Raw genomic sequence first — 44,567 nt, 5'->3', positions numbered from 1 at the left:
CATGATTAAAACCAGTGGAACTTACCCTGACACGGATTTCCACTGGTTTTTAGAATTTTTATCAGACTAACTTCCACTTGGATTAGCGGTGGAACTTAGTTTGGGAATTTACCTTTTTTCTTCCATTTATGCAAGTCTTGAAAGCACTCAATAAAAGATACTGAAGGATCTCACTTTTTTATTTTTCAAGTAAGCTAAGCGCTTCAGCGTCTGCGATGATGGTCACATCTGGATGATTTTGTAGGCTACTTGCTGGTAGACTCTCAGTCACTGGGCCAGACACTGTTCCAGCAATGGCTTCTGCTTTCGACTCACCGTAAGCAAAGAGAAGAATTGACTTGGCATCCAAGATATTTTTAATCCCCATTGAAATGGCTTGGGTTGGGACGTCTTCAATCTTGTCAAAGAAGCGCGCATTGGCTTCAATAGTAGACTGGTCAAGTTCTACTAGATGCGTTTGACTGTCAAATGGAGTACCAGGTTCATTAAATCCGATGTGTCCATTGCGACCAATTCCCAAGATTTGGAGGTCAACTGGATGGTCAGCCAAAATTTGGTTGTAGCGTTCTACTTCAGCTTCAGCATTGTCCTTAACCCCACGAGGCAAGAAACTTTCTTTAAATGGTTTTTGGTTAAACAAGTTTTCTTGCATGAAGTAACGATAAGACTGTGGGTTGTCCCCATCAAGCCCTACATACTCATCAAGGTTTACACTAGTTAGATTTGAAAAATCAAGGTCACTCTCAACAATTTCCTTGTAAAATTCAAGTGGGCTACTTCCTGTCGCAAGTCCTAGGGTTTGAGCGCCGTTGGCCAATTTTTCCTTCAAAATCTCAAAAGCAACTTTTCCACCTTCGATTTGGTTTTCAACTTTAATAACTTTCATATTTTCATCCTCCATTTTAATCTATATTTATTATATGGTATAGACCAATTTTTGTCAAGTGAAAACGATTTATTTTCTAAAAAAGAGCGACTATACTTGAAACATGTTATAATGGATAGGATTAGAACTTAGAAAGAATGAACAGATATATGAATACAGCTGATTTTGATTTCCACTTACCCGAGGAATTGATTGCCCAAACGCCCCTTGAAAAACGGGATGCCTCCAAACTCCTCATTGTCAACCGTGAGACTGGAAAAATGCAGGATAAACACTTCCACTCTATTATTGATATGCTGGAACCTGGTGACGCCCTTGTCATGAACGACACCCGCGTTCTCCCTGCCCGCCTCTATGGTCAAAAGGAAGAAACTGGAGGTCATGTGGAACTTCTCCTGCTCAAAAATACTAATGGAGATGAGTGGGAAGTTCTGGCTAAACCTGCCAAACGCCTCAAGGTTGGTACTCGTGTCAGCTTTGGTGATGGCCGTCTCAGCGCTGTTGTTACGGAAGAATTGACTCACGGGGGCCGTATTGTCCGCTTTGAATACCAAGGAATTTTCCTAGAAGTTTTGGAAAGTCTGGGAGAAATGCCACTACCGCCTTATATCCATGAAAAACTGGATGACCGCGAACGTTATCAAACCGTTTACGCCAAGGAAAGTGGCTCTGCTGCAGCACCAACTGCTGGACTACACTTCACTAAAGAACTGCTAGCAGAAATCCAAGCTAAGGGTGTTCATCTGGTCTATCTGACTCTTCATGTCGGGCTCGGAACCTTTAGACCCGTTTCTGTTGACAATCTGGATGAACATGAAATGCACTCAGAATTCTACCAACTTTCTGAGGAAGCTGCTGCCACCCTTCGTTCTGTTAAAGAAAATGGTGGTCGTGTCATCGCTGTCGGAACCACTTCTATCCGCACATTGGAGACTATTGGTTCCAAGTTTGATGGGCAAATCCAAGCAGATTCTGGCTGGACCAATATCTTTATCAAACCTGGCTATGAATGGAAGGTCGTGGATGCCTTCTCAACCAACTTCCACCTGCCAAAATCAACTCTGGTCATGTTGGTTTCTGCCTTTGCAGGCCGTGAATTAGTCTTAGACGCTTATCACCATGCCATCCAAGAACACTACCGCTTCTTCAGTTTTGGCGATGCCATGTTTATCTATTAATTTTTACAATCAAAAAAGCGCATATCAAGTTTGATAGTATGCGCTTTTGTAATCAGAACTGCTAAAGGATTTAAATCAAAACCAATAACCTTTTTGACATTTTCAACAACACCTTCAAGTAAAGTTGTCCCTGAACCCATATATGGATCAAGAATAACTGAATCTTTGGATGCATATTGCTGAATAAAATTTCTAGCAATTCTTGGCATCATCATAGCGGGATAAGAGTGAATTGTGTGAGTATATTCACTCATACTAAAATCTTCAAAATTCCACTCTTTGTCATATATTCTTTTGTTATTTTGTAAATTAGGCATTAATTCCTCCATCTATTAAATATTATATCAAAAAACAATGTAAATAGTTAAAATTGAAGCAACAGTAAAATATGGTAGTTGTTGAAATTTGTAAAAATAGGAAATTAGAGTCAAGTAGGGGAGTCTGTATTTATAGTAAAATTATTTATCAATAAATATTTTGTTTGATTTCTTCATCTGAATTTTAAAATAATGAAAAAAATGATATAATGATAAAAAAGACAGAGGTTCAATTATGGTAAAGATTTTAAGTCGGACAGAAGATCGTAAAATACAGACATCAAACTATTTAATAGAGTTGGAATTAAATGAGTATTTGGAATTCGCTGAAAATATTATATCAAACAATGAATATCAAAGAAAAAGAGTTCGTTCTTCGATGAGCATATACTCACAATTAAAAGAGGATTTAAAATATGGTTGTATTATCCCCCCAATAGTGCTAGCGATTGATAGCAAAGATATGTCAGAGGAAGAATTGAATCAAAGCAATATTAAGGAATTATTAAAGAAATCTCTAATTTTAGATGGTTTGCAAAGAACATTTACAATAATAGATGCTTATAATGAACTTATTAAAGAAGGTAGAGATACATCACTTTTTTTAAAAGGAAGTCTACATGCTGAAGTTTATGGCGGAATAAATCGTTTTGGCCTTTTATATAGGATGTTGACACTAAATACTGGTCAAACTCCAATGACGCTTCGCCATCAAATAGAAATTTTATATAGCAACTATGATGTAAATATCCCAGATATAATTCTAATAAAAGAGGTTGAAGGACGGTCTCCTAGAAACATTGGAGAGTATCGATTCCAGGATATTATTGATGGGTTTGTTTCCTATTTGCAGTCTAGTTATCTTCCAATGACACGATCTACTATATTAGAAACTATAAAAACGTTGGAGACAATTTCAAGCGAAAATGTTGAAGAGGATCTATTTAAAACTTTTGTTCAATGTTATAATTCACTATTAAATAGAATGAATAGTATGACTTCAGAAGATGACACTAAAAATATGAATGATTTGTTATCTGAAGATGACTCGTTGCTACTCAATGCCGAGTCTGTAAAAACATTTTTATTTGCAGAAAGCATTTTTTCATTAATGTCGAAATCTCAAGTGATGACTGGATTTGGGGCTGGACTGTCATTACTGAAACAAAAGAATAAAATAAGTTCTATTTCCGATATCAGTAGACTTATTAACAGTTTAGAAGGTGGTGGAGATTATGCTTATGATTGGTTCTTGGAATTAAATAAGAATTTATATATAATCAAACAAAATTCTTCAAAAATAGGTAATTCGCAAAGAATGTATTTTAGTGAATTCTTTAGATTGCTCTTTGATGAATCTGCAGGTTGTTTTTTGAATTTATATGAAACTTCAAACACCGCCATGGAAGTATATACAAATAAGATGGGGATATGAATAAAGAAATAATAGAATTTCCATATAAAACAACTAGGGAATACATTCGAAAAGACAAACCAATTAGTGATTTCAAGATTCATTATTATTATTATGAAAATTATTTAGAAAAAGATGTCTATCGATGTTACTCAAATACACGTGACAATGCTAACGCTATTGGCTATATTTTTTCTGTTGAAAGACTACATTCAAATAATGTTGTAATGTCGAATGAGCGAAATCAGATCTATTTCGAAGCTTATATGGATGCAGCAAGGGAGGTTTTCTTTAATTCAGAAAAGTATTTTATCGAGAAATATTTTTTTGACCTAAATTTGGATGAAAAAAGTGATAAAGTTAAAATCGATGAAATATTAAAATATAAAGCTTTCTTAAAATTAAATGATGACAAGTTTATTGGAGAAGGTATATTTGAACAGTTTAAAAGTAAATTTGACTTTCCGTTGGTTATTTTCGTAGAAGATTGTAGAGATGCAGAGCTAAATCAGTTTAATAGCGACCATATGAAAATATTAATGATGCTAGAACATCATTTTTTCCCCATAAAGGATACAGATGAATTCTATGCTTCACAAAAACATATAGAATTGAATAATTTTAGTATTGCTCCTGAAAATATTGTGGATGATCCTATTGAAAATGGATTGAAGACGCTAATTATTAAGTCGATTAGTGTTAGTGAAGACATTGATGACGATTCTTTAAGATTTATGACAGATGTCTTACCAGAATTATATTATCAATCATTTAATACTGAATATATAAAATTTTCAGTTCTTTATCAATATATAGAGGTTTTTATTAGTTTCCTAGCCCATAAGATGTTAGAAAAAACGATGGATGAGAGGGGGGGAAAAAATCTTGTTGTTTTAAAATCTGAAATCAATGAAATTTTAACTGAAAAATATAGAATAAAGAAACTATTCACGGTTCATTCATCGGTTTTGGAACAGAAAGATACACCACTTGAATTTTATAGAATATATATAAACATTTTAAAGAAAACGGGTTTATTTGAAGAAGGTTTAGATTCTCCAGATGAATCCCCAAAAACGTATAATCATCTATATCGGTTAAGGAATATACTTTATCATAATCTAAGAGTATTTGAGGATAAAAGAGCACTTGATGATGAACTGAAGAAATTGAATATAGAATTTGAAAAAATAATAGCAAAAATATTAACCACTTTTAATTATCAATAGTAATGAAACTAGATTTAGCACTATAAAAGACGAACAGTAATTAAAAAATTCTCAAAAAGTATTTTATTGTGATATTATCTATATATTTAAAATTAATAGGTTATGTTCTCTCAAAATACTTCTTCCCTATCCAAATTCGGATAGGGTTTTTCATCGTTTAAAACCCGTCTTAGTATCTCTATACTTTCCTTTAGGTGGAGAAGTTCGATTTTTTTTCTATCATCAGTGTTTTTCTCTATATTTTCGCAATGGCGTTTGATGTGCCATAAGGATTTTTTTATGTTATCTTCTTTTAAATTTTTCATACTCCTATCTTATCAGATAAATATTTAAAAATAATGTTGATTTCCTCAAATGATCAAAATATAGCCTGAAAAGCACTTAAAAATAAATTATGCCAAATTTCCCTCTGTTAATGTAACAACAAAAAACGCTTCGATATAGTATGCGTTTTGTAATAGATAAAGAACTATACTCTTCGAAAATCTCTTCAAACCACGTCAGCTTCACCTTGCCGTAGGTATGGTTACTGACTTCGTCAGTTTCATCTACAACCTCAAAGCAGTGCTTTGAGCAATCTGCTGCTAGTTTCCTAGCTTGCTCTTTGATTTTCATTAAGTATAAGTTAGTCTTTTCTCAAGCTCGGATCTTGCAAACTCTGGACACTAGCATTGATAACTGCACCGACAATTAAAATCTTAGCGATGAGAATAAACCAGAACATCATGACCACCACGACAACGGAACTGAAAAAGCGGACGTCCACTAGGTGATTGACATAATTATTGATATAGACTGAAAAGATATTGAGTAGTAAGACCAGAGTCAACAAGACAAAGACACTACCTGGCAACACATAGCGAATTCGTCGGACCGTAACATTAGGCAGGAAATAATAAAGCATGACCAAGATAGTGAAAATCAAGGCATAGATCAAGGGGCCTGTTAGATCTTGCAAATAATCAAAGATAAGACTATCTGATTTCCAGTAGCTTTTGATAAGGTTGAGGAGCATGCGGCCAAAGACACTGAGAAAGAGGGCTAAAGCAAAGAGAATCTGCAAGCCAAAACTGACAAACAAACTCATGAGCTGACTGGAAATCATTCCACGATTTTTAGCCACTCCGTAAGCTTTATTAAAGGCTTTCTGTAGGAAATTCATGGATTTTGAAAAGGTCCAGAGAGCTGACAAAACCGCAAAACTCAATAAACCCGTTGAAGGTTGGGTCAGCACTTCTGTAATAATCTTTGCGACCACATCATACATAGTTTCCGGCAAGAATTCATTGACAACCTTTAAAAAATTAGAAACTGGAATCTGAAAATAAGGGAGGATATTGACCACCACCAAAAGCAGAGGGAAAATCGAAATCAACCAATAGTAGGCCACGGCGACGCTGGTCAACTCACTATCTGATGCTTGATAATAATGCAAAAAGGCTTTTAATAAAGGCTTGTCTATCAGCCCTTTCCACCACTTCTTCATATCATACTCCTTTATTTACAATCTTAATTAATTTCTTCTTACCAATTCCACCATATCATAAGGCAGGGTATTGGCAGCTTCCTTCAAGGAATAGTTCTCTAAGTTATTGACATTTTGTCGCAACTTCTTGGCATACTTGGTCGTAATCAATCGTTTTTCTTCGTATTCGAAAATCAACTTGCGCTCCAAATAATAGCCTCTCAGCATTTCATCGATATTGTTGGGTTTGACACGATTGATAACCCGTTCGACAAAGGCACCACTGGTGATGATAGCTGTTTCACGGAGACGAGAATCTTGCATGAAGCTGATTAAAGAACTCTTATAAACCCCTTTTAGGTTCTCCAAACTTTCGATAATCATCTCTGTATTTTCTAGATAGAGCTCTGCAATTTGGTCATAGTCAAGGGCTCTGAGTTTCTGTGATTCTTCATTTTTCCAACTGCGGAAGGTCTTGCCAAAGGTAAAGACTTCGTGAAGGAGAAAACGTAAAATTCGCAAGGAAACAAGGAAGTAATAGGTCAATCTTGAAGCAAATTTGCGATTGATACTTTGTTCCATGTTTTTCAAATAACGTTGGTAAACCCGATAAGCACGCTCACTCATCTTGCCTTCCTCGTAAGCTTGTTCCAGACCATCACTTTCAATACTGAGGATAAGAAGTTTCAAGGCCTCCCAGTCCTCTTGTTCACCCTTGTTTTCTTGACTCAGGATAAGGTTCTCTATTCGTCCATGGTAATTGTCAATAGCCGCATAGAGGGGAAGTTTATTTTTTGTGTCTTCCAACTCTTTTTCCAACTCTAACGTTACTTCATTTAAAATAGCGATATGCATGAGATAATCCTTGCTTTCTTCCTGTTCATCAGAAAGATGAGGTAAGACCAAGAGGCCTGTTAAAAAACTTAAAAGCGTAACACCTGCGACAAGGAAAAGTAAGAGAGGATACTCTTGCTCTAAATCACTTGGTATCAGAAGAATTGTAGCAATCGACACCGTTCCCTTGACGCCTGAGAAGGTCAAGAGAAGCATATCCTTCATATACTTATTCAGTTTTTTCTTGAGGCGTCGGGTCCTATAAGCATAATAGCCATAGATCATGACAAAACGAATGGCAAAGAGGACAAAGGTCAGGGCGACAAGAGATAGCAATAAAAGTAAGGGATTATAGATTGGATTGGTTAAAATAGGCTCTGCTATCATTTCCAACTCCATCCCTAAAATCACAAAGACAGAACCATTGAGCATAAAATTCACTGTATGCCAAACCGTCTCGGTCACCGTATCCACTTGGGCTTCGAGGAGCGTAATTTTCTTAAAACGGCTTGCCTTTAAAATCCCCGCAACCACAACGGCAATAATCCCTGAAACATGGACTTCTTCTGCCAGAAAGAAGGTCACCAGAGGCAAACTCAATTCTAATAAAAGTTCACTGGCAATATCCGTTGCGCGCACACTTAGCAAGAAGGTATGGAGGAAACGGTTGGTCATGGCTGTTAAAAAGCCAATCAAAAAACCGCCTAGAATTGAAAAGATGAGCGAACTACTAGCTTGCCCAAAGGAAAAGACTCCTGTTGTCCAAGCTGTCAAAGCTACCTGAAAGGCAACCAAACCAGAAGCATCATTCAAGAGTCCTTCACCCTTAAGAATATTGGACACACGCTTAGGAAAGCTAAACCGCTCAGAAAGAGAGGCAAAGGCCACCAAATCCGTAGGCCCAAGGGCTGCCCCAACAGCCAAACAAGCTGCCAAGGGAAGGCTGAGCCAAAGAAGATGGGCCAGGCCACCCAAACTCAGGGTCGAGATAAAAATCACTGGAAAAATGAGATAGACAATGATTCGCCAGTGTTTTAAAATAGCCGTAATGTCCGCTTCTTCGGATTCTCGGAAAAGCAAGGGCCCGATAACCAGGGCTAAAAACAACTCTGTATTGAGATGAAAGTCGGTATTGGGTAAAAAGAGACCAATCACGATTCCCAAAAGAATCTGCACCAAAGGGAGAGGCAAAAAGGGCAGGAGCTTATTGGTTGTACTTGAGACAATCAAGACCAGTAAAAATAGGATGAGGTAAATCAGTAATTCCACGCACGTCCTCCTTAATCTTTTTTACAACAGGATTCAAATATCTCCTTCTGCTCTTTGATTTTTTGGTCAATCTTGGAACAGTCTTTGTGCTCAATTTTTCTCTGGCACCGTTCCATCTCAAGAGCAACTAATTTTTTCTTGATTTTAAGCATTTTTTTGCTCATATGCGCTTGGTCTAGCACGCCCACCGCTCGTTCGTGGTGGGTTGACTCAACAAAATTCTGGCGCATGGCATCCAGCTTTTCACGTAGGTATTGTTTATCCATGTCTATATCTCTCTAATTTTTCAATCATCACTAAAAATGGCGGGTTATTAACTTGGTTCAGGGTTCGGTAAATGGTAGCTGTATACTCCTGTTGGTTCAACCAGCTAACAAAATCCAAGACAGCGTCTCGCTCAATATCTCCTCCCTCATGACCATAGTAGATCATAATGGCAATCCGTCCACCTTTGACAAGTAAGCCACACAGCTTTTCTAAGGCTTCAATAGTTGTCTGAGGCTTGGTAATGACGGACTTATCGGCCGACGGCAGATAACCCAGATTAAAAATTCCTGCTTTGGCTTCTGTCACAAACTGGTCCAGAGTCTCATGGCCTTGCAAGATTAACTGGGCATTTGTGTAACCAGCCTGGTCCAAACGCTCTTGGGTCTTTTCCAAGGCTTGTTCCTGAATATCAAAGGCATAGACTTGCTTGGCTAACTTAGCTAGAAAAAGGGTATCGTGACCATTTCCCATAGTCGCATCCACTACGATATCCTCTTTTGTCACTACCTCAGCCAAAAAATCATGTGCCATCTCAAGTGGTCTTTTCATTTTCAAACTCCTGTTTCACAGCCTTACATCCTTGAACGCTTCCACGACGTCGCATCTCCATCTCAATAGCATTTAGCACTTCCCATTTATTGAGGCTCCACATAGGCCCAATCAGCATATCCCTGGGAGCATCTCCTGTGATTCGGTGGATGACGATATGCTTGGGAATGATTTCCAGTTGGTCACAGATGACCTTAACATATTCGTCCTGGCTCATCAACCGCAAACGTCCCTCGTGGTAATCTCGTTGCATACGCGTATTGGTCATGAGATGAAGCAAGTGCAGTTTAATTCCTTGAATATCGTTATCCGTAACACAGCGGCGGACATTTTCAATCATCATCTCATGTGTTTCACCAGGAAGTCCATTGATCAGATGGGAAACAATCTCAATCTTGGGATACTTTCTCAAACGCTTGACCGTCTCCACGTACAACTCATAAGAGTGGGCGCGGTTAATCAGGTCAGAGGTTGTTTCATAAGTGGTCTGCAAGCCCAATTCAACCGTCACATGCATGCGCTCCGATAACTCAGCCAAATATTCAATGGTTTCATCTGGTAAACAGTCTGGGCGCGTTCCGATATTGATTCCTACCACACCTGGCTCATTGATAGCCTGTTCATAGCGCTCTCGAATAACTTCAACCTTTTCATGGGTGTTGGTAAAATTTTGAAAATAAACCAGATACTTCTGAACATCTGGCCACTTGCGGTGCATAAAGTCAATTTCCTTATAAAACTGCTCACGGATAGGCGCGTCCGGTGCTACGATAGCATCTCCAGAACCTGAAACCGTACAAAAAGTACAGCCTCCATGAGCCACAGTTCCATCACGATTGGGACAGTCAAATCCCGCATCAATAGGGACTTTAAAAGTCTTTTCTCCAAAAAGTTTTCGATAATAATCATTCAAGGTATTATAAGATTTCATAACCTTCATTATAACAAAAATCACCCACAATCTCAAAAGCCTGACTTTCCTATAAATTCCTCTGTTTCTCGTTTCCATTAGCGATTTTTTATGATACAATATGGATATGATTTTAATGAAATTAGCATCTATTTTATTATTGATACTGACCTTAGTAGTCTGCATTATCATAACCAAACTTTTTAGATTAAAAAAACTAGGACGAAACTTTGCGGATTTAGCTTTTCCGGTCTTGGTATTTGAGTATTACTTGATTACAGCTAAAACCTTCACCCATAATTTCCTCCCTAGACTGGGGCTAGCCCTCTCAGTCCTAGCTATTATTCTCGTCTTTTTCTTCCTTTTGAAAAAACGTAGCTTTTACTATCCTAAATTCATCAAATTCTTCTGGCGTGCAGGATTCTTAGTGATCCTTATCATGTATATCGAGATGATTGTTGAATTGATGGCTCAGAAATAAAAAACTAAATCGAAAACACCTCAATCAAACTAAAATACAATGATTGAAGTGTTTTTTCTTTATCTATTTTTTCATCAATTCCTATTTTCCTTCTTTATCCGGAAATAGATAACCAATACCTACACAAGCTAGCACACCTGCACCAATCACCAGGCCACTTGAAATTGGCAACAGATCCAAAATTGCATTCGCAATGATAAAGGCAATAATCAGACACATCAGACTAGCCTTGTAATCCTTTTTCAAAAGATTCTCTAGGGTAAAATAGAGGAACAAGCCTACAGGAATCAGTGACCAGAGGTTGACATCCAAACTTGGCCAGCCAATAGAACCAAAATACAATACTGTCGTTGCTGCTACTAAAAATACAATCCCCAATAATTTTTTCATTTCTTTATCTCCAATTTCTTTTTTAGGAACTTGAGTTATCTAATACTACCCCCTCACGTCCCTTACAAAAATCATTATAGCAGAGGGCAGTTCCAAGAACAAGGTCTTTTGCCTATCTGGTCTCTATATCGGTCTAAGTGGTTGAATAATAGCGATAAAATAAGGAAGCAGGTGAAAAACTACCTTCCAAATAAAAAGGAATTAAGCAACCAAACGCTACTTAATTCCTTCACTGAAATTATTTCATCACCTCTATTAAATAAAGTAACCTTTAAATTTTGAAAGACTTTATTATCTAATCAATGTGATCACTATTTGTCAATATTAACCTTTTCAATCAACTCATTAGTTATCGAAACTAAGTCCATTAATAACTCAAAAAGAGTATCAATAGTAAAGTAAACTAAATAATTGAGTTATAGATGGCTATTTTCACAAAATTATTTCATCACCACACTATCTAATCTCAGTAAACAAACCATATTTCTATAGCTTTTGTCCTAATCTTGATCTTTTTTCTTCAATCCAAGAAATGCACCTACAGTAAACATTATTCCGGCAACTAATGACGTGAAGACTTCGCTAACTGTTCCGGTTTTTGGCAATCTATCAGAATGGTTAGTATCCGATTTACTATCGATATTGGTATGTTTATTAGCTATATTCTCTGGTTCATTAAGATAAACTTCCTTCTTATTTTCAAAGTTTTTATCATTTTTATCAGGAACTGGAGCTGTAACATCCTTAGTTGAATCAGATCTTTGACTTTCATCTAATTGACTATAATTTACTTGTACAGGAACTGTAGTTTTGACATCTTTAGTTGAATCAGATTTGTGTGAATGATTTTCTCTTTGTAAGTCTTCTTTTCTGTGACTTTCATCTAATTGACTAGGATTTGCCTGTGGGTTATCTTTCTTTTTGGATACATCAAAAGTAGGTTTATTCTCCTCTTCTTTTTTCTCCTCTATTTTCTTGAATACAGGTTTTATAAGGGTATCTTTTGATAGATTAATAACATAACCAGCATCTTTTTTCCCTTCGACACCAGACATTTCCCAGCCATCAAATTGATAGCCTTTTTCTAATTCCCCCTTATAGACAGGTAAAATGAAATCTTCTTCCGACACTATCTTAGAACTCATTTCTTTTCCATTTTGAATGGTCACAGTTACCGTATGAGGTTTTAGTTCGCTTACCTCTCCCGTATCTTTGTTTAAAATGAATTCTTTTACGGTCGTATTTCTTGCAAAATCTTTTACAAGAATCTTAATGTTGAGTGTCTTATCTGTTAGTTGTTTAATATCATCCAATGATTTGTATTCTTTTCCATTTACATAAATATGTCGTTCTTGAATCTCACCATTGAATCCATTATTTCTCTTATCATTGATGTTAAAAACTACAGATTTTCCGTTAGCATATTCGATACTAGTATTTCCTTTTGGATCAATGTTTACTTCTGGTTTAACATTATCATATAAAAATTGATAGTGTACTCCAACCGCTTTCGCATTCAAATCACTATAGCCAGTTTGAAGATAAACATTTCCATCCATATCAGTTACCTTATCTGGAAATCCGTTTGCTTTATAGTCTTTCATCCCCCAGTCCATGATGTCACCGTCTTTAACATTAAGCTTAATGTTAAAATCTCTAGTGTTATCAATGTGTAAATCTCCGTAGATTAAATAATTATCTACAACCGATTCATTAACTCTCAACTCCCAGTTAAAACCACCCTTATCAGAAATCTTACCTCTTAAATAAAATTCTGGATTTCGTACATAAATTTTATTAGATTTAGATGGATTAAAGTAGTTCTTGTCCATTGAAAGGTTTACTGGTTTTGCATCAATAAATAACGTAGAACCATCTTCTTTTATAGCTTCTACATTGGATTTATCCTCCCCAGTGTACTCTTTACCATCCTTACCAAATAATACAAGTTTAGAAGAATCTGTCACAAGATTTCCATCTTTATCGATTGCCTCCCCTTTATCATTCATTTTAAAGGTAAACACTTGATATCTTACAATGTTAAAGCCGTCTAAAGCCGACATTAATACGGATTGAGTACTTCTTCCATCTTCAACATTTCTACTATCAGCATAAATTATTTTTTCTGAAAGGACTCTTAGATTAGGATTGGTCTTTTGGATTTTTGCTATATCTTCCTTGTTATAGACTCCATTTCCTTCTAACATATCCGTTTTTCCAGGATTATAGGTAGTCACTTTTAGTGCATAGCCTTTTCTTAGAATAATGTTATCTTTTAACAGATATTGTTGTTTTTCTGAATCAGAATAGATTTTACCAGATTCCATGTCCGTTAAATTGTTTGGTTTGTTTTTTGAAAGATCTCCTTCTCCTAATTCTATTACATTCCCATAACTTGATGCATAGGGATATTCTGTTTTAGTTTCCTTATTTTTTTCAGGCATTCTAATTTTAGTTTCAGCTTTTATCTGATCATCATCTTTAACAAAGAATCTCATATCGCCTGAAAAAGCTAATCCATCCACAATATCATTAATATTAGCGTATAAATCAAATGTCATCGTTTTTGAGTGGGAATCATACTTGGTCGTTTTGATTTCTATCGATTTATATTTATTACCATAATATACCTTGGCATTTTTAGAAACATTACTTATCTTTCCAAGAATTTCAAAGTGTCCATCTTTAGACGGGCTTAGAACACCATAAATTTTTGATTTGATTTCGTCAAGTTTTTCAGTTTCATATTCTAAGGCGCTACCATCGTCATAAGCAATGATATTTCCCTTATCATCGTATTTATAATCGTATTCTTCTGTCCTCTTACCAGTTTCACTTGTAAAGTCATCAACTTCTCTAAATTTCTTTTTAATGAGTTTCTTCAAGTCTTTACTTTCAAACTCTCTAATTGTTGAAATAGTTTTATGAATAGTCAAACTAGATTTTTCTTCTATAGATTCTTCATTTTCTTGATGATGTTCTACTTCAGTTGTATCTTTTTTAAGACTATCGTCTATAACATTTCCTAAATTTTTAAATTTAGATTCAGCAATCTCGCCAAGCTTTTGGTATTTAGATGAATCTTGATCAGGATCTACTAGATAATAGGAAATCATCCCCTTTTCATCAGCATGATCAGCAAATTTAATTCTATGAATCTTTGTGAAATTGCTAGAGCCATCTAGTGCAATGACTTCAATGATTTTTCCTCTTAAATCTCCTGCACCATTAATTTCATAAATGGTATTTCCGTCTTTGTCAAGTTTCCTATTTCTTCCTTGACCCTCACCTGCATAAGTTACTTCAAGATTTTTCTCAACTTCTCCATCTTCATTAACCAGAGCGGCGCCGGCATACCAAACTTCGTTTGCAATCTCGTCAAATTTTTCAGGATGTTCTTTTTGATCTCTCGCAAATAGAGTTTCATTCTTGTATTGATCTTTTACCTTGTGATAAGTATCCTTTGTAATCAGCTTAATTTTTTCAGGATTTGAAAAATCAACCGAAACAATCTTAGGGGCTGTGTTATCAATTTTTACAGGAATATAGGAAACCTGCCATGGGTAATCTTTAGTTAATCTATATTTAAATTTATAGAAATATTGACCTTCCGCAATCGGTTCAAATTGACCTCTTATCCTAGTAGCTGGATCTTTGGTATCCTTGCTTTCTGGTGCATTTTCTTCTTTCCCTCTAGGATTATAGATGAGTCCATCCCATTTCAAGTCGCCCCAAACTTTTAGCTTAGAAGATTTGATTCCCTTTGCATCATTTCTTTTAGAGTTTAAAATTCCTTTAACAAAGTGTTCTCTCGAAATGACTTTTAAGTCTCTTTGATTTTCTCCCTCTTTATTTGTATTTACTATTGAAATCATTCCTTCTTCTGCACTTCTTAATACAAGTGGAGAAGGGGTTAATCCTCTCTCAAGTTGAGCATCTTGAGGATTTCCATTTGAATCTAAAGGATAAATTTTAGCAATATTAGAACCACTTGATGATGGTGCGTTGATCCCTTCGTTATTGAAAGCAAATAATTCTGGATTTTGATCTAGGGATGTTGTATTTTTATCTTTTCTATTTTGTATAACTCCTGCTGGATTAAATTTATCTATACCATGTTCTCCACCAATTCCCTTATTTAAGGTTCCTGGAATTTTTGGTTTACCATCATCATCATAACCTTCCATTGTTTTTGATTTTGAACCTTCTTCCCAGGCCCATTTATCAAGGATTGGTTCGTGGTTCCAATCCCCAGCAAATCCCATTAGAGGCATCGATAAAGAAGGTTGGAAATTTGTTTTCTTCCCGTTGGAGTTTAGAGCTTCCATTTCTTCCACTGACTCAAAATGAATAAATGATTCTACAAATTTATTTTTATTTTTAGCCTCTCCAACGTTTATAACCGCATTTAAATCAAAGCTAGAATTTGGGCCTATAGTGAAAGTGTCATGCTCAAATGTAATATTTGCTCCTTTGACTTTTTCTGGGTGAATTTCTGGAACAATTTGCTTCCCATCTGGAGATTTTTCGTCTTTGTATGTTTCATCCAGTTTGAGTCTGTCAGTTAGAGCATCTGTAGTTACCGCTGATGCTGAAACTTTAAAGGTTAAAGGTCTGTTTGATGTATTGTGAAGCTTAATTGTAAAATATTTTTTATCTCCTTTTATTTCTTTAAGAGAAATAGAACCATAAGAGTTTACCAACCCTTTAGAATCCGTGTTTTTGAAAGTCGCTACAACTTCATTTCTCAAAGCATTGGCAACATTAATTAGCCCTGCTCCCTGTTGTCTAGGTGATGCAAAGTATTGACTTTTTTCTTTCCAAGAAGTCGCATCCATCATAGGCCGTGCAGTATTTTGTAGGGCAATTTTTGTAAGACTTGTAAGGTCTATTTTGTCATCTCCCTCAAGATTTTTCAACACAGGTCTTTCAAGCATTTCCTTTAACTTTGGCCTAATCAAAACAGTAGAAGCTGCCACGATTGGAGTTGCCATACTAGTTCCTGACATATAGCCATAAGTTGATTTCCCATTAATGACATTGAGAGTGGATTTAATATTTTTACCTGGTGCTGAGACATCAGGTTTTAAAAGCAAATCTGTTCTCGGTCCCCAAGATGTGGATCCTGCTGGGACTATAATATCTTCTTTATACAATTCTTTGTCTGTGTCAGGTGCAAACTTAAAGTCAATTTCTTTTTCATCACCTACATTCGGTTTATTAGAATTATAGCTTGCCATATCAATTGGATAGTATTGCTCCAATTTATCTTTGAAATCTTCCTTACTATTTCTTTTAACCTCAGTTTTTTTATCAGGGTTAATCATGTTCCATAACTTTACACCATCATCGCCTGAAATTGAGAAAACTTGACTAGTAGTTCCTTCATCCTCCTCATATCCCATAGCTGGGAGCTCTGTCCAATTATCTCTATTGTAGTAATTGACAGTATTTACAACCATAATGGCGCGTGCGCCCTTATCCGTTGCTCTTTTAAAAGCATCTTTTAAATCCTTGGTATAAATTCGATCCATTACTGCAATTTTGCCCTTAAGATCCAATCCTATCAAATCTTGGTCTTGACCTTTGCCTATATATACAAAGTTTAATTTACTAGGAGCTTTTGAACCGTCTTCATTTGCTGTGATTTTATTCTTATCAAAAAAGGCTCCTATATTTCTGTATTTAAAATTTTCTCCACCTATGTTGACTTTATCAAACTCAACTGTCTGATTTTTAGCAGAAGCGACCGCTATCGCATCTTCATGTGCTGCAGTTCGCGTTACATTTCCAGTATCTGTCATTTTCAGATTATTATTTGCCACTAAATCCCATGAAGAACTTGAAGCAGAAGTCGCATAATTACCCGTAGCTACAACCATTGGAATGCCTGCTTTTCTTAACGCTCTAATAGCTTCCCAATATTTCTCACCTACAAGACCTGTTCCTGTAAAGCCAGATGATACCGAAACAACATCGACATTGTGTTTGATCGAATCTTCAATAGCATGAAACATTGTTTCATCTCCTGCGAAGCCAGATCCTGCGTCAGAGTACATTTTATAAGAGAAAATCTGTGCATTAGGCGCAATTCCATCTATTCCGTTAAAGTTTTTAATATCTTTTTCAGTATCATTTCCCGCAAGAATCCCTGCAATATGCATTCCATGTGGATCAAAATAATCGCTTCCATCATCAGCTTTTTCTACAGTGATTTTACCACCATTATAATAATTGAAAGCATGAGGGATTTTATCACTCAACCAGAAATTTTTATCAGTACCTTTTAAGTCTTCTTTTTTGAATCTCATTGAGCCTTTAGCATCATCATCAATCCTCATGGCCTTATGCCTATAATCTGTCCCGGTATCGATATTTGAAATGACCATACCTCTACCATCAAAATTTTTACCAAATGGAGCATTGATAGATTTTAGGTAATCAATTGCCTCTTCAACTCCAATTTCCTTCCTAGCATGATTCATCATTGGCTGGACTTTTTGTGATCGTTCAACCGATGAGATACCTTCTATTAGTTTAATTTTGTCCAGATTATCTGGAGTTGTTTCTATTGCAACACCATTAAAAACCGTATCATAAGTATATAAAACTTTTGTATCCTTAAGATTAGATAATTCCTTGATTGCTTTTTCTCCAGATTCTTTATCTTTAAATTCAGCAATATAGACAAGTTTATCCTCTTTTTTGGAACTTTCTGAGTCTTTACTTGCAGACGAGTCCACTTTATCTTCTTTGGATTGATTGGAATCTTCTTTTTTGCTTGTTGCTTTTTCGTTGTTAGCTTTATTATCTATCACAGATTCTTTACTAACAACTTCTTTTTCCTCAATAACTGTTGTTTTCTTCTCTTCAGTATCCTTTGAAGTTTCTATAGCATTATGAATATCTTCAAGTTTTTCTTTGTTTTCTTTTTGTTTATCTACTACTTTTTCTTTATCAGAGATATTTAAAGCATCTTCAGAGCTAGATGTGTCTGCTAAAACTACCTCATTAGGGACATATGCTGCTAAAATAACTGCAGCTGTGGTTAATGACAATACTGTACTTTTTTTCATTTTAATTCCTTACATATTTATTTAACTTCCAATAGATAGAAAACTTTAACTTTGCTAGCCTTTGTTATAAAAAGTTTTACTAAGTATTATCTAGGAAATAGAGTAGTACATTTATATATAATTGTTAGCTCTCTGAAAAATAGTATATCAATTAAAAAAATTTAAGTCAAGAAAAATTAACACGCATTAATTTATTTTTTAATGCATGTTAAAAATATAGAGTCAAAAACTTTCGTAGTTAGCTGGGGTACATTATCAGAACATTCACACCATCAAAAATAGTAGCAATCAACTTAAAGCACTAGCAGAATCACAAAAAGGGGAATGGATACAACTTATACATCAATAAACATTTAAAAACAACCGCAATAATTTTCAACGGTTGTTTTTAACATATTTAATTTTTAACTCTCATCCTATTTTATCTCTTACGAACCTGCACTTTCGTAGGCATCTAACCCCCTATCCCAAAGTTTAAGGGAAATGACAAAGAAAACAAGGGAAATCAACATCAAACCTCCGATGTTAAAGATTACATCCTTGTCCTGCAAGAAATAGCTGGCAGGATAGTAGGCCGTAAAAGCAAAAGGCACGATAAAGCTAATCAACCAACGAAGAAGAGAATTGTAAATGGAAATCGGATACTTGGCAAAGTCATTAAACATATAGAAAATGTAAATCATGGCTCCTGACTGCTTGGTCCAAAAAGCGATGCTGGCTGTCGCGATTTTCAAGGAAGTATAAATCAAGGTCGCAAAAGGAATACAGACTAGGAAAAGCAAGAATTTTGGAAGAGTCCAAGCAATGCTAGTCACTGTTGTTGCTAGTAAAATACCACCGACCAAGAGTTCTCCCAAGGCATCAATCTGAAAGGTCTCGACTAGGATGTGGAAGAGAGGATTGATGGGACGCGTCAGGTACTTATCAAATTCTCCTTTTCGCACCAAGCGTTGCCCTAGCGCCCAGAGATTATCAAAAAAGAGATGGTCAAAGCCCTTAGGAATCAAGGAAAATCCATAAATAAAGGCAATTTCTTGAAAAGTCCAACCTTCTAGGGATGGAATATGTTGAAAGATGACATTGAGAAATAAGAGGTTCAGGCCTTGAGTCAGAAAGACCCCCAAGACACCAACCACAAAATCGACCTTGTATTCCATGATTTGTTTGATGTACTGTCTGATAAAAATCAGATGCATGCGTTGATATTTTTTCATACTAACCTCCTTGAATGGTGATAAATGACTGGACTCGTTTCCAAATCAACTGAGACAAGCCCACCATCACTAAGAGCCAGAAAAACTGCAAAGCGAGCGCCTGAATCATCTGACTGGCATCGTATTTCCCAACAATGATCATGACCGGAGTATAAATCAAGGATGAAAAAGGTAAGAAGGACAGAATATCTGAAACAACCTTTGGAAAGAAAGCCAAGGGAATCAAACTTCCAGACATAAAAGCCACTATGGAAGTCTTAAGTAGGTTGGATCCCCAAAGATTTTTAAATACAAATGCTGAAAATCCAAAGCAGATATTAAAGAAAAAGTTAATCAGATAGGCCAGCGTTAAGCTAAAAAGATAAAGGACAGTTAATCCCAGCACTTCTACAATCCCTTGCCCAGATAAGATTTTCATCAAAACAATAACACTTAAAAATGGCAGGCCAACAGAGATAAAAATCAACCACTTAGAGCCAAGTTCGGTGAAAAGGTAAGAGGCCGCAAAATGCACTGGTCTCAACAAGCGCATGATAATAGAGCCATCCTTGACCTCCTCCCCAATCATAAAGGACGAATCTGACCTAGTCAGAAGATTGGTCACAAAACTCATAATGATGTAGAGCGTGATATCTGCCATACTGAAGCCCTGAATCAAAGACTCCTGCGATGAATCAAAGACAGCCTTCCAAAGATAAAAAGCCACAAAAGCACCCATGACATCGCCGATCCGATAGAGAATAAAGTTGACTCGATAGGTAATCAACTCCTGAACGCCTGCATTGATAAAGGGTTTATAACGTCTCCACAATTTGACCATCTTAGAGCTCCTTTCGATAGAAGCGACGGATAATATCCTCGATATCCGTATCCACCATCTTCAAATCGCGGATTTCAAAATCAGACAGGGTTTGCTTGATAATATCAGCCGACTGGTAGCGAGAACTATCGAATTCAATGTTGAGACTATTTCCCTGTCTATCAATGCTCATATCCGAAAAGCCTTCATAGTGAGAAACGAGATGACTTTGACCTGGTAGCAGTTCAAAGGAGAGTGTCTTCATCTTACCAAAGGTCTCTTTGAGCTGGCTAACCGTCCCATCAAAAATCTCCTGCCCCTTGTCAATCATAAAAATCCGATCACAGAGTTGCTCAATGTCGCTCAAGTCGTGAGTGGTCAAGAGAATGGTTGTTTCTTCCTCCTGATTGATCTGAGTAATAGCCCGACGAATATTATCCTTGACCGAAACGTCCAAACCAATGGTAGGCTCATCTAAAAAGAGAACCTTGGGATTGTGGAGCAAGGAAGCTGCAATGTCCGCCCGCATCCGTTGTCCCAGTGAAAGAGTTCGTACGGGATCCTTGATAAAGTCCTTCAAATCCAAGACCTCATTCAAAAAGTCCATGCGCTTATGAAAGAGCGAGTCTGGCACATCGTAAATCTCCTTTAAAACCGTGTAGGTCTCTTGCAGAGCCAAATCCCACCATAGCTGAGTACGTTGTCCAAAGACCACCCCAATATCCTTGACATAATCTTGGCGATTATCCTGCGGAATCTTGCCGTTAATCCGACAAAAACCAGATGTCGGTTTTAAAATTCCTGTCAGCATTTTGATGGTTGTCGACTTCCCAGCACCATTTGCTCCGATAAAGCCTAAAATCTGCCCCTTTGGTACCTCAAAGGTCAAATCCTTGACCGCTTCAAAGGTCTGCTTTTCAGGATGAATAAAGGAACGCAAAGCCCCCTTCAACCCTGGTTCCTTAACTGTCTTCACAAAATTTTTCTGAAGATGTTCCACTTCTATCATTGCCATATTGATCTCCCTATGTAAGGAATAGCAACATTGTATTTTTGACTACAAATATTCTAAATCCTTACTTTCTACACCTTCTACATGTTATTACTACAGAAAGCTTTATACCAACCTATTATAGTCCAATAAAAACTAGAATGCAAGCGCTTGCCTATAAGTTATGAAATTAGAGATTTCTCTCTTAAAGTGGTATTTTTATACTCAATGAAAATCAAAGAGCAAACTAGGAAGCTAGATGCAGGTAGCTCAAAGCACAGCTTTGAGGTTGCAGATAAAGCTGACGTGGTTTGAAGAGATTTTCGAAGAGTATTAGTCCAAAATTCTGGCTTAATAGTCTCCTTAAAACACCAAAAAACCCACCCTCATGGGCAGGTTTCTATTCTATATTATTCAACTAGATTAAGCTTTACCTTCTGAACCGAATACGTCGATACGTTCTTCAACTGATGCTTGGATAGCTTTTACACCGTCAGCCAAGAATTTACGTGGGTCGAAGAGTTTTTTCTTGTCGTATTCTGCTTCGTTTGCTTCGTAGTCACGAGCAAATTTACGAGTTGCGTTAGCGAATGCGATTTGGCATTCAGTATTAACGTTAACTTTCGCAACACCAAGTTTGATAGCTGCTTGGATTTGCTCATCAGGAATACCTGATCCACCGTGCAATACGATTGGGAATCCTGGAACAGCTTCAGTCAATTTTTGCAAGTGATCAAGGTGAAGACCTTTCCAGTTTGCTGGGTAAGGACCGTGGATGTTACCGATACCAGCTGCCAAGAAGTCGATACCAGTTTCAACCATTGCTTTAGCGTCTTCGATTGGAGCCAATTCACCATCACCGATGATTCCGTCTTCTTCACCACCGATAGTACCAACTTCAGCTTCTACTGATACACCATTTGCATGAGCAAATTCTACAACTTTACGAGCTTTTTCAAGGTTTTCTTCAACTGGAAGGTGTGAACCATCAAACATAACTGAAGTATAACCAACTCGGATACACTCAAGTGCATCTTCGTAGTGACCGTGGTCAAGGTGGATAGCTACTGGTACAGTGATACCCATTGATTCAACAAGGTTAGCGATCAAGTTGCGAGCAACTTTGTAACCACCCATGTATTTAGCAGCACCCATTGAAGTTTGGATCAAAACTGGAGCTTTTTTAGCTTCTGCTGCGCGCAAGATAGCTTGAGTCCACTCAAGGTTGTTTGTGTTAAATCCACCAACTGCATAACCGTTGTCACGAGCTGCTTGGACAAATTTTTCTGCTGAAACGATTGCCATTTTATCAGGCCTCCTGTATATTTTTATGGGTCATCCCATTTACATTGTTCATTTTATCACTTTTTGACAAAAAAATCTAGTTTTTCCCGCAGTTTCGATTGAATTTCTTCTAGCTTCATCTATGTAAACCCTTTCTATCTCTAATCTTGGACAACTTTTGGAAAAGCTATGAAGAAGGTTAAACGATTCTCCTCCATCTCAAAACGATAGGATAATTTTTCGTGTTCTAATAGACTCTTGACCACAAAGAGTCCCATCCCAGACCCCTTGGCCTTGCGACTAGCATTGTCAGAAAAAGATTGGGCTAGTTTTTCTTGTTCTTCTGGACTACAGCTATTTTCTATAAAAAGTTCCCCTTCTCTTTCTCCAATGCGAACCAAGCCACCTGGAACAGAGTGCTTGATAGCATTGCTGATAAGGTTAGAAAGTATCAACTTCATAACTGATGGGTTTAGATAAGCTTGCTGATTGGTTAAACTATTGTCTATCTGGAGTTCTCTTTCTTTGGCTAGTAAGGCATAATCCTTGACCAGACTTTGCGTCATCTGGAGTAAGTCAATTTGTTCCCTATCATCTCGTAATTCTTGTACAGACGAGAGAGAAAGTATCTGGAGAACGTGGTGATTGAGCTCATCCACAATCCCCAAGGCAACTCCCAGATAGTGGTCTCGATCCTTATAACGACCGACATTTTCTTTCATGTTTTCGATTAGGATTTTCAAACTAGCCAGCGGTGTTTTCAATTCATGAGAAGCCCCTCGTAGGAATTCGACCTTCATCTTTTCCAGCTGGAGAATAGCTTCATTCTTATCATGCAAGTCCGCAATGACAGTCAAAAGATGCTGGTAGAGGCTATTGATTTGTTCCTTGAGATCACCAATCTCATCCTTCGAATCCACGCGCAATCGCACTTGGGCATCCAAATACATCATCCGTCGGGTCACCCGCTTGATTTCCAAAATCGGGGCAACAATGGTCCGAGCATAGATATAGGCCACCAAGAGGGAAATCAGAAAGGATGCCAGCAAGGTATAGGGAAGAAACTGAAGACTGATTTGCTCTGCTTCCTTTTGCAAGTCCATGGAAGCTAGAAACTGGAGAGTCATGGTGCCACCGTCTTGCGTTTTCACCTCCCGTTCCTCAATAAAAAGCGAGGTAGTCTGGCGGTCTGTGTCCAGAGGAAGACTTTCCTTGACCTCCAACTTGTCCTCGGTCATCTCTCCCTTGACCGCCCCCTTGATATCACTAGTTTGGGAATACAAGTCTAACACTTGCTCGATACTCTGCCTATCCTTCCCTTCTAGGGACTTGGCAATGGCTGTCGCTTTCTGGCCAATGGTTTCCTGACGATGACTAAGATAAGTCGAGGGAAAGAGAAAATAAATAGCTAAATGAAGGCAGATAACCAGAACACTAAATATCGAGAAGGTATAGATAAATATTTTTGTAAATAAACCTGTTCGTCTCATTTTCGCTCCAATTTATAACCAACATTGCGCACAGTGAGGATGCAGTCCAGGTCTAGCTTTTTCCGCAATTCCTTGATATAGACATCAATGACACGGTCAAAGGGAACCTCATCTGTCGCTTTCCAGACCGCATCGATTATCTGAGAACGAGTCAAGGCCCTTCCTTCATTTTTAACCAAATAATCAAGAATTTCCAACTCTTTAGCATTGATGGCTACTTCCTCACCTGCTAGGCTGGCACTGTAGCTCTCAAAATCCACCTTGGCATCCTTATAGGAGAAGACTCGTCCCATATCATAATAGCGCTTGAAAATCGCATCCACCCTCACTTTTAAGAGGGACAGAGAAAAAGGTTTTTCCAGATAGCCATCTGCCAGAGAGGCAAAGGCGCTCATCTTGTATTCCTCATCCTGAAATGCAGTCAACATCAAAACAGGAACCTGACTGGTTTTGCGTATCTCAGCTAGAACTTCTAGGCCATTGAGTTTGGGCATCTGGATATCCAGTAAAACCAAGGCTACTTCATAGCTGGAAAATTGCTCTAAGGCTTCTTGACCATCCGCCGCCTCAATGGTTTCATAACCACAATCCGTCAAATAGTCACTGACCCCCTCACGGATCATCTCTTCATCTTCTACAATTAAAATTTTCATACTTTAACTGCTCTCTATTTTTTATTTTTCTTATACTCAATGAAAATCAAAAAGCAAACTAGGAAGCTAGCCACAGGTTGCTCAAAGCACTGCTTTGAGGTTGTAGATAGAACTGACAAAGTCAGTAACATATATACGGTAAGGCGACGCTGACGTGGTTTGAAGAGATTTTCGAATAGTATTAGAATAAATATCTACTCTATTTTCTATTATAGCCTCTTACTGGCCTTTTGTCTTTAAGCAACTGACCACTAGATAAAACAAAGAGAGCCTATCGCTCTCTCTGCTTGCATTTCACTCTCTATAGAATAGAATGAAAATTATTTAGCTGCTTTTGAAAATGTTACAACGTAATTATAATCTTTCCCATTAGATTGATATACATAGTCCTCTTTGAAAGTGTATCCGCGTTTGCTCAACTCTTCTTTCTTAGCTTCAACTTGGCTCTTGACAGCTGCTTTAACCTGTTCATTTGATAAACCTTCCGCAATTTCAAGAGAAGTTCCATTGATATCTCCTAGGAAACCTGCAATGTCTTTCATTTTATCAAAGTTATAAAATACATTTACTTTGACCTTTTGAGGAGCTGGCTGTTCTAGACTTCTACGATTTCTGCTAGCGCGTGGTTGAACTGCTGGAGCCATTCTGAAACCTGAAGTTCCTGTAGCCTCCTTAGTGAATGTAACGACGTAGTTATAATTTTTCACAGTAGTATCTTGTTCAAAAATAATGTCATTTTTCACATGATACCCTCTAGTAGCTAAGTCTTTTATCTTGGCTTGAATTTTTTCTTTTACTAGCTCTTTTGCCTGTGCTTCACTCGTTCCTGCAGGAATTGTGACAGTGTTATTTTCTCCCGGATCAGATAGGAAGCCATGAATATCTGGCATTCCAGCGAAGTTATAGCTAATATTTACAGTCCCATCTGGTTCTGATGTTGAACGTGCCACTCTTCTTGCTCTTGCTTGAACCGATGGGGCATTTCTAAAACTTGAAGCCCCTTCTGAAGTTGAAGAAGGTTGGGTTGGAGATGCTGTTGCTGCATTCCCTGAATCATTTGTAGCTTCCTCAGATGGAGTATTGGAAGGTTCTGACGTTGTTTCAGAGCTACCTGATTCTCCAGCTGGCTGTGTAGTGGAATTGGTATCGCCTGATGTGACCGGTGCTTCTTCACTTGGGGTTACCGGTGACGATGTTGAATCACTTGGTTGGGTAGCTGTTGAGTCACCTGTAGGAGTTGTAGATGGCGCTCCTGACTCGTCTGAATGATTACCTGTTGATGGAGATGTAACTGAAGAACCTGATTCACCGTCTTTTGGTGCCGGTGTCACTGGTTCTTCCACTTTTGGTGCGGGGGTCGCTGGCTCGTCTGATTTTGGTGCTGGGGTCGCCGGTGATTCAGAACTTGGATTTGAAGCTACAGGTTGATCTATAGTTTCCACATTTGAAGTAGTATCATCTGTTACTGAACTTGATGACTCTGAATTCCCTGCTTCATTTGTAGCACCTGCAGATGGAGTATTGGAAGGTTCTGCAGTTGTTTCAGAGTTACCTGTTTCTTCAGCTGGCTGTGTAGTGGAATTGGTATCGCCTGATGTGACCGGTGCTTCTTCGCTTGGGGTTACTGGTGACGATGTTGAATCACTTGGTTGGGTAGCTGTTGAGTCACCTGTAGGAGTTTCAGATGGTGTTCCTGACTCGTCTGAATGATTGCCTGTTGATGGAGATTCAACTGAAGAACCTGATTCATCTGCTTTCGGTGCGGACGCTGCTGGTTCTTCTACTTTTGGCGCTGGTGCCACTGGCTCATCCACCTTTGGCGCTGGAACTTCAGAACTTGGATTTGAAGCTACAGGTTGTTCTGTAGTCCCTGTGTTTGAAGTAGTATCATCTGTTACCGGACTTGATGTTGCTGCATTACCTGAATCATTTGTAGCATCTGTAGATGGAGTATTGGAAGGTTCTGCAGTTGTTTCAGAGTTACCTGTTTCTCCAGCTGGCTGTGCAGTGGAATTGGTATCGCCTGATGTGACCGGTGCTTCTTCGCTTGGGGTTACCGGTGCTGGAGTCGTTGGTTCCTCTACTTTCGGCGCTGGTGTCGATGGTTCTTCCACTTTTGGCGCTGGAGACACTGGTTCTTCTGCTTTTGGTGCTGGTGTCGATGGCTCCTCCACTTTTGGTGCGGGTGTCGATGGTTCTTCTGCTTTTGGCACTGGAGATACTGGCTCTTCCACTTTCGGTGCTGGTGTCGTTGGTTCCTCTGCTTTCGGTGCTGGAGTTGTTGGCTCCTCTACTTTTGGTGCGGGTGTCGATGGTTCTTCCACTTTTGGCGCTGGAGTCGCTGGTTCCTCTACTTTTGGTGCGGGTGTCGCTGGTTCTTGCACTTTTGGTGCCGGTGTAGCTGGTTCTTCTGCTTTCGGTGCTGGAGCCGCTGGTTCTTCCGCTTTTGGCGTTGTTGCCATTGGCTCTTCTGTTTTTGGCTCAGTTGCTGCTGGTTCTTCTGATTTTGGTGCCGGTGTAGCTGGCTCCTCCACTTTTGGTGCTGGAGTCGCTGGCTCCTCTGCTTTTGGCGTGGTAGACGCTGGTTCTTCTGATTTTGGCGCTGGGGTCACTGGTTCTTCTGTTTTTGGCTCAGTTGCTACTGGTTCTTCTGCTTTTGGTGCTGAAGTCGCTGGTTCCTCTACTTTTGGTGCTGGAGTCGCTGGTTCCTCTACTTTTGGTGCTGGAGTCGCTGGTTCCTCTACTTTTGGTGCTGAAGTCGCTGGTTCTTCTGATTTTGGCGCTGGAGTCGCTGGTTCTTCTACTTTTGGTGCTGGACTCGCTGGCTCCTCCACTTTTGGTGCTAGTGTCGCTGGTTCTTTCGCTTTCGGCGCAGGTGTCGTTGGTTCCTCTACTTTTGGTGCTGGTGTCGCTGGTTCTTCCACTTTCGGTGCCGGTGTCGCTGGTTCCTCTGCTTTCGGCGCTGGTGTCGCTGGCTCTTCCGCTTTCGGCGCTGGTGTTGCTGGATTCTCTTCTTTCGGGGCCGGTGTCACTGGCTCTTCCACTTTTGGCGCAACTGAGACTAAGGTTTCTGATTTCGGTACTGATACTGCTGGTGTTTCCACAACTACTGGTGCCGTTTGTTTAACAGTAGTAGTTTGCTCTCCAGTTACAGTATCTGTCTTTGTTTCAACTTCATAACTTTGACAGCTACCAGAATTATCAATCGACACTCGCTGTCTTTTGACTTCTGTATTTCCATCTTTTAGAAAAGCTTCTTCGCTAAAATATAATTTATTATTAGCAAAAATCAAATCTCTATTTGCAATACGATTTATCTCAACCAAACTATCAACAGATAACCCCGTTGCTCCACTAATAGCACTCAGTGTATCTCCCCACTTAATTGTGTAGTGTGATAAATTGTCTATATTTTGAATATCAGCTTTTACTTCTGCAACTGTTCTGGCTACCCAAACACCATCTTGTTCATTAGCTGAAACAGTTGGAGCTAAAAAGCCCAGTCCCAATAAAATCACACCTGTCGCAACAATTGCACCAGTTCTTAATTTTCTAAAGCCACGTAGGGATAATGTCCCTCTAACATTTGTTTGTCTCATTGTTTTCCTCACTATTTTATATTTGTAAAAGGCAAAGTCAGCCACAGCAGGCTCATCTACCTTTGCAGTATGTAAAGGTATCTACAGGTTTTCTATTTATTTAAAAGCAAATTATGAATAAATTTTTATGCATATTTGAATATAGAAATTGTAAATTGTTCTTCCACTGAATTCCACGATTTTAGTATATCATATCCACCAGCAAAAGTACAAAGAAAGCGATTGAAAGCAATGATTTTCACCACTGCTTTCGGCTCTATTTTGTATTGTTAAATATCCATTCTCTATCCACCATTCTGGAATAGAAAAACAAGATGCAGTCTCTGTTTTAGACTAATTTTTTCAAACTTATTCGCTATCCAGCAGAAGCTCTTTTGGTTGTTTTCTAAGGAGATTGCTTGAAGCAAGCGCCATAACGAGAACCACTAGAACCAAGGCTAGGACAAAGACGATGATAAAGTCTGATGTCTGAATGGAAATGTCTAGACTTGACAAGGTCTTGCTAAAGCCATCTACTTCTGCACCACCACCAAGGTTAGAGGCTTGAGCTGCCTTGCTAGCCTGCTTGGCAACACCTGAAGTGACATTGGCAAGGACAGTATTTCCGATTGCACGCGCTGTGTAAGTAGCTAAGAAGTAAGCGGAAACAAGAGCAGGGATGGCAATCAAGATGGATTCAGTGATGAATTGACCCAAGATACTTGCCTGCTCGAGACCGATAGAGAGGAGAATTCCCACTTCCTTGCGACGGGCATTGATCCAAAGGCTGAGCAAGAGGGCAAGGAGAAGGACTGAGAAGCTCAAGCTACCCCAGAAGAGGAGATTGGCCATCTTGTACATACCAGAGATGGATTGCTCAAGAGCTGGGTAGTTAGATGAGCTCTTAACAAGTGTATAGCTCTTCCAGTTGATACCACTGATGCCATTCAACTCTTTCATAACATCATCCAAGTTCTTATCCGCTGTTACAAAGAAGGTTGCGTCCCCATAAATAGCTGTGTCTTCTGTGTATCCATAAAGTTTAGCAGCCGTATGGATGTCTGTGATTGCTGTATTTTCATAGAGTTCTTGTGAGTAGGTTACTGCTGACTTATTATGACCATCAAAGAGTCCCTTGATTGTCACTTCGACTGTTTCCTTGGCACCTTTTTCATTGTCTGCATCATAGACATTGGAGTCTAGTTTGACCTTATCCCCGACTTTCCAGCCGTGTTTGGCTGCCAAGTCCTTGTGCAGGAGGATCTTGTCCTTGTCATCGTTGGTTAGGTGCTCACCTTCGACCAGCTTATAAGAACCAGAGACAAACTTGTCTTCTTTAGAGGAGTCATTGACACCTGTAATCATCAAGCTACTTCCAAAATGTTTGGCACGGTCAGGAGTCAGATTTTTCTTGGTTTCTGGCGTTTCGATGAGTTCATATCCAGTCAAATCTCCAATGGCATTAATGCGTTTAACATAAGACTCAATGGCCTTGTTTTCGGTGATTTTTTTGATATCTTCACCCTTGATATTCCCAGCACCACGTGGCGTCCCTTGATTAACGCGACGATTGATTTGCATGGAGAAGCTATTGGTGATATTTTTAAATGTCTCCTGAGAAGCCTTGGCAGTAGCTCCCTTGATCGACAAGCCGACCAAACTCAAGCTCGCCATGAGGAGAATAATCAGGAAGATGACAATCGATTTGAAAAACTTCCTTGTAACATAGGCAAATGCGTTGTGTAACATAGGTTCCCTTTCTAGATTTTATTCTATTTTATAGTTCGAACAGAAAAAGCTCATATTATTTCGTCGTATTGCGAGTTTCAGTCAGTTTCTTGTCCTTCAATTCAAGTGTAATATCTGACGCTTGTGCCACTTCTTTGCTGTGGGTTACGACAATTACACATTTACCTGTTTTCTGGGCAAGTGATTTGAGCAGTTCGACAATATCTCCAGCAGTTTTAGGGTCCAGATTTCCCGTTGGCTCATCTGCTAGAATAACTGGAGCTGCTGATACCAAACTACGAGCAATGGCAACACGTTGTTGTTGACCACCTGATAACTGGAGAACATTCCGCTTAATCTGACTTTCATCCAAACCAAGCTCAAGAAGTGTATCCTTACTTGCCTTTTTGTTGACCAAGCGGATATTTTCCAGTGGAGAAAGATAATCTATCAAGTTATAATTTTGAAAGACCAGGGAAATATGGTGCATGCGATGGTAAGAATAACCCTTCTTACGAATGTCCTCTCCTTGGAAAAGTATAGAACCTTCAACAGGACTATCTAGACCAGCCAGTAGGGACAAGAGTGTGGATTTTCCTGCTCCTGACTCACCAATAATACTGTAAAATTTCCCGGGTTCAAAATTATAATTGATCTGATATAGGACTGCTTCAGCAGTGTTCTTATAACGGTAGGTAACATCTTGTAATTGTAATAAAGTCATGATTTCTCCTTCTTAACTAATAGATGATAAAATTTCTTTCGGCGATTTTCTAAATAAGAATAGGAAACAAATGGCTACAGATAAGCAACTAATCAATAACAGAAAGACATAGGACTCTGCAAAAGATAAGATGCTGGTTGATAAACTGCTTGCTTTGGCTAGTGTATCTTGTAAGCTTGCCTGTTCTCCACTGGCTAGGACAGTTTGGAGCAGATAGGATGTAATGGCATTTCCAGCGATAAAGGATGGAAGCAAAGCACCGAGAGATACCAAAACAACCTCTAAACAGAATTGTAGGAAGATTGAACTCTTACCTTTTCCAAGTGCCAGTAAAATCCCCACTTCGTAGACCCTTTCTCTCAACCAGAGAGACAAGACCAAAATTAAGGCTCCAGCTCCTGCTATCAACATCCCATAAAGGAAGATGATGAGGAAGGTTTGGAAAGTTGCAACTGAGTCTTTGATTTGTTCAAAAGCCTTATTTTCCTTTTCAACTTGATACCCTTGATTTTCCAAGGCCAAGTTTTCTACCTGCTTCATGAATCCGTCCATTTCCTTAGGATTTTCTACATAGAAGCGAGCTGCAGTAACTTGAGGTTCACTATTCCCAAAAAGGGTCTGGCTACTGTCATAGTCTGTAAAGACCTGGTTTTCACTGAAGTCAGAAGACAAGCCTGTGAATTTCTCCTGTTTTTTACCAGAAAAGATGCCAACAATCTCAAACTCCACTGTTTGCCCTTTTCCAGCTTCTGACTGACCAGCATCTAAGGCAATCTTGTCATGAAGCAAAAGACTATTCTTCTTAGCCAGCTCTTCGTGGATCAGGATTTTCTTGGAATCCCCTTTTTGAAGGTGTCGCCCTTCTTTTAGGTTGAAAGCTGAACTGGTAAAGGTAACATCCTTAGATGAATCTTCAAGAGCCGTTAAGCTAACCAAATTCTTATCCGCAGCTGACAAATCATCACGCTCCACGCTCTGCTCGCCACTCACTACTTCCTTATCTTTCAGTTTTGCGACCGTCTCGAGTTCAGGAGAAACATTTTCCAGTCCCTTAATCTTGCTTACAGATACTAGGTCCGACAGATTGAAAGTCTGACCATTTTCTATCTTCTTAATAGAAAAAGATGTGTTGAGTGATTTGTAAAGATTGGTTTCAACCGTTTTGTTGGACTTCATCAGCGTCAAACAAGCTGAAATTCCTGCTAATAGGATCAATAAAATCAGAAATAAAATAAAACTTCTCAACCGTTTTCTGCTGACATAGGCCCAAGCTCTTTGGATTGGATTCATTTGTCACCTCCATATTTGTAAGACTATTATAAAACCCAAATATGAAATGTTTATGAAATGCGAAAAAAGAGCAAAAATTTTTTGCTCTACGTAAATTAGATAAAAAACAAAAGAGCTAGCCTAAGCTAACTCTTATCCTATGCGGAGAGAGGGACTTGAACCCTCACGACCTAAAGCGGTCACAGGATCCTTAGTCCTGCGCGTCTGCCAATTCCGCCATCCCCGCGTCGATTACTTTACTAGTATATCAACTTTTGAGATGCTTGTCAATACTTTTTTCAATTTTTTTCAGATAAATTACTCTGAAAGTTCATTTAAATTTTCATCTACTAACTTAGCTCCAAGTGTATTTTTGAAATGGCCTAGAGCAAATTGATGATTTTCAGGCCAGATAGAAGCAACGGCTGGTTGAACAATCTCGATATCATATCCTAGATTATAGGCATCTATAGCTGTATGTAGGACACAGATATCGGTCAAAACCCCTGTTAAGATAACTGTAGAAATTCGACGCTCTCTCAAGCGGATATCCAGGTCAGTCCCTGAAAAAGCTGAGTAATGGCGTTTATCCATCCAAAAGACACGACTGTCTGAACCATGCTCTTGATAAAATGTACCCAAATCTCCGTATAAATTGCGTCCACTAGTCCCAATCAAATTGTGAGGAGGAAATAGCTTGCTTTCTGGATGGAAACAATCGTTTTCTTCATGAGCATCGATAGTAAAGAAGATGTAATCTCCGCGTTCAAAAGCTAACCGAGTCACCTTACTAATGGCTTCCGAAATAGCTTGAGCTGGAGCACCTGCTGTCAATTTACCACTGTCGGCAACAAAATCTTCTGTATAATCAATCGAAATCAAAGCTTTAGTCATTAGTAATCTCTTTTCTTCACTTCTTCAAAAATATCTGAAATCAAGACCTTAAGATAGGTTCCCTTCATTCCAAGTGAGCGACTTTCAATAATCCCTGCAGACTCAAGTTTACGAAGAGCATTGACAATCACAGAACGGGTGATTCCGATACGGTCTGCAATCACAGACGCAGTCAACTGCCCTTCATTTCCATTTAATTCCCCTAAAATCGCTGAAACAGCACGAAGTTCGGAATAAGAAAGGGTGTTAACCGCCATGGTGACAGCAGTACGGCGACGGATATTTTTCTCATCTTCTTCACGCTGGAAGTTGAGGAGTTGAATCCCAACAACGGTACTGGCAATCTCAACAAGGATCAAATCCTCATCTTCGAATTTTTTATCATTGCGCCAAATAATCAAAGAACCAAGGCGAATCCCTGATACATGAATCGGTGCAATGGTTGTCAAGCCATCTGGAAAATCCGAACGACTCTCTACAGGGAAAATACTCAAATCATGATCAACTGTCAGATTTGCTTCTGTATCGTAAATCATGTTCGCACCTTGAATGTAGTCATCTGGGAAAATCTTAGTTTGGAAGAACTGCTCTACACGATCCGTATTGGTTTTATAACGCATAAAATAGCCAAGGAGACGTCCCTTGCTATTTACGATACAAGCATTACAATCAATAATATCTGCCAGTTGACGCGTAATCGCATTGTAGGGAAGTTCTTCCTGCAACTGCTCCTCCGAGCGCTTCAGGATAGAAGTAATTTTTCTTGTTTTTTCTAATAAATGTGCCATTTTTCACCTCGAATTTAATCGCTATCATTATAACATAAAAAGCTTGAATTTTCAATTATTATCTGAAAATTGCTTATTTAATTGCAATTTAGACTAGCTGAAATATTTTAGAAAAATAGATTTTTATCATTGACAAACTAATTTATTTTTGATATCATATTATCATAAGAAGTTGGATGGATAATACCTTTCCATTTCACCTATCCTTTGCTATCACCATCTTCTTTCACCCTTGGTCTCCTTATATAAAAAAGCGATTCATTTTGAACCGCTTTTTCTTATTTGTCGCCCTTGTTACGAATAACAAAGCCTGTTTGCTTTTCGCTTGAAGTATTGCGTGGTTTTTTATTGTCTTTATTACGGTAACGTCTGTCTTTATCAAAACGATCATTGCCACGACTTCCTTTTTTGAAATCATCACGACGACCATTGCCACGGCGATTATCACGACGGTCATCTCCACGACGACCTCCCTTAGTTTTACCACCGAAGCCATTACCTGATGGTTTAAATGGCAGTGGTTTTTCACGTGCAATCTCCACTTCTGGAAGGCTATCCGGATCTTGAACAGTCAGACTCAAGATATACATAGCCAATTCTTCTGGAGTAAATTCGGCAGCTAGCTTACGAGCATCCTTACCAAATTTCTCAAAGTTGGCACGGATAGTCTCATCTGCAAAATCACGTTCAATTTTCTTGAGAGCTACATGTTTTTTTGCTTGGAAGGCTTCTTCTGCACTTGCAGGTTTGAGACCTTTCATACGTTTCTTAGTCAAGTTTTCAATAATTTGAAGGTAGCCCATTTCATTTGGAGCAACAAAGGTAATCGATTGACCTGACTTACCAGCACGACCTGTACGACCGATACGGTGAACATAACTTTCAGGATCTTGTGGAATATCGTAGTTATAGACATGGGTCACACCTGAAATATCCAAACCACGCGCTGCCACGTCTGTCGCAACCAAAACATCAAGGTTACCGTTTTTAAAGTCACGAAGGACACGAAGACGTTTGTTTTGGTCTAGGTCTCCATGAATCCCTTCTGCACGGAAGCCACGAATTTTAAGACCACGAGTCAATTCATCCACACGGCGTTTGGTACGGCCAAATACGATAGCAAGTTCTGGTTGTTCCACATCCATGAGACGTGTCATGGTATCAAATTTTTCTTGTTCTTTAACACGGATGTAGTATTGGTCAACCAATTCTGTTGTCAATTCCTTGGCAGCAATCTTCACATGTTCAGGTTCTTTCATAAACTGAACACCAATACGTTTGATAGCATCTGGCATAGTTGCTGAGAAAAGTAAGGTTTGACGGCTTTCAGGGACACGAGAAATAATAGCTTCGATGTCTTCAAGGAAGCCCATGTTGAGCATTTCATCCGCTTCGTCAAGGATGAGCGTTTCAATATCTTGTAATTTCAAGGCCTTGCGTTTAATCAAGTCCAAAAGGCGACCAGGTGTTCCCACCACGATATGGGCACCAGATTTAAGAGCCTTAATTTGTTTTTCAATGCTTGATCCACCATATACTGAGCGTACTTTCACTCCCTTGCTACGACCAAAGCGGAAGAGTTCCTCTTGACTTTGGACAGCGAGTTCACGAGTTGGAGCGATGACCAAGGCTTGGATGGTTGCTTCTTCTGTACGAATTTTTTCAAGGGTTGGCAAGCCAAAGGCTGCAGTTTTCCCTGTACCAGTCTGTGCTTGACCGATAACGTCCTTACCTTCAAGGGCCAAGGGAATAGTTTGTTCTTGGATCGGACTAGCTTCTACAAAACCAGCTTTTTCAATCTCTGCTAGCAAATCAGCAGACAAGTTTAATTCATTAAATTTCACGTTTTTCTTCTTTCTAAAGGTGGTGCGAAGCCACCCTATAGGGCTTATTTTATACTTTTCTTTTTATGACGTATTTTCATATACTGGATACAAAATCGTGTTGCTTCTTTTCCACAAAAGAAAAGTACTGTTTTCTTTGCAACCTATCTAGTATAACACAAGACCAGAGCAAAAGATAGTTAAATCCGTCGATAAAGTCATGTAAACGATTTTCCTTAGAAAATGAAGATAAAATTTCCACTATTTCATTAACTTTTTTAAAGCGTAGCAGAATTGTGCAAAAGTTTTTTTCTTGTGCTAGAATGAAAGTCGAAAAGGAGGAATTCTAAATGTTAACTTATGATTTAATCGTTATCGGATTTGGTAAAGCTGGTAAAACACTAGCTGGTAAATTGGCTTCAGCTGGCAAAAAAGTTGCCCTCGTTGAACGTAGCAAAGCTATGTACGGTGGAACTTGTATCAACATTGGTTGTATCCCAACTAAAACTTTGCTAGTTGCTGCTGAGAAAGACTTGTCTTTTGAAGAAGTGATTGCTACCAAAAACACTATCACTGGTCGCCTCAATGGTAAAAACTATGCTACTGTCGCAGGTACAGGCGTGGATATCTTTGATGCGGAAGCTCACTTCCTTTCAAATAAAGTCATCGAAATCCAAGCTGGTGATGAAAAGAAAGAACTGACCGCTGAAACAATCGTCATCAACACTGGTGCTGTTTCAAACGTCTTGCCAATTCCAGGACTTGCTACAAGCAAAAATGTCTTTGACTCAACAGGTATCCAAAACTTGGACAAATTGCCTGAAAAACTTGGTGTCCTTGGTGGCGGAAATATCGGTCTTGAATTTGCTGGTCTTTACAATAAACTTGGAAGCAAGGTTACAGTTCTAGATGCCTTGGATACTTTCCTACCTCGTGCAGAACCTTCCATCGCAGCTCTTGCTAAACAATACATGGAAGAAGACGGTATTGAATTACTTCAAAATATCCGCACTACTGAAATCAAAAACGATGGTGACCAAGTGCTCCTCGTAACTGAAAACGAAACTTACCGTTTCGACGCCCTTCTCTACTCAACTGGACGCAAACCAAATGTAGAACCACTTCAACTTGAAAATACAGATATTGAACTAACTGAACGTGGTGCTATTAAAGTAGACAAACATTGTCAAACAAACGTTCCTGGTGTCTTTGCAGTTGGAGATGTCAACGGTGGCCCTCAATTTACTTACATTTCACTGGATGACTTCCGTGTTGTTTACAGCTACCTTGCTGGAGATGGCAGCTACACACTTGAAGACCGTCTCAATGTACCAAACACTATGTTCATCACACCTGCACTTTCACAAGTCGGTTTGACTGAAAGCCAAGCAGCTGATTTGAAACTTCCATACGCCGTTAAGGAAATTCCTGTTGCAGCAATGCCTCGTGGTCACGTAAATGGAGACCTGCGCGGAGCTTTCAAAGCTGTTGTTAATACTGAAACAAAAGAAATTCTTGGAGCAAGCATCTTCTCAGAAGGTTCTCAAGAAATCATCAACATCATCACTGTTGCTATGGACAACAAGATTCCTTACACTTACTTCACAAAACAAATCTTCACTCACCCAACCTTGGCTGAGAACTTGAATGACTTATTTGCGATTTAAGTTAAAATCTCATCTTAACTAACAGCCCTCTGTGGGCTGTTTTTACTTCTGCAGAATCTCAAATCCGTCTTTTCCCTCTTTTGTGATATAGTAGCCAAACTTTATTTAGCAGTCCTAATTATATATTGAGTTTCAGGTCACTCTTTCAAATATCAGCAATACATATGACTTTGAATAACTCGCTTCAACTCATCGTTTTATGAGTAATTTAAAAAGATATTTTGCAATGATTGTTTCGTGCCTAATTAGGTAAATTAGGCACTCTTCGCGCGAGTCGTATGTATATTTTCATCGAAAGAATACTTCAAATTTCTTCGTTCTTGATAATATGAGCAATACTCCGCAAAATGTTTAAACTTTATCATTGTAAAAAATATCGAAAGAAATCCCATATTACATTAGTATATATTTGGTATGGGATGAAATTGACTTTCGAAAATATTAACTATATAATGTCTGTAAACAAGAAACAATGAGGTAACGATATGAATAAAACAGAATTACTATTACAAAGACTAGATGATATTGGTCAGTCTCTAAAAGATTCTAGACAAGCACTAGCTTTGCTGGCACTTGGTTCTTGCGGATCAGAAAGAGAACGATTGGATCAGTACTCCGATTTGGATTTCTTTGTTATTGTAAAAGATGGCTACAAGCAGGCCTATATCCAGGATCTAACTTGGTTAAGTAATCTAGAACCAATTGCATTTCACTACCAAAATACAGTGGACGGACATAAAGTTCTATTTGAAGATGATGTTTTTTGTGAATTTGCTATCTTTGAAGCTCACGAACTAGTAAACATTCCTTTCGCTGAAGGCAAAATTATCTGGAAGGAGGTCGGTTTTGATGGAACAATCTGCCAGCCACAAAGATTGCCATCAAAAGAAAATAGAGATCGTGAATGGCTGTTGGGAGAAATTTTATGCAACCTATATATAGGACTAGGTCGCTATCAACGAGGGGAAAAATTGGCTGCTTATGATTTCATCCAAAACAGATCTGTCAAGCTCTGGACTGAACTAATCAATTTGGAAAAAACTTCTAAATCTAATTTTATAGATATTTTTAACAGCAACAGACGATTTGAAAAAGGTTATCCAAATGAAGCCAAACAATTACCCTACTTTTTGCAAGGTTACGAACGAATTTCTGAATCTGCTCAGGCACTCCTAGAATATCTTGATAAACACTATCCTCTTAACGCATTTATAAAAGAAAAAATTCGTAATTTATTATAAAAGAGACTTTCCAAAAAATAATCTAAATCCCAAAAGTTAGGTATCTTTGTCAACTATAATGGATTAATGAAATTTTAAAACCTGCAGAAGGTAATTGATGTCCTCTCCTTTCTTATGTTCAGAGCAAGAAAGATTTATTTCTTAAAGTTGCCAAAGTTATCAAATTCAAAGATATTGTATTTGATTGGTTTAATCAGAACCTAAAAAGCACCTCTAAGGTTACTTCTTTAGTTGATCTTAGAGGTTACTTTAGTTATTGGACTACTGGGCGCAGTATGATATAATAGAAACATGAAATTAAAAACTACTTTGGGTCTCCTAGCTGGGCGTTCTTCCCACTTCATCTTGAACCGTCTTGGTCGTGGAAGTACGCTCCCAGGAAAACTTGCCCTTCAATTTGATAAAGATATTTTACAAAATCTAGCTAAGAACTACGAGATTGTCGTGGTCACTGGAACCAACGGGAAAACCCTGACAACTGCCCTCACTGTCGGCATTTTAAAAGAAGTTTATGGTCAGGTTCTGACCAATCCAAGCGGTGCCAATATGATTACAGGGATTACGACAACCTTCTTGACGGCCAAATCCTCTAAAACTGGGAAAAACATTGCCGTTCTAGAAATCGATGAAGCCAGTCTATCTCGTATCTGTGACTATATCCAGCCAAGCCTTTTTGTCATCACGAATATCTTCCGTGACCAGATGGACCGCTATGGTGAGATTTACACAACTTACAAGATGATTTTGGATGCCATTCGTAAGGTTCCTACGGCTACTGTTCTCCTTAATGGAGACAGTCCACTTTTCTACAAGCCAGCTATTCCAAATCCTGTAGAGTATTTTGGTTTTGACTTGGAAAAAGGACCAGCCCAGCTGGCTCACTATAATACAGAAGGGATTCTCTGTCCTGACTGCCAAGGCATCCTCAAATATGAGCATAATACCTATGCAAACTTGGGTGCCTATATCTGTGAAGGCTGCGGATGTAAACGTCCTGATCTCGACTATCGCTTGACAGAACTGGTTGAGTTAACCAACAATCGCTCTCGCTTTGTCATAGACGGCCAAGAGTACGGTATTCAAATCGGTGGACTCTACAATATCTACAACGCCCTAGCTGCGGTTGCTATTGCTCGTTTCCTCGGTGCCGATTCCCAACTCATCAAGCAGGGATTTGACAAGAGCCGTGCTGTCTTTGGACGCCAAGAAACCTTCCATATTGGTGACAAGGAATGCACCCTCGTCTTGATTAAAAATCCAGTCGGTGCGACCCAAGCTATCGAAATGATTAAACTAGCACCTTATCCATTTAGCCTATCTGTCCTCCTCAATGCCAACTATGCAGACGGTATTGATACCAGCTGGATCTGGGATGCTGATTTTGAACAAATCACTGAGATGGACATTCCTGAAATCAATGCTGGCGGTGTTCGCCATTCTGAAATAGCACGTCGTCTACGAGTAACTGGCTATCCAGCTGATAAAATTACTGAAACAAGTAGTCTGGAACAAGTTCTTAAAACCATTGAGAACCAAGACTGTGAGCATGCCTATATCCTAGCAACTTATACTGCTATGCTGGAATTCCGCGAACTGCTGGCTAGTCGTCAGATTGTTAGAAAGGAGATGAACTAATGGTTTATACTTCACTTTCCTCAAAAGCTGGCAATTACCCCTATCAGCTCAACATTGCCCACCTCTATGGAAACCTCATGAATACCTACGGGGACAATGGAAACATCCTCATGCTCAAGTATGTGGCTGAAAAACTAGGAGCCCATGTGACGATTGACATCGTTTCACTTCATGATGATTTTGATGAAAACCACTACGACATTGCCTTTTTCGGTGGCGGTCAAGACTTTGAACAAAGTATTATTGCAGACGACCTACCTGCCAAAAAAGAAAGCATTGACAACTACATCCAAAACGACGGTGTGGTTCTGGCTATCTGCGGTGGTTTCCAACTATTGGGTCAATATTATATTGAAGCTTCAGGGAGACGTATCGAAGGGCTAGGTGTCATGGGGCACTACACCCTCAACCAGACCAATAACCGTTTTATCGGGGACATCAAGATTCACAATGAAGATTTCGATGAAACCTACTATGGATTTGAAAATCATCAGGGCCGTACCTTCCTCTCAGATGACCAAAAACCACTGGGACAGGTTGTCTATGGAAATGGAAATAACGAAGAAAAGGTCGGCGAAGGTGTTCATTATAAGAATGTATTTGGTTCTTACTTCCACGGGCCTATCCTCTCTCGTAATGCCAATCTGGCTTATCGCCTAGTCACTACCGCCCTCAAGAAGAAATATGGTCAGGACATTCAACTCCCTGCTTATGAGGACATTCTCAGCCAAGAAATCGCTGAAGAATACAGCGACGTCAAAAACAAGGCAGACTTTTCTTAAACAAAGTGAAACTATATCAAAGAACTCCGTTATCTTGTCGGAGTTTTTTTGTCTTTTCTTTTACCCTTCTCCCTTGCATTTTCTCTCATTTTTTGCCAAAATAGAGGGGTAGAAAGAAGGTAGCATATGTCTAAATTACAACAAATCGTAACATATCTTGAATCAGAAAAACTAGACGTCGCTGTCGTATCTGACCCCGTCACAATCAATTACCTCACTGGCTTTTACAGTGATCCCCATGAACGCCAAATGTTCCTCTTTGTTCTAGCGAATCAGGAACCTCTCCTCTTTGTCCCAGCCCTTGAAGTGGAACGTGCAAGCAGCACCGTTTCCTTCCCAGTTGTCGGCTATGTGGATTCTGAAAACCCATGGCAAAAAATGAAACATGCTCTTCCACAACTTGACTTCAAACGTGTCGCTGTTGAGTTTGACAATCTCATCTTGACCAAATATCATGGCTTGAAAACAGTTTTTGAAACTGCTGAGTTTAACAACCTCACTCCTCGTATCCAACGCATGCGCCTCATCAAATCAGCTGATGAAGTGCAAAAAATGATGGTTGCAGGTCTCTATGCTGACAAGGCTGTTAATGTTGGCTTTGATAATATTTCTCTTGATAAGACAGAGACAGATATCATTGCTCAAATTGACTTTGCCATGAAACGTGAAGGCTATGAAATGAGCTTTGATACCATGGTCCTGACAGGTGATAATGCTGCAAATCCACACGGTATTCCAGCAGCAAACAAAGTTGAAAATGATGCTCTTCTCCTCTTTGACCTTGGTGTTCTAGTCAACGGCTATGCTTCAGATATGACTCGTACAGTCGCTGTTGGTAAACCAGACCAATTCAAGAAAGATATTTACAACTTGACTCTTGAAGCCCAACAAGCTGCTCTTGACTTTATCAAGCCGGGTGTGACTGCCCATGAAGTGGACCGCGCTGCCCGTGAAGTCATCGAAAAAGCTGGTTATGGTGAGTACTTCAACCACCGTCTCGGTCATGGTATCGGTATGGATGTCCATGAATTCCCATCTATCATGGAAGGAAACGACATGGTCATCGAAGAAGGCATGTGCTTCTCTGTTGAACCAGGTATCTATATCCCTGGTAAAGTCGGTGTTCGTATCGAAGACTGCGGTGTTGTTACCAAGGATGGCTTTGACCTCTTTACAAGCACCAGCAAAGACTTACTTTATTTTGATTAATATTCATCTAATACTCAATGAAAATCAAAGAGCAAACTAGGAAACTAGCCGCAGGTTGCTCAAAACACTGTTTTGAGGTTGTGGATAGAACTGACGAAGTCAGTAACCATATCTATGGTAAGGCGATGTTGACACGGTTTGAAGAGATTTTTGAAGAGTATAAAATCTTTCCACAATAAAACGCATAGTATCAAGGTTTTCAACACCTGATACTATGCGTTTTTCTTATTTGAAAGACTTTTTACTCAGCCCCTTTATACTCAATGAAAATCAAAGTGCAAACTAGGAAGCTAGCCGCAGGTTGCTCAAAACACTGTTTTGAGGTTGCAGATGGAAGCTGACGTAGTTTGAAGAGATTTTCGAAGAGTATTACTTAATCTTCTTGATACTTTGACTAAGGATAAATCCTACAATCATCCCTACCATATTTTGCATGAAATTTGGTAAAATTTCTGGTAGGGCTGATGCCCAGCCATTCATCAATGTAGAACCCAAGGCGTAACCCCCTACCATGGCAATCGTTGCTAAGATAAGGCCTAACCACTGAGTTTTCCCTTTAAATCCTGCGAAAAATCCCTGCAAGCCATGGTTAACCAAGCTAAAGAACATCCACTGAGGATAGCCTGATAAGAGGTCAATCAAGAAACCTGCTAGTCCTCCTACTACAGCCCCTTCACGACTACCAAAGTAGAAAGCCGTAAAGAAGACACCTGCATCTAAAAGAGTTAGAATGCCTGTCGGTGTTGGAATTTTTAAGAAATAACCTAGAACCACAGAGAGGGCGGTTAATAGGGATACAAGGGCGATTTTAGTTGTTTTGGTTTGCTTCATATTGTCTTACTCCATACTGATCTGCTTGTGCAATAGCACGATAAACGAAAGCCTTAGAGCTTTCTACTGCTGGTAAAAGTTCATCACCTTTAACCAAGTGACTGGCAATGCTAGAGGCAAAGGTACAACCTGCACCAGCATTTTGCCCTTGGATAACAGGATTTTCTAGGACTGTAAAGTTTTGTCCATCATAAAAGACATCCACAGCCTTGTCCTGACTAAGGCGATTGCCTCCCTTGATAATGACTGCTGGCGCTCCTAAGTCATGCAATTTCTGTGCTGCAGCCTTCATGTCTTCCAAGGTTTTAATTTCCTGACCAGCCAATAATTCTGCTTCAGGAAGATTAGGTGTAATCACACTGACATAAGGGAAAAAACGAATCAGTTCTTGGCAGAGCTCACTAACAGCCACATCGTGAGTTTCCTTGCAGACCAAGACAGGATCCAATACCACAGGCACTCCTGGACGTTGCTTGATAAAGTTCAAGGCCTTCTCAGCCACACTGACAGTAGGAAGAAGACCAATCTTAATACCTGCAAATTCCACATCACGCAAGCTATCTAATTCATGTTGAAAAATGGTATCGTCAGTTGGAAAGACTTCAAATCCTTTTTCTGTCAAGGCTGTCAAACAAGTCACTGCTACAAAGCCATGCAAGCCGTTCAAGGTATAGGTAGCCAAATCAGCTGACAGGCCACCACCACTAAAAATATCATTTCCAGAAAGTGCTAAAATACGATTATTCTTCATAACGAATCTCCTTTAAATATAAACCATTTGGTGCTGCAGTGGGACCCGCAAGCTGCCTGTCCTTTTTCTCCAAGATCAGGTCAATCTGCTCTACTGGCATTCGATTATTTCCGATTTTGAGCAGTGTCCCCACCATATTGCGAATCTGTTTATACAAGAAACCATTTCCTGAAAAGGTAAAGGTCAAAAACTGACCTGTCTCATCAACTGCTAAACTAGCTTCTGTGATGGTGCGAACCTTATCCTCTACACTAGTCCCAGAGGCTGTAAAACCGGTAAAATCATGGGTTCCCTCTAGCTTTTTGATTGCAATCTGCATCTGTTCCACATCGAGTGGATAGGGAAAGTGAGTGGCATAGTGACGGCGCATAGGATTCTTGGGACGTCCTCTATCCACAATAAACTCATAGGTCTTGCTATGTCTAGCATAACGGCAATGAAAATCATCTGACACAAGCTCAATCGAAACCACATCAATATCTTCAGGGGACTGGGTGTCAAGAGCAAAACGGAGTTTCTCCTCATTCATCTGACAGGGCATGTCAAAATGAATAACCTGTCCCAGAGCATGAACCCCACTATCTGTCCTACCAGCACCGTGAACAATAATAGCTTGCCCCTTATTTAACCTGGTCAAGGTTTTTTCAATTTCTTCCTGAACGCTACGCGCATGGGGCTGGCGCTGAAAACCAGCAAAGGCGTAACCATCATAGGAAATAGTTACTTTATATCTCGTCATAACTTCTATTTTATCAAGAAATTAGTCTCGTAACAAGCTAGAAAATTTATAATTGTCTGGGTACAATATTTCCCAAAAGAAAAACTTAGGAAACCAATCCGAGCCTACTGAAAAAGTCATCAAATTGATGGCTTTTTTGTTATACTAGAGATGAGGTGAAATGATGCTTGATAATCAGTTAACTATGGATGTCAGTCCTTATTCTAGTTTGT

36 protein-coding genes and 1 tRNA gene are annotated in these 44,567 nt (G+C 39.0%); 10 read left to right on the top strand and 27 right to left on the bottom strand.

Annotation, left to right across the window (positions count from 1 at the left end; genetic code table 11):
- Nucleotides 1-178: 178 nt before the first annotated feature.
- Entirely contained in the window at nucleotides 179-886 is a 708-nt protein-coding gene (locus K4Z77_RS07620) for a glucosamine-6-phosphate deaminase (protein WP_000864592.1), read from the bottom strand.
- Nucleotides 887-1,035: 149 nt separating this feature from the next.
- Here K4Z77_RS07620 and queA point away from each other — a divergent pair, with 149 nt between their 5' ends.
- Nucleotides 1,036-2,064: a tRNA preQ1(34) S-adenosylmethionine ribosyltransferase-isomerase QueA gene (gene queA, locus K4Z77_RS07615; protein WP_049540442.1), complete on the top strand. Its 1,029-nt coding sequence runs from the start codon at nucleotides 1,036-1,038 to the stop codon at nucleotides 2,062-2,064.
- Here the strand turns inward: queA and K4Z77_RS07610 are convergent.
- Nucleotides 2,061-2,381 carry a DNA methyltransferase gene (locus tag K4Z77_RS07610; RefSeq protein ID WP_049540444.1) on the bottom strand — a complete coding sequence of 107 codons (321 nt, stop codon included), beginning with the start codon at nucleotides 2,379-2,381 and terminating at the stop codon, nucleotides 2,061-2,063. The two genes, queA and K4Z77_RS07610, sit on opposite strands and share 4 nt — an antisense overlap.
- A gap of 235 nt (nucleotides 2,382-2,616) precedes the next feature.
- On the opposite strand from K4Z77_RS07610, the gene K4Z77_RS07605 reads away from it, so the two are divergent.
- Entirely contained in the window at nucleotides 2,617-3,816 is a 1,200-nt protein-coding gene (locus K4Z77_RS07605) for a hypothetical protein (protein WP_049540446.1), read from the top strand.
- Nucleotides 3,813-5,024, top strand: a complete 1,212-nt coding sequence (locus tag K4Z77_RS07600; RefSeq protein ID WP_049540447.1) for a hypothetical protein — start codon at nucleotides 3,813-3,815, stop codon at nucleotides 5,022-5,024. Before K4Z77_RS07605 ends, K4Z77_RS07600 begins: the two co-directional genes overlap by 4 nt.
- Before the next feature lie 110 nt (nucleotides 5,025-5,134).
- On the opposite strand, the gene K4Z77_RS07595 is transcribed toward K4Z77_RS07600, so the two are convergent.
- The 6 genes from K4Z77_RS07595 to mnmL all read right to left on the bottom strand — a co-directional run bounded on the left by K4Z77_RS07595 (nucleotide 5,135) and on the right by mnmL (nucleotide 10,348).
- The gene (locus K4Z77_RS07595; RefSeq protein WP_224218943.1) at nucleotides 5,135-5,329 is read right to left on the bottom strand and encodes a hypothetical protein; all 195 of its coding nucleotides are present in this window, start codon (nucleotides 5,327-5,329) and stop codon (nucleotides 5,135-5,137) included.
- A 320-nt stretch (nucleotides 5,330-5,649) separates the two neighbouring features.
- Nucleotides 5,650-6,510: a YhjD/YihY/BrkB family envelope integrity protein gene (locus K4Z77_RS07590; protein WP_173305038.1), complete on the bottom strand. Its 861-nt coding sequence runs from the start codon at nucleotides 6,508-6,510 to the stop codon at nucleotides 5,650-5,652.
- A 27-nt stretch (nucleotides 6,511-6,537) separates the two neighbouring features.
- Nucleotides 6,538-8,592 carry a cation:proton antiporter domain-containing protein gene (locus K4Z77_RS07585; protein WP_173305036.1) on the bottom strand — a complete coding sequence of 685 codons (2,055 nt, stop codon included), beginning with the start codon at nucleotides 8,590-8,592 and terminating at the stop codon, nucleotides 6,538-6,540.
- A gap of 11 nt (nucleotides 8,593-8,603) precedes the next feature.
- Entirely contained in the window at nucleotides 8,604-8,858 is a 255-nt protein-coding gene (locus K4Z77_RS07580) for a hypothetical protein (RefSeq protein WP_000361085.1), read from the bottom strand.
- The gene (mnmM, locus tag K4Z77_RS07575; protein WP_224218942.1) at nucleotides 8,851-9,408 is read right to left on the bottom strand and encodes a tRNA 5-(aminomethyl)-2-thiouridylate-methyltransferase MnmM; all 558 of its coding nucleotides are present in this window, start codon (nucleotides 9,406-9,408) and stop codon (nucleotides 8,851-8,853) included. The genes K4Z77_RS07580 and mnmM overlap by 8 nt, the downstream gene beginning before the upstream one ends.
- The gene (gene mnmL / locus K4Z77_RS07570) at nucleotides 9,392-10,348 is read right to left on the bottom strand and encodes a tRNA modification radical SAM protein MnmL/YtqA (RefSeq protein ID WP_224218944.1); all 957 of its coding nucleotides are present in this window, start codon (nucleotides 10,346-10,348) and stop codon (nucleotides 9,392-9,394) included. The genes mnmM and mnmL overlap by 17 nt, the downstream gene beginning before the upstream one ends.
- A 91-nt stretch (nucleotides 10,349-10,439) precedes the next feature.
- Here mnmL and K4Z77_RS07565 point away from each other — a divergent pair, with 91 nt between their 5' ends.
- A complete protein-coding gene (locus tag K4Z77_RS07565) occupies nucleotides 10,440-10,799 on the top strand; it encodes a DUF3397 domain-containing protein (RefSeq protein WP_224218941.1) in 360 nt (119 codons plus the stop codon).
- 81 nt (nucleotides 10,800-10,880) lie between these two features.
- Here K4Z77_RS07565 and K4Z77_RS07560 read toward each other — a convergent pair whose 3' ends face one another.
- From K4Z77_RS07560 to cshA, 16 genes are all read right to left on the bottom strand, one after another.
- Nucleotides 10,881-11,189 carry a hypothetical protein gene (locus K4Z77_RS07560; protein WP_224218940.1) on the bottom strand — a complete coding sequence of 103 codons (309 nt, stop codon included), beginning with the start codon at nucleotides 11,187-11,189 and terminating at the stop codon, nucleotides 10,881-10,883.
- Nucleotides 11,190-11,689: 500 nt separating this feature from the next.
- Nucleotides 11,690-18,265 (bottom strand): S8 family peptidase, encoded by a 6,576-nt coding sequence (locus tag K4Z77_RS07555; protein WP_224218939.1) that lies wholly within the window; start codon nucleotides 18,263-18,265, stop codon nucleotides 11,690-11,692.
- 428 nt (nucleotides 18,266-18,693) lie between these two features.
- Nucleotides 18,694-19,479: an ABC transporter permease gene (locus K4Z77_RS07550; RefSeq protein ID WP_224218938.1), complete on the bottom strand. Its 786-nt coding sequence runs from the start codon at nucleotides 19,477-19,479 to the stop codon at nucleotides 18,694-18,696.
- Nucleotide 19,480: 1 nt separating this feature from the next.
- The gene (locus K4Z77_RS07545) at nucleotides 19,481-20,299 is read right to left on the bottom strand and encodes an ABC transporter permease (RefSeq protein WP_049524158.1); all 819 of its coding nucleotides are present in this window, start codon (nucleotides 20,297-20,299) and stop codon (nucleotides 19,481-19,483) included.
- Between the two features lies 1 nt (nucleotide 20,300).
- On the bottom strand, nucleotides 20,301-21,293 hold the full coding sequence (locus K4Z77_RS07540; protein ID WP_033683338.1) for an ABC transporter ATP-binding protein: 993 nt from the start codon (nucleotides 21,291-21,293) through the stop codon (nucleotides 20,301-20,303).
- 399 nt (nucleotides 21,294-21,692) lie between these two features.
- Nucleotides 21,693-22,574, bottom strand: coding sequence for a class II fructose-bisphosphate aldolase (locus K4Z77_RS07535; protein WP_023946263.1), 882 nt, complete (start codon nucleotides 22,572-22,574; stop codon nucleotides 21,693-21,695).
- Between the two features lie 140 nt (nucleotides 22,575-22,714).
- Nucleotides 22,715-24,043 (bottom strand): sensor histidine kinase VncS, encoded by a 1,329-nt coding sequence (gene vncS / locus K4Z77_RS07530; RefSeq protein WP_224218937.1) that lies wholly within the window; start codon nucleotides 24,041-24,043, stop codon nucleotides 22,715-22,717.
- A complete protein-coding gene (vncR, locus tag K4Z77_RS07525) occupies nucleotides 24,040-24,696 on the bottom strand; it encodes a response regulator transcription factor VncR (RefSeq protein ID WP_023945642.1) in 657 nt (218 codons plus the stop codon). Before vncR ends, vncS begins: the two co-directional genes overlap by 4 nt.
- Before the next feature lie 320 nt (nucleotides 24,697-25,016).
- Nucleotides 25,017-28,295 (bottom strand): LysM peptidoglycan-binding domain-containing protein, encoded by a 3,279-nt coding sequence (locus K4Z77_RS07520; RefSeq protein WP_263432416.1) that lies wholly within the window; start codon nucleotides 28,293-28,295, stop codon nucleotides 25,017-25,019.
- 348 nt (nucleotides 28,296-28,643) lie between these two features.
- Nucleotides 28,644-30,023, bottom strand: a complete 1,380-nt coding sequence (vex3, locus tag K4Z77_RS07515; RefSeq protein WP_224218936.1) for an ABC transporter permease subunit Vex3 — start codon at nucleotides 30,021-30,023, stop codon at nucleotides 28,644-28,646.
- A 55-nt stretch (nucleotides 30,024-30,078) separates the two neighbouring features.
- A complete protein-coding gene (vex2, locus tag K4Z77_RS07510) occupies nucleotides 30,079-30,726 on the bottom strand; it encodes an ABC transporter ATP-binding subunit Vex2 (protein ID WP_224218935.1) in 648 nt (215 codons plus the stop codon).
- 12 nt (nucleotides 30,727-30,738) lie between these two features.
- Nucleotides 30,739-32,016: an ABC transporter permease gene (locus K4Z77_RS07505; RefSeq protein WP_224218934.1), complete on the bottom strand. Its 1,278-nt coding sequence runs from the start codon at nucleotides 32,014-32,016 to the stop codon at nucleotides 30,739-30,741.
- 140 nt (nucleotides 32,017-32,156) lie between these two features.
- Nucleotides 32,157-32,242: transfer RNA gene (locus K4Z77_RS07500), tRNA-Leu, on the bottom strand.
- A gap of 71 nt (nucleotides 32,243-32,313) precedes the next feature.
- Entirely contained in the window at nucleotides 32,314-32,889 is a 576-nt protein-coding gene (locus K4Z77_RS07495; protein WP_050242007.1) for a cysteine hydrolase family protein, read from the bottom strand.
- A complete protein-coding gene (codY, locus tag K4Z77_RS07490; protein WP_000940740.1) occupies nucleotides 32,889-33,677 on the bottom strand; it encodes a GTP-sensing pleiotropic transcriptional regulator CodY in 789 nt (262 codons plus the stop codon). The genes K4Z77_RS07495 and codY overlap by 1 nt, the downstream gene beginning before the upstream one ends.
- Before the next feature lie 278 nt (nucleotides 33,678-33,955).
- Nucleotides 33,956-35,521, bottom strand: a complete 1,566-nt coding sequence (gene cshA, locus K4Z77_RS07485) for a degradosome RNA helicase CshA (RefSeq protein WP_061087749.1) — start codon at nucleotides 35,519-35,521, stop codon at nucleotides 33,956-33,958.
- Between the two features lie 329 nt (nucleotides 35,522-35,850).
- On the opposite strand from cshA, the gene K4Z77_RS07480 reads away from it, so the two are divergent.
- The 6 genes from K4Z77_RS07480 (at nucleotide 35,851) to K4Z77_RS07455 (ending at nucleotide 42,213) form a co-directional block, all read left to right on the top strand.
- Entirely contained in the window at nucleotides 35,851-37,167 is a 1,317-nt protein-coding gene (locus K4Z77_RS07480; protein WP_049535119.1) for an FAD-containing oxidoreductase, read from the top strand.
- Nucleotides 37,168-37,652: 485 nt separating this feature from the next.
- Entirely contained in the window at nucleotides 37,653-38,408 is a 756-nt protein-coding gene (locus K4Z77_RS07475) for a hypothetical protein (protein WP_224218933.1), read from the top strand.
- A 291-nt stretch (nucleotides 38,409-38,699) separates the two neighbouring features.
- Nucleotides 38,700-40,043 carry a lipid II isoglutaminyl synthase subunit MurT gene (gene murT / locus K4Z77_RS07470; protein ID WP_224218932.1) on the top strand — a complete coding sequence of 448 codons (1,344 nt, stop codon included), beginning with the start codon at nucleotides 38,700-38,702 and terminating at the stop codon, nucleotides 40,041-40,043.
- The gene (gene gatD / locus K4Z77_RS07465) at nucleotides 40,043-40,825 is read left to right on the top strand and encodes a lipid II isoglutaminyl synthase subunit GatD (protein WP_224218931.1); all 783 of its coding nucleotides are present in this window, start codon (nucleotides 40,043-40,045) and stop codon (nucleotides 40,823-40,825) included. Before murT ends, gatD begins: the two co-directional genes overlap by 1 nt.
- 126 nt (nucleotides 40,826-40,951) lie before the next feature.
- Nucleotides 40,952-42,034, top strand: a complete 1,083-nt coding sequence (locus tag K4Z77_RS07460; protein ID WP_224218930.1) for a M24 family metallopeptidase — start codon at nucleotides 40,952-40,954, stop codon at nucleotides 42,032-42,034.
- Nucleotides 42,035-42,051: 17 nt separating this feature from the next.
- Nucleotides 42,052-42,213, top strand: a complete 162-nt coding sequence (locus K4Z77_RS07455) for a hypothetical protein (RefSeq protein ID WP_281461993.1) — start codon at nucleotides 42,052-42,054, stop codon at nucleotides 42,211-42,213.
- Nucleotides 42,214-42,403: 190 nt separating this feature from the next.
- On the opposite strand, the gene K4Z77_RS07450 is transcribed toward K4Z77_RS07455, so the two are convergent.
- The 3 genes from K4Z77_RS07450 to truA are packed head-to-tail and all read right to left on the bottom strand — an operon-like array spanning nucleotide 42,404 to nucleotide 44,355.
- Complete coding sequence (locus K4Z77_RS07450; RefSeq protein WP_125429461.1) at nucleotides 42,404-42,865, bottom strand: ECF transporter S component; 462 nt, start codon at nucleotides 42,863-42,865, stop codon at nucleotides 42,404-42,406.
- A complete protein-coding gene (locus tag K4Z77_RS07445) occupies nucleotides 42,843-43,616 on the bottom strand; it encodes a bifunctional hydroxymethylpyrimidine kinase/phosphomethylpyrimidine kinase (RefSeq protein WP_224218929.1) in 774 nt (257 codons plus the stop codon). The genes K4Z77_RS07450 and K4Z77_RS07445 overlap by 23 nt, the downstream gene beginning before the upstream one ends.
- Nucleotides 43,606-44,355 carry a tRNA pseudouridine(38-40) synthase TruA gene (gene truA / locus K4Z77_RS07440; RefSeq protein ID WP_224218928.1) on the bottom strand — a complete coding sequence of 250 codons (750 nt, stop codon included), beginning with the start codon at nucleotides 44,353-44,355 and terminating at the stop codon, nucleotides 43,606-43,608. The genes K4Z77_RS07445 and truA overlap by 11 nt, the downstream gene beginning before the upstream one ends.
- Nucleotides 44,356-44,567 lie beyond the last annotated feature (212 nt).

It is taken from the genome of Streptococcus mitis subsp. hohhotensis, from assembly GCF_020089495.2.
Classification (GTDB): Bacteria; Bacillota; Bacilli; order Lactobacillales; family Streptococcaceae; genus Streptococcus; species Streptococcus hohhotensis.
Note: the sequence above shows the minus strand (reverse complement) of the source record. Positions and strands in the feature narration are given on the sequence as shown.

What these genes read in the sequence shown, in the direction of transcription:
- vncR (WP_023945642.1), bottom strand. Translation starts at nt 24,696, where the DNA reads ATGAAAATTTTAATTGTAGAAGATGAAGAGATGATCCGTGAGGGGGTC.
- K4Z77_RS07535 (WP_023946263.1), bottom strand. Translation starts at nt 22,574, where the DNA reads ATGGCAATCGTTTCAGCAGAAAAATTTGTCCAAGCAGCTCGTGACAAC.
- vex3 (WP_224218936.1), bottom strand. Translation starts at nt 30,023, where the DNA reads ATGTTACACAACGCATTTGCCTATGTTACAAGGAAGTTTTTCAAATCG.
- queA (WP_049540442.1), top strand. Translation starts at nt 1,036, where the DNA reads ATGAATACAGCTGATTTTGATTTCCACTTACCCGAGGAATTGATTGCC.
- K4Z77_RS07610 (WP_049540444.1), bottom strand. Translation starts at nt 2,381, where the DNA reads ATGCCTAATTTACAAAATAACAAAAGAATATATGACAAAGAGTGGAAT.
- K4Z77_RS07600 (WP_049540447.1), top strand. Translation starts at nt 3,813, where the DNA reads ATGAATAAAGAAATAATAGAATTTCCATATAAAACAACTAGGGAATAC.
- K4Z77_RS07545 (WP_049524158.1), bottom strand. Translation starts at nt 20,299, where the DNA reads ATGGTCAAATTGTGGAGACGTTATAAACCCTTTATCAATGCAGGCGTT.
- vex2 (WP_224218935.1), bottom strand. Translation starts at nt 30,726, where the DNA reads ATGACTTTATTACAATTACAAGATGTTACCTACCGTTATAAGAACACT.
- K4Z77_RS07620 (WP_000864592.1), bottom strand. Translation starts at nt 886, where the DNA reads ATGAAAGTTATTAAAGTTGAAAACCAAATCGAAGGTGGAAAAGTTGCT.
- K4Z77_RS07505 (WP_224218934.1), bottom strand. Translation starts at nt 32,016, where the DNA reads ATGAATCCAATCCAAAGAGCTTGGGCCTATGTCAGCAGAAAACGGTTG.
- mnmL (WP_224218944.1), bottom strand. Translation starts at nt 10,348, where the DNA reads ATGAAGGTTATGAAATCTTATAATACCTTGAATGATTATTATCGAAAA.
- K4Z77_RS07455 (WP_281461993.1), top strand. Translation starts at nt 42,052, where the DNA reads ATGAAAATCAAAGAGCAAACTAGGAAACTAGCCGCAGGTTGCTCAAAA.
- K4Z77_RS07450 (WP_125429461.1), bottom strand. Translation starts at nt 42,865, where the DNA reads ATGAAGCAAACCAAAACAACTAAAATCGCCCTTGTATCCCTATTAACC.
- K4Z77_RS07475 (WP_224218933.1), top strand. Translation starts at nt 37,653, where the DNA reads ATGAATAAAACAGAATTACTATTACAAAGACTAGATGATATTGGTCAG.
- codY (WP_000940740.1), bottom strand. Translation starts at nt 33,677, where the DNA reads ATGGCACATTTATTAGAAAAAACAAGAAAAATTACTTCTATCCTGAAG.
- K4Z77_RS07605 (WP_049540446.1), top strand. Translation starts at nt 2,617, where the DNA reads ATGGTAAAGATTTTAAGTCGGACAGAAGATCGTAAAATACAGACATCA.
- gatD (WP_224218931.1), top strand. Translation starts at nt 40,043, where the DNA reads ATGGTTTATACTTCACTTTCCTCAAAAGCTGGCAATTACCCCTATCAG.
- K4Z77_RS07565 (WP_224218941.1), top strand. Translation starts at nt 10,440, where the DNA reads ATGGATATGATTTTAATGAAATTAGCATCTATTTTATTATTGATACTG.
- K4Z77_RS07580 (WP_000361085.1), bottom strand. Translation starts at nt 8,858, where the DNA reads ATGGATAAACAATACCTACGTGAAAAGCTGGATGCCATGCGCCAGAAT.
- truA (WP_224218928.1), bottom strand. Translation starts at nt 44,355, where the DNA reads ATGACGAGATATAAAGTAACTATTTCCTATGATGGTTACGCCTTTGCT.
- K4Z77_RS07445 (WP_224218929.1), bottom strand. Translation starts at nt 43,616, where the DNA reads ATGAAGAATAATCGTATTTTAGCACTTTCTGGAAATGATATTTTTAGT.
- K4Z77_RS07495 (WP_050242007.1), bottom strand. Translation starts at nt 32,889, where the DNA reads ATGACTAAAGCTTTGATTTCGATTGATTATACAGAAGATTTTGTTGCC.
- vncS (WP_224218937.1), bottom strand. Translation starts at nt 24,043, where the DNA reads ATGAGACGAACAGGTTTATTTACAAAAATATTTATCTATACCTTCTCG.
- K4Z77_RS07560 (WP_224218940.1), bottom strand. Translation starts at nt 11,189, where the DNA reads ATGAAAAAATTATTGGGGATTGTATTTTTAGTAGCAGCAACGACAGTA.
- K4Z77_RS07555 (WP_224218939.1), bottom strand. Translation starts at nt 18,265, where the DNA reads ATGAAAAAAAGTACAGTATTGTCATTAACCACAGCTGCAGTTATTTTA.
- K4Z77_RS07595 (WP_224218943.1), bottom strand. Translation starts at nt 5,329, where the DNA reads ATGAAAAATTTAAAAGAAGATAACATAAAAAAATCCTTATGGCACATC.
- K4Z77_RS07550 (WP_224218938.1), bottom strand. Translation starts at nt 19,479, where the DNA reads ATGAAAAAATATCAACGCATGCATCTGATTTTTATCAGACAGTACATC.
- K4Z77_RS07480 (WP_049535119.1), top strand. Translation starts at nt 35,851, where the DNA reads ATGTTAACTTATGATTTAATCGTTATCGGATTTGGTAAAGCTGGTAAA.
- K4Z77_RS07460 (WP_224218930.1), top strand. Translation starts at nt 40,952, where the DNA reads ATGTCTAAATTACAACAAATCGTAACATATCTTGAATCAGAAAAACTA.
- K4Z77_RS07590 (WP_173305038.1), bottom strand. Translation starts at nt 6,510, where the DNA reads ATGAAGAAGTGGTGGAAAGGGCTGATAGACAAGCCTTTATTAAAAGCC.
- K4Z77_RS07520 (WP_263432416.1), bottom strand. Translation starts at nt 28,295, where the DNA reads ATGAGACAAACAAATGTTAGAGGGACATTATCCCTACGTGGCTTTAGA.
- murT (WP_224218932.1), top strand. Translation starts at nt 38,700, where the DNA reads ATGAAATTAAAAACTACTTTGGGTCTCCTAGCTGGGCGTTCTTCCCAC.
- K4Z77_RS07540 (WP_033683338.1), bottom strand. Translation starts at nt 21,293, where the DNA reads ATGGCAATGATAGAAGTGGAACATCTTCAGAAAAATTTTGTGAAGACA.
- mnmM (WP_224218942.1), bottom strand. Translation starts at nt 9,408, where the DNA reads ATGAAAAGACCACTTGAGATGGCACATGATTTTTTGGCTGAGGTAGTG.